The sequence below is a fragment of the Variovorax sp. TBS-050B genome (genome assembly GCF_029893635.1).
Classification (GTDB): Bacteria; Pseudomonadota; Gammaproteobacteria; order Burkholderiales; family Burkholderiaceae_C; genus Variovorax.
This window is the reverse complement of record NZ_JARXYR010000002.1, coordinates 1347430-1402383: the sequence shown is the minus strand read 5'-3', so window position 1 is coordinate 1402383 and position 54954 is coordinate 1347430. Positions and strand designations below refer to the sequence as shown.

Here is a 54954-nt window from a genome sequence, read left to right as displayed (position 1 = left end):
CAGCAGCCAGAAGTTCTTCGAGATCGCCGCGAAGGCGCACAGCAGCGCCGAGCCGAACGCCACGGCCAGTCCGATCTGGAACGAGCCGCGGCGGCCGAAGCGCTGCTGCGTGCGCGCCACGAGTCCGGTGGCGAGCGCGCCGCCCACCACGTAGCCCATCACCGGCAGCGTGGCCATCCAGCCGCGCGGCGCGATGCTCAGGCCGACCAGGCCGTTGATCGCGATGAAGGTGACGTTGTTCGTGAGGAACAGGCCCTGGCAGATGGCGAGGAGCCAGAGGTTGCGGTTCATGGCGAGGGGGCGGGAAAAAAAAAGCGCCCTCCCGGGCGCGGTGTGGCAGCAGCGGTGGCAGCGGCTCACGGCTGCCGGTTCTGCAGCAGGCCGCCCAGCGTGGCCAGCAGGTCGTTCGGGTTGTCCACCCCCTGCGCCGGCAGCTTGCCGTGGGGCGTCAGCCTGTCGATGAGCACCGGCAGCATGGTCGCGAGCATCGGCAGCAGCGTCTGGGCGTTGATGCCGAGCTTCGCGGCGATGTTGGCGATCGTGTCGCTGCCGAGCGCGTCCTGCACCTGGTCGCCCGAGACCGGCCGGTTCTCGCCGGTGCCGATCCAGGAGCCGACCACGTCGCCCATGCCGGCCTGCTCGAACTTGGAGACCAGCCCGCCGAGGCCGCCCTGGCTGCCGTTGTTGGCCAGCAGGCTGCCGAGCACGCCGGCGAGGCCGCCGAGCTCGCCCATGCCCGCGCCTTGCGAGGACTGTGGAGAGGCCGCGCCTCCGAGCACCTGGCCGAGTACCGAGTCGAGCATTCCCATGTCCGTTTCCTTCCGAGGTATGTCAAAGAACCGCCGGCATTCTGAGCCCGGCGGGGGCGAGGGCCGGATGCAACCGCCCCTTGCGAGGGCGGGAGCGTGACAAATTACTTGGTACGCGCCGGGCGCTTGGGCAGCAGCGCGGGGCTCACCCCTTGCACGCCGACGAGGCCGAGCACCGTCACGAGCGAATTCTGCGCGCCCTTCCATGCATCTGTCACGTCGATCGACTCGCTCAGCGCATGGAAGCCCGCGGCCTTGCCGCCGCCGCCGATGATGATCGCGGGCACGCCGTAGGACATCGGCACGTTGGCGTCGGTGCTGCCGCCGCGCAGCAGGGTCTTGTGGCCGAAGGCGGTGTTCGAGCGCGTGGCCGCCTCGACGATCACCGAATCCGGCGGCGTGCGACCGCCCGGGCGGTCGCCGATCAGCTTGTTGCTCGCGCTCAGCGTGCCCACGTTCCAGCGCTTGTTCTCCTCGGCCACCGCTTCGTCGATGGCGGCGAGGATCTTCTTCTCGGTCTCGAGCAGCGAGGCCATGTCGTCGGAGCGGATGTCGATCGCCATGCGCGCGTCGGGCGCGATGGTGTTCACCGAGGTGCCGCCGCCCACGGTGCCGACGGTGAAGGTGGTCTTCGGGAAGGTGGGCGTGCGCACCTCGGCGATCTTGGCGATCGCGCGCCCCATGCCGTGGATCGCGCTCGGCACCTGGCCGAAGGCCGCGAAGCTGTGGCCGCCCGGTCCCTTGAACGTGACCTCGTAGCGGTGGCTCGCGGTGCCGAGGATCAGCACGTTGCCGTCGGGCGAAGGCTCGATCCCGACCATGCCGTCGATGTCGAGGTGGTCGCGGAAGATGGCCTTCATGCCGCGCAGGTTGCCGAGCTCTTCCTCGCCGACGTTGGCGACGAACAGCAGGTCGCCCACGGTCTGGATCTTCTGGTCGTTGAGCACCTTGAGCCACGACAGCAGCACCGCGAGGCCGCGCGTGTCGTCGGCAATGCCGGGCGCATGGAGCTTGCCGTCGCGCTCCTTCACCTTCACGTCCGTGCCGCTCGGAAACACGGTGTCGAGGTGGGCCGAGACCAGCAGCTTCGGGCCGTTGCCGGTGCCCTTGCGCAGTCCGACCACGTTGCCCTCGGCATCGATCTTCGCGTCCGCGAGGCCGAGCGCCTTCATGCGCGCGAGGAAGGCTTCGGCGCGCTTCTGCTCCTTGAAGGGCGGCGCTTCGATCTCCGTCAGCATCTTCAGGTCCTCGACCGAGCGGTCGTGGTCGGCCTTGACCGCGTCGAGCAGCTTCTGCACCGCCGGCGCCGCGAGCAGCTGGGTGAAGGCTTTTTCCACCTCGGGCGAGACCTGGGCCGGCGTGGGAGCCACCGCGTTGTTCTGGGCCTGCGCGCCCTGCACCGCGCAGAGCATCGCGAGGACCAGCGGAGCGAGGGGAGCGAGGCGGCGAAGGGCGCGTGGGGAGCGGTGCATGGCGTGAGGGTCCTTTTCTGTCGGGATGGAAACGGGTGAAGCAAACAAGACGGGAAGGCGGTCCGCGCAGGCCTTCTAGGGCTCGGCGAGCGCGACGAGCGCCGCGAGCGCCGCGGTCTCGGCGCGCAGCACGCGCGCGCCGAGCGTGACCGGCGCGAAGCCGCGGGCCAGCGCCTCCTGCTCCTCGGCGCCGCTCAGGCCGCCCTCGGGGCCGCTGAGCACCAGCACGGCGCCGCCAGCGGGTGCCGCGGCCGCGGCCTCGGCGAGGCGCCGCGTGCCGTCGGCGAGGCTCAGCACCAGCCGCAGCGCGCCGGGCCCGGCGGGCAGGTCGGCCCAGGCCGGGAGGTTCGAGAACGGGCGCACCGGATGGATCGCCGGCACGCGGTTGCGGCCGCACTGCTCGCAGGCCGCGACGGCGATCGCCTCCCAGTGCGCGCGCTTCTTCTCGGCGCGCTCGCCCGAAAGGCGCAGCACGCCGTGCGCGGTCATCAGCGGCTGGATGCTCGCCACGCCGAGTTCGGTGGCCTTCTCGACCAGCCAGTCCATGCGCTCGTTGGCCGGCATGCCCACCGCGAGGTGCACCGCGCGCGGCGCCTCGCGCTCGACGGCCGAATGCGCGCCGACCGTCACCGAGACATCGCTGCGCCCCATGCGCTCGACCGTGGCCGCGTATTCGCCGCCCCGGCCGTCGAACAGCGTGAGCGCCTCGCCCGGCTGCATCCGCAGCACCTGCACGTGGCGCGCCGCGCCGGGCGGCAGCGCCAGCGTGGCACCGGCGGCCAGGGGCACGGGGCAGTGGAAGCGGGGCATCCGGGGGGTGCGGTCCCTAGACCCGGCCGTAGGCGAAGCCGACGAGCGGCGACGTGCCTTCGATCTCGTCGATCGCGCGCAGCAGCGGCGTCAGTTCGTTGTAGCGGCTCGCGGTGGCGCGGATGTAGCCGATGAAGCGCGGCGTGTCGGCCAGGTAGCGCGGCTTGCCGTCGCGCAACGTGAGGCGGGCGAAGATGCCCGCCACCTTCAGATGGCGCTGCAGCCCCATCCACTCGACCGCCTGGTAGAAGGCGCCGAAATCCTCGTCGACGGGCAGCCCCGCCTTGCGCGCGGCCTGCCAGTAGCGCACCGTGATGTCGAGCACGAACTCCTCGTCCCAGCTCAGGAAGGCGTCGCGCATCAGGCTCGCGATGTCGTAGGTGATCGGCCCGTGGACCGCGTCCTGGAAGTCGAGCACGCCGAGCGCTCCCTCGGGGGCCGCATCCACCATCAGGTTGCGCGGCATGAAGTCGCGATGCACGTAGACGCTCGGCGAGGCCAGGTTGCTTTCGACGATGAGCGCGAAGCTGCGTTCGAGCCGCTCCTTGAGCTTGCCCTCGACCGCGATGCCGCGGTGGCGGCCGACGTACCACTCGGGAAAGAGCGCCAGCTCGCGTTCGAGCAGCGCCCGGCCGTAGGGCGGCAGCACGCCGGGCCTGGAGGCGAGCTGCCAGCGGACCAGCGCGTCGATGGCCTTGTCGTAGAGCGGGCGGCTGGCGTCGGGCCGGGCCGGGTCGATCACGTCCAGCATGGTCTGCCGTCCGAGGTCGTCGAGCAGCAGGAAGCCGTTGGCGCGGTCCCATTCCAGCACCTGCGGCGCCTTCACGCCGGCCTCGGCCATCAGCCGCGCGACCTGCACGAAGGGCTCGCTGTTCTCCTTGTCGGGCGGGGCGTCCATCACGATGCGCGTGCCCGCGCCGCCGGCGGCATCGACGCGGAAGTAGCGCCTGAAGCTCGCATCGGCCGACGCGAGCCGCACCGTGCCGGGCTGGAGGCGCTGCGCTTCGGCGATGCCGGCCAGCCAGGCCTCGAAAGCCGCGGCCCGCTGCGGATCGGCCCAGGTCACGGGAATGGCAGGGGGAGCGGGCGCGATGGCCGGGGGCGGGGGTGCTGTCATGGATAATCGATTCTACAAATCCGCCTGGCGCGGCAACTCCTGCGGCCCTTGCAAGTCGAACGCGTTGCCGCCGGCTCCTGCAACCTGCCGGCCTGCCGCGCCGTCCTCCCGACGATCTTCGTTCCTGACCGATGCCTACGATCCAAAGCTCCCCCGTTTGGCACCCTGTGCACTCGCAACCCCGGGCGGCCGGGGCGCGGGCCGTTCCCGGAACGACGCGGAGCGGGGCCTGATGCGCCGGCGTGCCGTCGCCTTGCGGCGCCCGGGGCCGCCCCTGCCGCTGGCCGTGCTGTCGCTCGCGCTGCTGCATGCGCACGGCGCGTCCGCCCAGCCGGCCGGCGGCCTCGACGGCCCGCTCACGCTCAAGCGCACGCCGCAGCTGACCGAAACCCTGCCCGACAACGTGCGCAGCCAACTGCCGAGCCTGATCACCGGCGACCGCCTCTCGGGCCGCCAGGATCTGGAGACCGTGGTCGAAGGCAACGCCACGCTGCGCCGCGGCGAGCTCGCGATCACCGCCGACCGGCTCGAGTACTACCAGCCCGAGGACCGCGCCCGCGCCACCGGCAACGTGCGCGTCAACCAGGCCGGCAACGTGTACGAAGGCCCCGAGCTCCAGCTCAAGCTCGAGACCTTCGAGGGCTTCTTCAACAACGTGCGCTACAGCTTCCTCGCGACCGGCGGCCATGGCGAAGCGCAGCGCATCGACTTCGTCGACAGCAACGTGTCGGTGGCCCGCGCCGCCACCTACACCACCTGCCGCCGCGAGGACTTCCCCGGCTGGATGCCGGCCTGGCTGCTGAGCGCGGCCACGCTGACCACCGACACCGAGGAGAACGTCGGCGTCGCCACCGACGCGCGCCTGAGCTTCATGGGCATCAGCACGCCGGCGCTGCCGAGCGTGAGCTTCCCGCTGTCGAACGAGCGCAAGAGCGGCCTGCTGCCGCCCACGGTCGGCATCGACAACACCAACGGCATCGAGATCTCGCAGCCCTACTACTGGAACATCGCGCCGAACCGCGACGCCACGTTCACGCCCACGCTGATGAGCAAGCGCGGGCTCAACCTGGGCTCGGAGTTCCGCTACCTCGAGAAGCAGTACAGCGGCAGCATCCGCCTCGACCTGATGGGCAGCGACCGCCTCGTGGGCCAGCGCTACAACGAGGCCCGCGCCGCGCAGCTCCAGCAGTTCAACAACGGCGAGATCTCGGCTTCCGACCTCACGTTCGGGCCGCGCCCGAGCACCAAGCGCTGGGGCATCTGGGCCAATCACCACCAGGACTTCGACGCCAAGGCGCTCGGTCTCGATTCGCTCTCGGCCAGCATCAACATCAACCGCGTCAGCGACAACGACTACTGGCGCGACTTCACGCGCACGCCCACGCTGGCGGCGCGGCAGCTGTCGAACGACGCGTCGCTCAACTGGAGCAAGGGTGACTGGAGCGGCGGCATCCGAGCGCTGCGCTACCAGACGCTGCAGTACAACCTGTCGCCGATCGTGCCGTCGTACGACCGCATGCCGCAGATCACGGCCAACTACGCCAAGTACGACTGGCACGGCTTCGACGTGGCGCTGAACCTCGACTACACGCGGTTCCGGGTCAACACCATCCTGGCCGGCCAGCCGGGCTTCGACATCGTCCAGCAGTCGCAGCCCGACGGCGACCGCGCACTCGCGATCGCCTCGATCAGCCGGCCGTTCATCACGCCGAGCTCCTTCGTGATCCCGAAGCTGCAGCTGAACACGGCCTCGTACAACTACTACCTGCCGCAGTCGGACGTGCCGAAGCTCACGGTGAACGGCACCACGTACGTCAACGGCGTGCCGTACAACCAGAATTCGCTCTACTTCTTCGGCACCTCGAGCAACCGCACGGTGCCGACCTTCAGCCTCGACAGCGGGCTGATCTTCGAGCGCGACGCGAGCTACTTCGGCCGCGCCTTCCGCCAGACGCTGGAGCCGCGCGCCTACTACGTCTACACGCCGTTCCGCAACCAGAGCATGCTGCCGAACTACGATTCGGCGCAGAACGACTTCAGCTTCGCGACCATCTACACCGAGAACGCGTTCTCGGGCAACGACCGCATCTCCGACACCAACACGCTCACGCTCGGCGTGACCTCGCGCCTGATCGACCCCGACACCGGCGCCGAGGCGGCGCGCTTCGGCGTCGCGCAGCGGCTGCGCTTCAGCGACCAGCGCGTCACGCTGCCGAACGGCACGCCGGTGACCGACCGCGCGAGCGACCTGCTCGTGGGCGCGCAGATCAACTGGACGCCCAAGTGGAGCCTGGACACGGTCGTCCAGTACAACCCCGACACCCAGCGCTCCGAGCGCGCGGCCATCAGCGCGCGCTACAACCCGGGCCCGTACCGCAACCTGAGCGCGGCCTTCCGCTACCAGGCGCCGACCACCCCCACCGCGACCGACGGCAACAAGTCCATCGACGTCGGCTGGCAGTGGCCGATCAACGACCTGTGGGGCGACAAGGGCAAGGACCTCGGCCCCGGCAAGGGCCAGGGCGGCGGTCGCTGGTACGCGGTCGGCCGGCTCAACTACAGCCTGCAGGACCGGAAGCTCACCGACGGCGTGCTCGGCTTCGAGTACGACGGCTGCTGCTGGATCGGACGCGTGGTGCTGCAGCGCATCACCACCGGCCAGGTGACGGCCAACACCCGCATCATGTTCCAGCTCGAGTTCGTCGGCTTCTCGAGCATCGGATCGAGCCCCATGCAGACCCTGCGCTCCAACATCCAGCGCTACCAGCCCCTGCGCACGCCCACCGAAGGGCCGAGCCGCTTCACCAATTACGACTGAGACGATCGAGCACGCCATGAAACACACCCGTTCCATCCTCACCCTGGGCTGCCTGGTGGCACTGGCCGCGAGCGCCGGCGCGCAGGGGCTGCGCCCCGGCGGCGGCAGCGGCATCACGGACATCATGCGCGCGGGCCCCCGCCTCGCGCCGCCGGCCCCGCGCAGCGCGGCGCCCAGCGCACCGCCGGTGCAGCGCTCGGCCGAATACATCGTCGCGCTCGTCAACTCCGAGCCGATCACCAACACCGAGGTGCAGTCGCGCGTCACGCGCCTGATCCAGGAGAACCCCGAAGCCCAGCGCGCGCCGCGCGCCGAACTCACCCGCTTGGTGCTCGAGCGGCTGATCTCCGAACGCGCCCAGTTGCAGCTAGCGAAGGAAAGCGGCATCAAGGTGGACGACGTCGCCATCGACCAGGCGGAGCAGACCGTGGCGCGCCAGAACCAGCTCACCGTCGAGGAACTGCGCCGCCGCGTGGTGGCCGAAGGCATCTCGCCGCGCGAATTCCGCAATGACCTGCGCGACCAGCTGCTGCTCACGCGGCTGCGCGACCGCGAGGTGGAATCGAAGATCAAGATCAGCGACGCCGAGGCCGACGAATACCTGCGCGACCAGCGCAATGCGCCCAACAAGGACGCGGCGCTGCAGAACATCAACCTCGCCCACCTGCTGGTGGCCGTGCCCGAGAACGCCACCGACGCACAGGTGGCCACGCTGCAGCAGAAGGCCCAGGGCCTCGCGCAGCGCGCGCGCTCGGGCGAGGACTTCGCCAAGCTGGTGCAGGAGAACTCCGATTCGCCCGACCGTGCCAACGGCGGCGCGATCGGCATGCGCACCGCCGACCGCTACCCCTCGCTCTTCGTCGAAGCCGTGCAGTCGACGCCGGTCAACGGCATCGCGGGGCCGATCCGCTCGGGCGCGGGCTTCCACGTGCTCAAGGTGCTGGCCAAGGCCCAGCTCGGCGCGACCGACGCCACGGTGACGCAGACGCAGGTGCGCCACATCCTGCTGCTCAACGACCCGAAGCGCACCACCGCGCAGGCCGTGGCGCAGCTCGCGGAGTTCAAGCGCCGCCTGCAGGCCGGCACCGCCGACTTCGCCGGCCTCGCGCGCGACAACTCGCAGGACGCGAGCGCCAAGGAAGGCGGCGACCTCGGCTGGTCGCGGCCCGGACAGTTCGTGCCCGAGTTCGAGGAAGCCATGGACCGGCTCGCGCCCGGGCAGATCAGCGACCCTGTCGTGTCGCGCTTCGGCGTGCACCTGATCCAGGTGGTCGGACGCCGCGAATCCAAGCTCACGCAGGCCGAGCAGCGCGAGGCCGCGCGCGCCGTGCTGCGCGAGCAGCGCGTCGAGGAGGCCTTCACCACCTGGGTGCAGGAAGTGCGCGCACGCGCCTACGTGGAATACCGCGACCCGCCGCAGTCCTGATGGCGCAGCACATCGCCCGGAAGCGGTTCGGGCAGCACTTCCTGTCCGACGGCGGGATCATCGATGCGATCGTGAAGGAGATCGCGCCGCAGCCCGGCGATGCGATGGTCGAGATCGGTCCGGGGCTCGCGGCGCTCACGCAGCCGCTGGTCGAGCGGCTCGGGCGGCTCACCGTGGTCGAGCTCGACCGCGACCTCGCGAAGCGCCTGCGCGAGCATCCGCAGCTCGAGGTGATCGAGTCCGACGTGCTCAAGGTCGACTTCGCGGAACTGGCCGGCCGCTTCGCCACGCCGCTGCGGGTGGTGGGCAACCTGCCCTACAACATCTCGACGCCCATCCTGTTCCACCTGCTGGGCTTCGCCCACCTCGTGGCCGACCAGCACTTCATGCTGCAGAAGGAAGTGATCGACCGCATGGTGGCCCGCCCGGCCACGTCCGACTACAGCCGCCTGAGCGTGATGCTGCAGTGGCGCTACGAGATGGAGAACGTGCTGTTCGTGCCGCCCGAGAGCTTCGACCCCCCGCCGCGCGTCGACAGTGCCGTGGTGCGCATGGTGCCGCTCGCCGAACCTCCGGCCGTCGATGCCGCCCGCCTCGGCGAGATCGTGCAGGTCGCCTTCAGCCAGCGCCGCAAGATCATGCGGCACACGCTGGGCAAGTGGCTCGAGGCGCACGCCTTCGCCGGCGAATTCGATCTGCAGCGCCGCGCCGAGGAAGTGCCCGTGGCGGAGTACGTCGCGCTGGCGCAGGCCGTTGCGCCCACCCCATAGAAAAAGCCCGCCGAGGCGGGCTTTCGTTCGGGAAACACCGCGGAACTGGCTCTGCCAGGCCGCAGGTGTTGCCCCCTCGAGGGGGAGGCGGCTACACGAAGTGAGCCGCTTCGGGGGTGGGCTATGCCGCGGCGAGCCAGTAACCTGCATTGAAGGGGCTGCTCATGCGCAACGCGAGCGGCGAGACGTCGACCAGTTTGTCGGTCGGCATCTTCTCGCCTTCAGGTTCCGTGGCGGCCGCCGTCGCGGTCGTGGCGGTGGTGTTGCCGTTGATTTCGATGCCATCGAGTGCTGCGCCGTTCGGCTGAGCCTCGTTCGCCCGTTCTGCTTGGCTGGTGGATGCAGAACGGGCTACAGAAAAGAATAGAAGCACCGGAATGGGACTTTCCGGTCTCCCCAGTAGTCGGCGGCGTCGCGGAAGATGTCGAGCAGCTGCTCGCGCGCTTCCTTGTCGAACTTGGCGTTGGCCGGGATCTGCTCGAGCACGATCACGAAACCGGGCTGCGGGCCCGATTTATGCAACGGGTCGGTCATGCAGTCGTACAGCGCGTCGAAGTTCTTCCCGAAGTGCGCCGGAAAGGTGAACTGCTGGGCGATCAGGTCGAGCACGTCCTGCTTGGTCTGGGCGTTGCCCAGGTTCGCGTACAGGAAATGCTGGCCCGCGGCATTGGCGGCCTCCTGCAGTTCGTTCACGCGGAAAGCGCGAATCGACTGCACGATGTTCGGGCGCACGGAACGAAGGGATAAGGTCATCTCCGCTGTTTTTTCCATAGTCATCATCATTTCTTCGGGGCGCTTCGGGGCGCCGCTCAAGTCTTTGTCATCGCTCATGGCGCGATCCGCCTGAAACTCGCATAGTGGTCCGCCGTGTACCAGCAGGCCTCGGGTGCCGTTCGCTGCTCACCGCCGCAGACGATGCGCCGGGCACCGCGGTCGCGCGAGCCGGGCGTTGCCACCGTGTACTCGCGGTAGTGACCGCGCCGCGCCGGCGGCAGAAGACGCTCGCGATTGCCGAATACCGTGCCGTCCTTTTCGTATCGGAAGGGGCCGCCGTTCAGAATGGCCTCGTAGGTACGCCGTCCCTGTGCCGGCAGATCGGACAGGGCGATGGTTTCCTGGGCGGACTTTCCGGCGCCGAACCATTCGCGGGCCCCTGCCCCCGTCGCCAACGCCGCCAGCATGAAGCCGGTGAGCGCAAACTTAGTGAAAGAGGACGTGATCGAGGCGTAAGCCGCCATGGGGCACCACAAGAAAAGAGCGGGATTCCGAATCGGCGGTAAACCTTGGGGTTAACCCGCAAATTCAAGCCCGCGAGTGTGCACCACGCTGGCGAAAATAGCAAGCGACTGCCCAAAGTTTGAGCAGTGCGAGGGGCTGGAGAGTGGCCCCTTAAGTGGGTAGCCACTCTCTTCCGAGGGCTTATCTCTCGGCGTTGGCGTCGGCCACCGTCAGCGCTGTCATGTTGACGATGCGGCGCACGGTTGCGCTGGCGGTGAGAATGTGCACGGGTTTGGCCGCACCGAGCAGCACCGGGCCGATCGCGATGTTGCCGCCTGCCGCCGTCTTGAGCAGGTTGTAAGAAATATTGGCTGCGTCGATGTTCGGGAAAACGAGCAGGTTGGCGTCGCCGGCCAGCGCGCTGTGCGGCATGACGACCGCGCGCTGCTTGCTGTCGAGCGCCACGTCGCCGTGCATCTCGCCGTCGACCTCGAGCCAGGGGGCCTGCACGCGCAGCAGGTCGAGGGTCTTGCGCATCTTGACCGCGCTCGGCTCGTTGCTGGTGCCGAAGTTCGAATGCGACAGCAGCGCCGCCTTCGGCTTGAGGCCGAAGCGCATCATTTCCTCGGCCGCCATCGTGGTGATCTCGGCCAGTTCCTCGGGCGTGGGGTCGTAGTTGACGTGCGTGTCGACCAGGAACACCTGGCGGTCGGGCAGCAGCAGGCCGTTCATGCAGGCGTACACCGGCACGTCCTGCGGCGTGCTCGCGCAGCCGCCGGGGCGCTTGCCGATCACCTGGTCGATGTAGTGCAGGTGGATCAGCGTGGTGCCCCAGGTGCCGCAGATCATGCCGTCGACCTCGTCCTTGTGCAGCAGCATGGCGCCGATCAGCGTCAGGCGGCGGCGCATCTCGATCTTGGCGGTCTGCACCGTCTGGCCCTTGCGCTCGGTCATGCGGTGGTAGGTCTGCCAGAAGTCGCGGTAGCGGTGGTCCTGCTCGACGTTGACGATGTCGTAGTCCAGCTCTTCCTTGAGCCGCAGGCCGAACTTCTCGATGCGCTGCGCGATGATGGCCGGCCGGCCGATCAGCGTCGGGCGCGCGATGCCCTCGTCGACCACGATCTGCGCGGCGCGCAGCACGCGCTCTTCCTCGCCCTCGCAATAGGCCACGCGCTTCTTCGCGGCGCGCTTGGCGGCGTCGAAGATCGGCTTCATCGTGGTGCCCGATGCGTAGACGAAGCTCTGCAGCTTGTCGCGGTAGGCGTCCATGTCCTTGATCGGGCGCAGCGCCACGCCGCTCTCCTCGGCCGCCCGGGCCACGGCCGGCGCGATCTTCATCATCAGGCGCGGATCGAAGGGCTTCGGGATCAGGTACTCGGGGCCGAAGCTCAGCTTCTCGCCGACGTAGGCGGCCGCCACGCGCTCGCTCTGCTCGGCCTGGGCCAGCTCGGCGATCGCATGCACCGCGGCGATCTCCATCTCGTCGGTGATCGTGGTCGCGCCCGAGTCGAGCGCGCCGCGGAAGATGTACGGGAAGCACAGGACGTTGTTGACCTGGTTCGGGTAGTCGGTGCGGCCGGTGGCCATGATCACGTCGGGGCGCACCGCATGCGCTTCCTCGGGCGAGATCTCGGGATTTGGGTTGGCCAGCGCGAAGATCACCGGCCGCGGCGCCATGCGCGCCACCATCGCGGGCTTGAGCACGCCGCCGGCCGAGAGGCCGAGGAACACGTCGGCGCCCTCGATCACCTCCGAGAGCGTGCGCGCCGTGGTCTTCTGCATGTACTGGCGCTTGTCGTCGTCCATGAGTTCGGTGCGGCCTTCGTAGACCACGCCGGCGAGGTCGGTCACGAACACGTTCTCGCGCTTCAGGCCCACCTTGAGCAGCAGGTTCAGGCAGGCGAGCGCCGCGGCGCCCGCGCCGGAGGTGACCAGCTTGACCTCGCTGATGTCCTTGCCCGCGACCTTGAGGCCGTTGAGCATGGCCGCGGCCACCGTGATCGCGGTGCCGTGCTGGTCGTCGTGGAAGACCGGGATCTTCATGCGCTTGCGCAGCTCGCGCTCGATGTAGAAGCAGTCGGGCGCCTTGATGTCCTCGAGGTTGATGGCGCCGAAGGTCGGCTCCAGCGCGGCGATCACCTCGACCAGCTTGGCCGGGTCCTTCTCGTCGATCTCGATGTCGAACACGTCGACGCCGGCGAACTTCTTGAACAGCACGCCCTTGCCTTCCATCACCGGCTTGGAGGCCAGCGGGCCGATGTCGCCGAGGCCGAGCACCGCGGTGCCGTTGGTGATCACCGCCACCAGGTTGCCGCGCGCCGTGTACTTGAAGGCGTTGGCCGGGTCCTTGACGATTTCCTCGCAGGGCGCGGCCACGCCGGGCGAATAGGCCAGCGACAGGTCGCGCTGGTTGACCATCTGCTTGGTGGCGGCGATGGCAATCTTGCCCGGCACCGGAAGCTCGTGGTACTCGAGGGCGGCGCGCCGCAGCTGCGCGCGCTTGTCTTCGGGCGTGGGGATCGATGAGGTCGAATCGGACATTGGCCGTTGCTCCTAGCAGCGCTTCTTCTGGGGGCGCCGATTGTAGACCTCGGCCATTCAGGCATAGGCCGCCCGGCCGGCCGGACCGACGTCAAGCTTTGTTAACGCTGTGGCAATATGCGCAGTCCGGGAAAAAACACACGAGGAGTGACCATGGCCCTGATGGATTTCATCAAGAAACAGTTCATCGACATCATCCAGTGGACCGAGACGGGCGACGGCACGCTCGCCTGGCGCTTTCCGATGGCGGAGATGGAAATCCAGAACGGCGCCTCGCTCACGGTGCGCGAGTCGCAGGTCGCGGTGTTCGTCAACGAAGGCCAGGTGGCCGACGTGTTCGGCCCCGGCATGTACAAGCTCACGACGCAGACGCTGCCCGTGCTCACGTACCTGAAGAACTGGGACAAGCTCTTCGAGTCCCCCTTCAAGAGCGACGTCTACTTCTTCAGCACGCGCCAGCAGGTGGACCAGAAGTGGGGCACGCCGCAGCCCATCACCATCCGCGACAAGGACTTCGGCGCGGTGCGCCTGCGCGCCTTCGGCAACTACAGCTTCCGCATCGGCGATGCCAAGCGGTTCCACACCGAGATCTCCGGCACGCGCGACACCTACACGGTGGCCGACCTCGACGGCCAGCTGCGCGGCCTGGTGCTGCAGAACATCAGCAATGCGATCGCCGCGAGCGGCGTGCCCTTCCTCGACCTGGCGGCCAACCAGATCCAGTTCGCGCAGGCGCTTGCCGCGCAGCTCGTGCCCGAGTTCGAAAAGATCGGCATCAAGCTCGAGAACATCACGGTGCAGAACGTCTCGCTGCCCGAAGAGCTGCAGAAGATCCTCGACCAGAAGATCGGCATGGGCATGGTCGGCAACGACATGGGCAAGTTCATGCAGTACCAGACCGCGCAGGCGATCCCCAAGTTCGCCGAGGGTGCCGGCAACGGCGGCGGCGGCATTGCGGGCGACGCCATGGGGCTCGGTGCCGGCGTGGCGCTCGGCCAGGTGCTGGCGCAGAACCTCGCGCAGGGGCTGAGCCCCAACGCCGCGGCCCAGGCCGCGGCGACCCACCAGCAGCCCGCGGTGGCGGTGGTGAGCCCGGCCGACGTGATGACCACGCTCGAGAAGCTCGGTGAGCTCAAGAGCAAGGGCATCCTGACGCAGGAAGAGTTCGACGCCAAGAAGGCCGAATTGCTCAAGAAGCTGGTCTAACAACCAGCATGGTCGAGCAAGCAGGCGCCCAGCGCGCCTACCGTGCGCCCTGCCCCGGCTGCGGCGCGCCGGTCGAATTCAGGTCCGCGCAATCCACGCATGCGGTCTGCCCGTACTGCCAGAGCACCGTCGTGCGACGGGGCGAGACGCTCGCGCGCGTCGGCAAGATGGCGGAGCTCTTCGACGACTTCAGTCCGCTGCAGCTGTTCGCCGCGGGCCGCATCCAGGACCAGCCCTTCACCGTCGTCGGCCGGCTGCAGTACAGCCATCCCGGCGGCCGCTGGACCGAATGGATCGTCGCGCTCGATGGCGACCGCACCGGCATCCTGAGCGAGGACAACGGCGCCTACGTGTTCGCGCTGCCGTTCGCGCTGCAGCGCGCCGCGCCGCCGCCGACCGACCTGCGCGTGGGCGCGACCAGCGCCTTCAACGGCCAGAGCTACACCGTCTCCTCGAACGAGCAGGTGGCGTTGCTGTCGGCGCAGGGCGAGCTGCCGCACCTGCCCGAACTCGGCCGCCCGTTCCCGATGGTCGAGCTGCGCAGCGAGAACGGCCTGGTGCTCAGCCTCGACTACGGCACGCAGCCGCCGGGCGCCTACCTCGGGCGCTCGGTGCAGCTCGAGGATCTGCAGCTCACCGGCCTGCGCGACGAATCGGCCAAGGAAGAGAAAGGCCGCGCCTTCAACTGCCCGAACTGCGGCGCGCCGGTCACGGTGAACTTCGCCCAGAGCAAGAGCATCACCTGCCGCTCGTGCAACAGCATCATCGACCTGACGCACGGCATCGGCGGCGAGCTGCGGCACGCCGAGCAGGACGAACCGGTCCGGCCGCTGATCCCGCTCGGCAGCACCGGCCAGCTGCAGGGCGCCCAATGGCAGGTGGTGGGCTTCCAGCACCGCATGGGCGTGGAGCCCGGCGACGACGAGCACTTCGGCTGGAACGAATACCTGCTCTACAACAAGAAGCGCGGCTTCAGCTTCCTCGTCGATGCCGAGGACGGCTGGAGCATGGTCAAGCCGACCACGGGCGCCCCGCAGATGGCCGAGAACGGCCACAGCGCCACCTACCTGGGCACGCGCTACCAGCAGCAGTACGCCTACAACGCCGAGACCACCTACGTGGCGGGCGAGTTCTACTGGCAGGTCGAACGCGGGCAGAAGACCTTCAACCGCGACTTCGCCAACGGCAAGGCCCTGCTGTCGATGGAGCGTTCGGCCAACGAGCTGACCTGGTCCTCGGGCAGCAAGCTCGACAGCGGCGTGATCTCGGCCGCCTTCAAGCTCGACGACAAGAAGGACCTGTTCACGCGCAGCGACGCGCTGCCCGTCAGCGCCGCCTCGGGGCTGGGCTGCGGGACGATCATCCTGATCGTGATCGTCCTCATCGTGCTGCTGATCATCCTGAGCACCTGCAGCAGCAGCGGCTCCTCGAGCGGCTACCGCGGCTCAGGCGGCTCCTACGGCGGCTACTCGAGCGGCGGCGGCCACAAGTGAGGCCGCCGATGCCGCGTTGTTCTTTTCTTTCTTCTGCTACTACGACTGGAGGTCCCCATGGGATTTGAATGGCTGAAACCGGGCGTGGTCCTCGGATCGCTCGTCTATGCGCTGATCGGCGTGGTGATCTTCTGGCTGTGCTTCCTCATCATCGACAAGCTCACGCCCTACGACCTGTGGAACGAGATCGTGGAGAAGCAGAACGTCGCGCTCGGCCTCGTGGTCGCGGCGATGAGCCTCGGCATCAGCATCATCGTCGCTGCCGCAATTCACTAGCCCCCCGGCTTTGCACTCCGCTTCGCTGCGTGTCATTCGCCACCCCCCGAGGGGGAGGCGCGGTCCGCCTTGGGGCGGCCCGGCGGCGACCGCCTGACCCATGCAACCTTCCGCCAGTCCGCAGGCCGCCCCCAAGGGGCCGCAACCGGTCGAGATCGCGCTGCTCGCGAGCGTGTTCGTGGTCGCGGCCTGCGGCCTCGTCTACGAGCTGACCGCGGCCGCGCTGAGCTCCTACCTGCTCGGCGACTCGGTGCTGCAGTTCAGCACCATCATCGGCACCTACCTGTTCGCGATGGGCGTGGGCTCGTGGCTGTCGCGCTATTTCGAGCGCCAGCTGCCGGCGCACTTCCTGCGCATCGAGCTGCTGGTGGCGCTGATCGGCGGTGCGCTGCCGGCAATCCTCTTCCTGGCCAACGCCTACGTGCCGGGGCGCCTTCCGGCTGCTGCTCTACGGGCTGGTGATGGTGGTCGGCACGCTGGTCGGGCTCGAGATTCCGCTCGTGATGCGCATCCTCAAGCGCAACGTGGTGCTCAAGAACCTGGTCTCGCAGGTGCTGACCTTCGACTACCTCGGCGCCCTTGCGGTGTCGGTGGCGTTCCCGCTGATCCTGGTGCCGCAGCTCGGCATGATCCGCACGGGCCTGCTGTTCGGCTTCATGAACGCGGCGGTGGCGCTGTGGGCGCTCTGGCTGTTCCGCCACGAGCTGCGGCGCGTCGGCGCGCACCTCGCGGCCTGTCTGCTGTCGCTCGCGGCGCTGGTGGCAGGCTTCGTCGGCGCCGACCACATCACCACGCTGGCCGAGGACAAGTTCTACCAGGACCGCATCGTCTTCAGCGCCAGCTCGCCCTACCAGCGCATCGTCGTCACGCGCGGGCAGCTCGGCCACCGCCTCTTCCTCAACGGCAACCTGCAGTTCGCCGAGCGCGACGAGTACCGCTACCACGAGGCGCTGGTGCATCCGGTGATGGCCGCGCACGGCGCGCCGAAGAAGGTGGCGGTGCTCGGCGGCGGCGACGGCATGGCGGTGCGCGAGATCCTCAAGTACCCCTCGGTCGAATCGGTCACGCTGGTGGAACTCGATCCGAACATGACGACGCTCTTCACCACGCACCAGACCCTGGCCGCGCTCAACGGGCATTCGCTGTCCTCGCCGAAGGTGAAGGTCGTCAACACCGATGCCTTCCGCTGGCTGCAGCAGCCCGAAGGCGCCGATGACCTCTACGACGTGATCGTGGTCGACTTCCCCGATCCCACCAACTTCGCGATCGGCAAGCTCTACACCGGCAGCTTCTATGCGCTGCTCGACAAGCGTCTCGCGGCCAGCGGCTACGCGGTGATCCAGACCACCTCGCCGCTGGTGGCGCGCAGGAGCTACTGGACGGTCGCCACCACCATCGAATCGGTCGGGCTCACCGCCACGCCCTACCACGCGCACGTGCCGAGCTTCGGCGAATGGGGCTTCGTGATCGCGAGCCGCCGGCCCTACCGCCTGCCCGATGCGCTGCCCGCGGGCCTGCGTTTCCTGTCGCCCGCCACGCTGCCGCTGATGTTCGACTTCCCGCTCGACATGGCGCGCGTGCCGGCCGACGTGAACCGGCTTTCCAACCAGACCCTGGTCACCACCTACGAGCGCGAGTGGGGCAAGGTCATGGGGCACTAGCGGCGTCCGGCGCGATGCAGCGGCGCGAATTCCTCGGCATGGCGGCCGGCGCGCTCGCGCTCGCGGGCTGCGAACCGGCGCCGGCGATCGAAGGCGGCTTCAACGGCGTCGACCTCGCGCGCGGCCACGCGATGCGCGACGGCACGCTGAAGGCGCTGCCGCCCGCGCGCACGCGCCGCACGCGCGTGCTGATCGCCGGCGGCGGCGTGGCGGGCCTCGCGGCCGCGCGTGCGCTGCGGCTCGCGGGCGTCGACGATTTCGCACTGCTCGAACTCGAGGACACCGCGGGCGGCAACGCGCGCGGCGGCAGGCTCGGGGGCATCGCCTGCCCCCTCGGCGCCCACTACCTGCCGGTGCCCGGCGACGATGCGCACGAGGTGCAGGACCTGCTGGAAGAACTCGGCCTGCGCCAGCGCGTCGCCGGCCGCTGGGTCTACGACGAGCGCAGCCTCTGCCACAGCCCGCAGGAGCGGCTTTTCTTCCAGGGCGAATGGCAGGACGGCCTGCTGCCGGTGCACGGCGTGGGCGCCGGCACGCAGGCGCAGTACCGCCGCTTCGCGCAGCGCATCGACGCGCTCCAGCATGCGGCGCACTTCGTCATTCCCGCGCTGCGCGCCGAGCACACCCCCGAGCTGCTGGCGCTCGATGCGGTCGCGTTCTCGCGCTGGCTCGATGCCGAAGGCTTCGGCGACGCGCACCTGCGCTGGTATCTGGACTACTGCTGCCGCGACGACTACGGTGCCGGCATCGAGCAGGTCTCGGCCTGGGCCGGCATCCACTACTTCGCGAGCCGGCACGGCTTTCATGCGCCGGGCGCGGCCGGCGACAGCGACGCGGGCGCGGAGCGCGACGGCGTCCTCACCTGGCCCGAAGGCAACGGCTGGCTCACGCAGCGGCTCGCCGCGCCGCTCGGCGAGCGGCTGCACACCGGGCAGGTCGTCATGCGCATCGCCGAAGTGCGCGGCGGCGTGGAGGTCGACGCCTGGGATGCGGCCTCGAATTCGCTCGTGCGCTGGCAGGCCGAGCGCTGCATCGTCGCGCTGCCGGTGTTCATCGCCGCGCGCGTGGTCGAGAACCCGCCCGGGCTGCTGAAGAGCGCCGCCGCCCATCTGCGCCATGCGCCCTGGCTGGTCGCCAACGTGCACCTGCGCGCGCCGCTGGCCGACCGCCCCGGCGCGGCGCCGAGCTGGGACAACGTGATCCACGGCACGCGCGGCCTGGGTTACGTCGATGCGCGCCACCAGTCGCTCGACCCCACGCCGCGCGGCACGGTGCTGAGCTGGTACCGCCCGCTGGGCCCGAGCCGCTACGACGTGGGCGACGGCCGCCGCCTGCTGCTCGAACGGCCCTGGACCGCTTGGCGCGACGAGCTGCTCGCCGAGCTCTCGGTGCCGCATCCCGACCTGCCCGCGCTCGCCACGCGCATCGAGATCACGCGCTACGGCCACGCGATGGCCATGCCCACGCCGGGCCTGCTCGCGCAGCTCGGCGCGGCGGATGCGACGCGCCGCGGCACCGTCGCCGCCGGGCGGCTTTCGTTCGCGCATGCGGACTGGTCGGGCTATTCGATCTTCGAGGAAGCGTTCACGCGCGGGCACCTTGCGGGCGCTGCGCTCGCATGAGGCCTTGCGCCGGCCGGCGCGCGCGAAGGAGACGCCGGTGTCGATGTCACCGCGACGTCATGCCCCGGCGGCATCGTCTCGCGTTTTCGACTTCGATCCTTTCGTTCCATGAAGAAGATGCGCCTCTCCCTCGTTTGCATTGCCGCCGCCGGCGCCCTGGCCGGTGCCGCGGCATCGGCCCAGACCGCCTTTCCCGCCACCCTCGCCGGCCACGCGCTGCTGCCCGCACAGAGCTTCGTTGCCGCGCCCAAGGATGCGCCGGCCGACCTGCGCGTGAGCGGCAAGTTCACCACCGGCAAGCGCGTGGAGGCGGTGGGCAGCGTCGAGGGTCTGTCGGGCGGCCGCGGCACCGGCGTGTCGCTGCCGTTCCAGGGCCAGCCGCTGCAGGGCCACTCGGGCATCAAGCGGATGGACGACGGCAGCTTCTGGGTGCTCACCGACAACGGTGCCGGCAGCAAGGTCAACTCGCCCGACTTCATGCTCTACCTGAACCACTACAAGGTCGACTTCCAGCGCGGCAGGGTCGAGCGCCTCGACACCGTCTTCCTGCACGATCCCGACAGGAAGGTGCCGTTCCGCATCGTCCAGGAGGGCACGAAGCAACGCTATCTCACCGGCGCCGACTTCGACCCCGAGAGCTTCCAGTTCGCCGGCGGCGCACTGTGGATCGGCGAGGAGTTCGGTCCCTTCCTGATCAAGGCCGACCGCAAGGGCAAGGTGCTCGCGGTGTTCGACACCCAGGTCGGCGGCAAGCCCGTGCGCTCGCCCGACCATCCGAACGTGACCACGCCCGGCGCGCCCGGCGGCGCGGTCGACTTCCAGGTCAAGCGCTCGAAGGGCTTCGAGGGCATGGCCGCATCGAAGGACGGCAGCAAGCTCTACGCGCTGCTCGAAGGCCCGGTGTGGAACGCCGAGGCCAAGGACTACGAGCGCGTCGAGGGCAAGGAGGCGCTGCGCGTGCTCGAGTTCGACGTCGCGAGCGAGAAATGGACCGGCCGCCACTGGCAGTACGTGCTCGAGGCGAACGGCCATGCCATCGGCGACTTCAACATGATCGACGCCACGACGGGCCTGGTCATCGAGCGCGACAACGGCGAAGGCACCGCCGACAAGGCCTGCCCCGAGGGCCAGAAGCGCGCGGACTGCTTCCACGACATCGCGAAGTTCAAGCGCGTCTACAAGATCGAGCTGAGCGACGCCAACGTCGGCGGCCCGGTGCGCAAGATCGGCTACATCGATCTGCTGAACATCGCCGACCCGGCCGGGCTCGCGCGCAAGCCGCTCAACGACGGCGTGTTCAAGTTCCCGTTCTTCACCATCGAGAACGTCGACGTGGTCGATGCCACGCACATCGTCGTCGGCAATGACAACAACCTGCCCTTCTCGAGCAGCCGCATGCCGAACCAGGCGGACGACAACGAGCTGGTGCTGCTGGAGGCGGGGGCGTTGCTGCAGGCGAAGTAAGCCAACCGGCGGCGGTGCGGCTGCGCGCGCTCAGACGCCACCCACCGGCCACCGGTGCCGCGTCCCCCCCGCACGCCGGTCCGCCTTCTCCATCACCACGCCCTGCGCGCTCAGCGCATGGCCGCGTTCCTCAAGCTGTTTCAGGCACTGCAGAAAAACCCCGAGGTGCGCCGGCGCGATGCCCTGCAGCAGTTCGGTATTGAGCGCCGCGACGCGCGGGAACGCGCGGTCGTAGAGCTGCTGGCCGGCGGTGCTCAGCCGCACGTGCACCTCGCGCCGGTCGTCGGCATCCTGCCGGCGGGTCGCGAGCTTCTTCTCGACCAGTCCGCGCAGCGCGCGCGAGGTGCGCACGCGGTCGAGGTTCAGGTGGCCGGCCAGGGTCGACGAGCGCATCTCGCCGTGCTGGGCGAGCGTGGCGATCATTCCCCATTCGCGGCGGGTGATGCCGAAGCCGCCTTCCACCAGGCGCGTGGCCAGGCCGCTGCCGGTGCGCACTGCGCGCGCGAGCCGGTACAGGAGCAGATCGTCCAGGGACCGCGGCGCGCGCAGCGCGTCCGCATCGGGAAAAACATCTGCAGCTTGCTGTGTGCCTTGCATGCGAAAACGAACGAAGTCGGCGTGGGTTTGAAGCGTGTGGCCGGCGCGCCGCGCGGGCCGATGATGGATTAGATCAACTGTCTGTTGCGTGCGTATAACTCTGCAACAAATGACACGGGATGAAACGAGTGGAGGCGCGGCGATTGTCGCCGCAGGCCGCTGCGCGCGCCCGTGGACCCACCGCTCGCAGGAGACCGAGATCCCATGGCCGCATTCTTTTCCCGCCGCAAGCTCACCGCATGGAGCATGGCGTTCGCCGCTTCCTTCGCTGCCGTCGCCGCGCTGAGCCCCGCGCAGGCCCAGCCGCTCGACGGGCCGCTGTCGCTCGTGGTCGGCTACCCGGCCGGTGGCAGCACCGATCGCATCGCGCGGCTGGTGGCCGAGCGCCTGGGGCCGAAGCTCGGCGTGGCCGTCACGGTCGAGAACCGTCCGGGCGAAGGCGGCCGGCTCGCGGCCAAGGAGGTCAAGCGGGCCAGCGCGGCGCAGAACGTGCTGATGCTCGGCAACCCGGCCGTGATGGTGGTGGCGCCGCTCGTCTTCAAGGACCTGGGCTACGACCCCGACCGCGACTTCGTGCCGGTGTCGCAGGTCAGCAGCTACGACTTCGCGCTCGCGGTGGGCAACAAGCTGCAGCTCGACCGGGCGATGTTCCTCGTCGGCCGGCTCTGGGCGCATCCCGAGGAAGCGATCTTCGGCGTGCCGGCCACCGGCAGCCTGCCGCACTTCTTCGGCCTGATGGTGGGCGATGCGCTCAGCGTGCAGCCGCAGATCAAGGGCTACGGCGGCTCGGCGCCGCTCGCGGCCGACCTGAGCGGCGGCAACCTGCCGATCGCGATCGACACGCTCGATTCGCTCTACGTCCAGCACGTGGCCGGCAAGGTCCGCATCCTCGCGGTGTCGGGCAAGAAGCGCGCGAGCTTCGCGCCGAACATCCCGACCTTCCGCGAGGCCGGCATGAAGATCGACGCCGACGGCTGGAACACCTTCTACGCGCCGGCCTCGATGCCCGCGGCCAAGGTGCAGCAGCTCGCCGCCGCGGTCCGCGAGGTGATGCAGGATGCGGGGCTGCAGAAGGCCGCCAACGCAGCCTACATCACGCCGGTCGTGAGCACGCAGGCCGAGACCGTGCAGATGCTCAAGGCCTTCCGCCAGCAGTGGGAGCCGGTGGTGCGCCGCTCAGGCTTCCAGCCTTGAGTTCGGTCCCGGCCCTCAATCGCGCATCAGCGCCTCGATCTCGTCCGCCTTCACCGGCACGCCGCGCGAGATCAGCTCGCAGCCGGTGTCGGTGACGATCGCGTCGTCCTCGATGCGGATGCCGATGTCGTGGAAGCGTTCCGGCACGCCGTCGCCGGGGCGCACGTAGATGCCGGGTTCGAGCGTCAGCACCATGCCGGGCTGCAGGATGCGGCTGGGGCGGTTCTTGATGATCTCGTTCGACAGCGGGTCCTTGCGCTCGCTGACCTCGCCGACCTGGGTGGGCTCGACGTAGCTGCCGCAGTCGTGCACGTCCATGCCGAGCCAGTGGCCGGTGCGGTGCATGTAGAACTGGAAGTAGGCGCGCTGCTCGATCACGTCGTCGACGCTGCCGACCTTGTTCGCATCGAGCAGGCCGAGGTCGAGCATGCCCTGCGAGAGCACGCGCACCGCGGCGTCGTGCGGATCGTTGAAGCGGTTGCCGGCCTTGGTGGCCGCGGCCGAGGCGTCCTGGCTCGCGAGCACCAGGTCGTAGAGCGCGCGCTGCGGACCGGTGAAGCTGCCGTTGGCCGGGAAGGTGCGCGTGATGTCGCTCGCGTAGCCGTCGAGCTCGCAGCCCGCGTCGATCAGCACCAGCTCGCCGCTGCGCACCGGCGCCGCGTCGGCGCGGTAGTGCAGCACGCAGGCGTTGGCGCCGGCCGCCACGATCGAGCCGTAGGCCGGGTACTGCGAGCCGCCGAGGCGGAACTCGTGCAGCAACTCGGCGTCGAGGTGGTACTCGCGCACCTCCTTGCCTTCGCGCAGCATGCGGGCCGACAGCTGCATCGCGCGCACATGGGCGCGCGCGCTGATCTGCGCGGCGCGGCGCATGATGTCCTGCTCGTGCGCGTCCTTCACGAGCCGCATCTCGTCGAGCGGGCCGCAGAGATCGTGCTGCTCCTCGGGGCACAGCGCGCCGTAGCGCACGCGTGCGCGCACCGCCTGCAGCCAGCCGTCGACGCGGGTCTCCAGGCCCTTGTGCGTGGCGAAGGGGTACCACACCGTCGACCGGTTCTCCAGCAGCTTCGGCAGCTTCGCGTCGAGTTCGGCGACCGAGAAGGCCTCGTGCACGCCGAGCGCCGCGGGCGCGGCCTCGGGGCCGAGGCGGTAGCCGTCCCAGATCTCGCGCTCCAGGTCCTTGGGCGCGCAGAACAGCGTCGAGCGGCCGTCGCCCGCGAGCACCAGCCAGGCGTTCGGCTCGGTGAAGCCCGTCAGGTAGTAGAAGTAGCTGTCGTGCCGGAACAGGAAGTCGCTGTCGCGGTTGCGCTGGCGCTCGGGTGCGGTCGGCACGATGGCGATGCCGTCCTTGCCGAGTTGCGATGCCAGGCGCGCGCGGCGTTCGGCGTAGATCGGGAGGTCTGAGGATGAGGAGGTCATCGTGGCGTGTTCAGTTGAGAAAGCCGCTCGGGCGTGCCCACGTCGGTCCAGGGGCCGGTGTGGAGCTCGGCGCTCACGTGGCCATTGTCCATCGCGGCGCGCAGGATGGGCGCCAGCGGGGCTTTAAGGCCCCCGGCGTTGCCGGCGGGAATGTCGCACCAGGGCGGCGCGAACAGCGCGCGGCGGTACAGGCCGATGGTCGAGAAGGTGTACCTCTCGGCCGCCGTGTTGAGCGCCAGGCCTTCCGCCGAGAGGCCGAAGTCGCCCTTCGGGTTGTGCGCCGGGTTCGGCACCAGCCACAGGTGCGCGAGCTTGCCGCTGGCCGCGAAGCGGTCCACCGCTTGCTGGCGGAAGGCGAAACCGGGCGCGAACACGTCGCCGGCCGCCACCCAGAAGACCTCGCCGAGCAGCGGCAGCGCGCGCACGATGCCGCCCGCGGTCTCCAGCGCGCCGCCGAAGTCGCGGCCTTCGTCGGAGTAGGCGATCGACACCGCGCCGTGCGCGCCGAGCACCGGCCGGGCGCCGAAATGGCCGGCGATCTGCTCGCCCAGCCAGGCGGTGTTGACCACCAGCTCGGTGAAGCCGCCGTCGGCCAGCGCCTCCATCGGCCACTGCATCAGCGGCTTGCCCTGCACTTCGAGCAGCGGCTTGGGGCGCGCATCGGTCAGCGGCCGCATGCGCTCGCCGCGGCCGGCCGCGAGGATCATCGCCTTCGCGTTCACGCGGCTACCCGGCCGCGCTGCAGCGCGTTGCGTTCGCTGTGCGCCGGCTGGAACAGCGACACCAGGCATTCCATCAGCGCATGCGCCTTGGCCGAATGGTCGCCGCCGAAGTTGCACACGTACACGTCGAGCGTGGCGCCGCGCCGCTCGGGCCAGGTGTGGAGGCACAGGTGCGATTCGGCCAGCAGCACCGTGGCCGTCACGCCGCCCGGCCCCTCGGGCGTGGCCGGAAAGCCGTGCACCAGCTGGCCCACCGGCTGCAGGCCCGCGGCCGTCACCGCCTTCAGGCAGACGGCGCCGAGCGCCTCCTTGTCGGTCAGCCACTGCATGTCGCATCGGCAGTCGTGAAGATCGGCGGTGAGGTGCAGCCCGTGCATGAGGCGCAACTCTAGCAGTCCGGGGGCGCGCGCCCGCCCGGGGCCGCACCGGCGGGCCCCCGGCGCGCGGTCGGGTGTTGGCCCCACCTGGGAGGCGGCCCGGGCGTGCCCGGTAAAATCGCGGGTTCCCCCCAATCCACATTCCCGAAAGTCCAACGCCCATGGCAAACCAAGCCCTGATGGCCAACGCAATTCGCGCGCTGGCCATGGATGCCGTCCAACAAGCAAACTCCGGCCATCCGGGCGCACCGATGGGCATGGCCGAGATGGCCGTCGCACTCTGGGGCGAACACCTTCGCTACAACCCCGCGAACCCCCACTGGTTCGACCGCGACCGCTTCGTGCTCTCGAACGGCCATGCCTCGATGCTGCTCTATGCGGTGCTGCATCTCGCCGGCTACGACCTGCCGATCGGCGAACTCAGGAACTTCCGCCAGCTGCACAGCAAGACCGCGGGCCACCCCGAAGTCGACGTGACCCCCGGCGTCGAGACCACCACCGGCCCGCTGGGCCAGGGCATCACCAATGCCGTGGGCTTCGCGCTGGCCGAGAAGCTGCTCGCGGCCGAGTTCAACCGCAAGGACCATGCGATCGTCGACCATCACACCTACGCCTTCCTCGGCGACGGCTGCATGATGGAAGGCATCAGCCACGAAGCCTGCGCACTCGCGGGCGCCTGGCACCTCAACAAGCTGATCGCGCTGTACGACGACAACGGCATCAGCATCGACGGCCAGGTCAAGCCCTGGTTCGTCGACAACACCGCGGAGCGCTTCAAGGCCTACGGCTGGAACGTGATCGGCCCGATCGACGGCAACGACGCCGCCGCGGTCTCCAAGGCCATCGCCCAGGCCAAGAAGGAAGCGACGCGTCCCACGCTGATCGTGTGCAAGACCACCATCGGCAAGGGCAGCCCGAACCGCGCCGGCACCGCCAAGGCCCACGGCGAGGCGCTGGGCGCCGAGGAAATCAAGCTCACGCGCGAATCGATCGGCTGGACCGCGCCCGCCTTCGAGATCCCGGCCGAGGTGTACGCCGAGTGGGACCACAAGGCCGCAGGCGCCAAGGCCGAGGCCGCCTGGAACGAGCGCTTCGCCGCTTACGCCGAAGCCTACCCCGCGCTCGCCGCCGAGTTCACGCGCCGCATGAAGGGCGAGCTGCCGAAGGACTTCCACCAGGTGGCCTTCGACACCGTGGTCGCCGCCCACACCAAGGCCGAGACCGTCGCAAGCCGCAAGGCCAGCCAGCTCGCGCTCGAGGCCTTCACCGCCGCGCTGCCCGAAATGCTCGGCGGCAGCGCCGACCTCACCGGCTCGAACCTCACCAACACCAAGAGCACCGCCGCGCTGCGCTTCGACGCCAAGACCGGCGCCGTCGTCATGAGCGCGCCCGCGCAGCAGCCCAACCAGGGCGCCGAGGACGAAGCCAAGCCCGACAGCACCGCCGACCATGCCGAGCCGCCGCACGGCGTGATCGGCCGCCACATCAACTACGGCGTGCGCGAGTTCGGCATGGCCGCCATCATGAACGGCGTGGCGCTGCACGGCGGCTTCATTCCCTACGGCGGCACCTTCCTGACCTTCAGCGACTACAGCCGCAACGCGATCCGCATGGCCGCGCTCATGAAGCGCCGCGTGGTGCACGTGTTCACGCACGACTCCATCGGCCTGGGCGAAGACGGCCCCACGCACCAGTCGATCGAGCATGCCGCCTCGCTGCGCCTGATCCCGAACCTCGACGTCTGGCGCCCCGCCGACACCGCCGAGACCGCCGTGGCCTGGGCCGTCGCGCTGCAGAACCAGTCGCGCCCCACCGCGCTGCTGCTGAGCCGCCAGAACCTCGCCTATGCGCCCAAGCGCGAGCTCGGCGACATCAGCCGCGGCGCCTACGTGCTCGCCGAGCCCGAAGCCGTCGGCCTCAAGAGCAAGAAGACCGCGGCGGTCATCATCGCCACCGGCTCGGAAGTGCAGCTCGCGCTCGCCGCGCAGAAGCTGCTGGCCGAGAAGAAGATCGCGGTGCGCGTGGTCTCGATGCCTTCGACCACCACCTTCGACCGCCAGGACGTGGCCTACAAGAAGGCCGTGCTGCCGAAGAAGCTGCCGCGCATCGCCGTCGAGATGGGCTGCACCGCTGGCTGGTGGAAGTACGGCTGCGCCGCCGTCGTCGGCATCGACACCTATGGCGAATCGGCGCCCGCGCCGGTGCTGTTCAAGCACTTCGGATTCACGGCGGAGAACGTGGCCGCCACCGTCGAAGCCGCGCTCAGGGACTGAGCGTCCGCGTCCGATCACTAGTTTTTCAACCTTAGGAGCAAATCAGATGGCTATCAAACTCGGTATCAACGGCTTCGGTCGCATCGGTCGCAACGTGCTGCGCGCAGCCGTGCAGAACTTCAAGAACGACATCGAGATCGTCGCCATCAACGACCTGCTCGAGCCCGACTACCTGGCCTACATGCTCCAGTACGACTCGGTGCACGGCCGCTTCAAGGGCGAGGTCACGGTCGAGGGCAACACGCTGATCGTGAACGGCAAGAAGATCCGCCTCACGCAGGAGCGCGACCCCGCGAACCTCAAGTGGAACGAGGTCGGCGCCGACATCGTGCTCGAATCGACCGGCCTGTTCCTCACCAAGGAGACCTGTGAGAAGCACCTCGCCGCGGGCGCGAAGAAGGTGATCATGTCGGCCCCGTCGAAAGACGACACGCCGATGTTCGTCTATGGCGTGAACGACAAGAAGTACGCCGGCGAGGCCATCGTCAGCAACGCCAGCTGCACCACCAACTGCCTGGCGCCGCTCGCCAAGGTGCTGAACGACAAGTGGGGCATCAAGCGCGGCCTGATGACCACCGTGCATGCCGCCACCGCCACGCAGAAGACCGTGGACGGCCCGAGCAACAAGGACTGGCGCGGCGGCCGCGGCATTCTCGAGAACATCATCCCCTCGAGCACCGGCGCCGCCAAGGCCGTGGGCGTGGTGATCCCCGAGCTCAACAAGAAGCTCACCGGCATGAGCTTCCGCGTGCCGACCTCCGACGTGTCGGTGGTCGACCTCACGGTGGAGCTGGTGAAGGAAGCCACGTACAAGGAAATCTGCGCCGAGATGAAGGCACAGAGCGAAGGCGCGCTCAAGGGCGTGCTGGGCTACACGGAAGACAAGGTGGTCGCCACCGACTTCCGCGGCGACCCGCGCACCTCGATCTTCGACGCCGAAGCCGGCATCGCGCTCGACGGCACCTTCGTGAAGCTCGTGAGCTGGTACGACAACGAGTGGGGCTACTCGAACAAGTGCCTGGAGATGGTGAAGGTCGTCGCCAAGTAATTGCGGCGTCGAAGCCCGAAAAGAAAACGCGCCCGAGGGCGCGTTTTTTTCTGGCCGGAAGCGATCAGCGCAGCTTCTCGTCGCGGCGGATCTCGCTGCTCAGTTGCGAGGTCATCTGCCTGGCCGCGCGCCGCGCCGCGAGCCCGTAGTCGCCCTTGAATTCGCCGAACTGCGCCGTGCCGTTGCCGACCGCGCGCACGCGCGTGACCTCGGCGCCCGAGGCATCGGTCACGGTGCAGCTCACTTCCACGCTGAACGAGGTCGGCGGCCAGGTGAGCCAGGACGAGGAGCTCGAATCGGTCTTGATCTGCGGCGTGAACACCAGCGAGATGCCGGCCGCCTCGTTGGCCTTCGCGTCGCCCGCGGTGCGCAGCACGACCACGTCGCGGTAGACCGCGCGCAGTGCGTCGCGGATCGACTTCTCGAGGTCGCGGTACGGGTAGTAGCTCACCCGGTCGCCGCTGCCGCCCGGCGTCACGACCTGCTGCTCGCGCTGGGCATCGGTCATCACGTAGGCCACCTTCTTCGGCACGAGGTGCGCCACCGCGCGCGGCGGCGCGGTCTCGGTGATCATGGTGATCGGATGGCTGCAGGCCGCGAGCAGCGCCGCCATGACGGCGATGGAGAACAGGCGAAGGACGCGAGACGGGTGAAGCGGCATGGTGCGGCAGAGCTCCGGTTTCAGGGCGCGATGGCGGCGATGAATTGCGGATCGGCATACATCTGCCGCAGCAACGCGCGCACCAGCCGCGGGTAGGCGGCCTGGCCCGCGGGCACCGCCACGATGTTCGCGTAGCTCGAATCGAAGGCGATCTCGCCGCGGTAGGTCTTGCGCAGCGTCTGCACGGCCGCGCGCGTGACCACGACGTCCACCTCCATGCGGCCGGTGCCGTTGATGAGGCCGAGGTCGAGTTCGTTGACGAGGATGCGCGCGGCGATGCGCGTCGGTGCTTTGGCGTCGTAGGCGCCGATCTCGCCGAGGTCGCGCACCAGCGCGTCTTCGAGGTACTGCGCGAAGCTGCCGCTCGGCGAGCGCAGCCGCGCGCGGCGCAAACTCACGCTGTTGATGCTGTCGGCGGGATCAGTGGGCTGCACCCGCGCCACGGCCACCATGCCGGGGCGCGTGGCTTCGAGCCGGTCGAGTGCTTCGTAGTCGGCCGCATAGGGCGGCGCGGCCAGTTGGGCGCAGCCCGACGCGAGCAGCGCGGCGGCCAGCAGCAGCAAGCCGCGCCTTCGGAAGATCGCCATGTCCTGAGTCCCTCCTCGAGATCCTGCTCCCGGGCGCGAGGGTAGCAGGCATCGCGCCGCCTGCGAAGCGGCGGCCTCAGACCGGCTCGAGCACGTGGATCAGCTTGCTCTCGACCAGCGCCTTGGTCTTCTCGCCATGGGCCTTCATGTGCGGCGCCACCGCATGGGCCTGCAGGTGGGCCAGCGTCTCCCACTTCTCGATCACCACGAAGGTGTCGGGGCCGAAGCTGGCCTTCGATGGCGGCACGCCCGCCGCGTCGACGGTGGCACCGTATTCGATGCAGCCCGCCTCGGCCAGCACGGCCGCGCGGTTGGCGGCGAAGGCCTCGAGCAGTTGTGCGCGCTGGCCGGGCTTGGCGGTGACGACGGCGACGACGTGGATCATGGAAGAACGCTCCGTTGGATGAGGTGGTGGATGAAGAAGAACCGACTCTAAAAGCTCGCCTGCACGGGCGCGGGTCCCGCACGCGACGCCCCCTATCATCGCGCGCATGTTCTTTCCCCTGCCCCGCACCGCCACCGCGCCCTTCTGTCCGTCCGAAGTCAAGGGCAGCGTCGCGGTTCCGCAGGAACTTCCCTTCGGCAAGAAGCTGCTGCGCTACGCGGGCCCGGGGCTCCTGGTGTCGGTCGGCTACATGGACCCGGGCAACTGGGCCACCGACATCGAGGCCGGCTCGCGCTTCGGCTACGGGCTGCTGTTCGTGGTGCTGCTCGCGAGCCTCGCGGCCATGCTGCTGCAGACGCTGTGCGTGCGGCTCGGCATCGTGGCGCAGAAGGACCTGGCGCGCGCCTGCCGCGAACGCTACGGGCCGCGCACGCGCCGCTTTCTCTGGCTCGGCGCCGAACTCGCGATCGTCGCCTGCGACCTCGCCGAAGTGCTCGGCAGTGCGCTCGCGCTGCACCTGCTGTTCGGCGTGTCGATTCCGGTGGGCATCGCGATCACGGCCTTCGACACGCTGCTCGTGCTGGGGCTGCAGGGCGCGGGTTTTCGCCGCGTCGAGGCGATCGTGCTCGGCCTGGTCGGCACCATCGCTGGCTGCTTCGTGGTGGAGCTCGCGATGTCGCAGCCGAACTGGTTCGGCGTGGCGATGGGTTTCGCGCCGAGCTTCGAGCGCCTGCAGCAGCCCGGCGCGCTCTACCTGGCCATCGGCGTCGTCGGCGCCACGGTGATGCCGCACAACCTCTACCTGCATTCGTCCATCGTGCAGACCCGGCTCGTGGCCGACAGCGACGCGGCGCGGCGCGAGGCGGTGCGCTTCTGCACCTTCGATGCGGTGATCTCGCTCTCGCTCGCGCTGCTGGTCAATGCGGCCATCATGGTGCTCGCGGCCAGCGCCTTCCACAGCACCGGCCACGTGGCGGTGACCGAGATCGACGACGCCTACCGGTTGATCGAACCGATCGTCGGCAGCGCGTTCGCGGCCACGCTGTTCGGCATCGCGCTGCTCGCTTCGGGCCAGAGCTCGACCTTCACCGGCACGATCGCGGGGCAGATCATCATGGAAGGCTTTCTCGACCTGAAGATCCCGTGCTGGCAGCGCCGGCTGATCACGCGCGCGCTGGCGCTGGGGCCGGCCTTCCTCGGCGTCTGGTGGTTCGGCGACGGCGGCGTGGGCAAGATGCTGGTGCTGAGCCAGGTGGTGCTGAGCTTCCAGCTGCCGTTCGCGATGTGGCCGCTGATCCGCTTCACGAGCGACCGCGCGCTGATGGGCGATTTCGCCAACGGCGCGGTGGTCAGGCTGCTGGCGTGGGCGCTGTTCGGCGTGATCGGCGCGGCCAACGTGTGGCTCGTGGCGTCGACGCTGGTCGGCGGGCCCTGAAGGCGGGGCTCAGCGCTCGGCGGCGTCTTTCCAGAGGTGGACCAGCGCCTCGGGCGCCTCGGCCTCGGGCACCTCGAAGCTCACCGAGCCCGACTGCATCGCGGTGCTGCTGCTGCTGCTCTGCATCACCACCTCCACGCGGTAGACGCGCTGGTCGCCGCCCGGCGAGCGCGCGGCGCCGGCCTCGCCCGCATGGGGCGCGGCGCTCTGCAGCGCGCGGTCGATCTGCGCGCGCAGTTCCTCGCTGCAGTTGCCGAGCTGGTAGCTGCGCGGCCGCGAGAGGCCCGGCACGTAGGCGATGCCGCCCTCGCGCGTGACGCGGACGACCGCGGCCTGGTCCAGTGGCGGAAGCTGAATCATGATGCGGTGACTCCCACGGTGTTCCATGCGGCGACCACGGCCTGCGCCGCCGGGCTGCCGGCGCCGAAGCGCCTGGCGGCATTCTCCGCGCTCAGCTGCGCGAAGGCCGCGAAATCGGCATCGCGGCGCAGCCGCCGGTCGCAGACCGTGTCGTACCAGACGCGGCCCGCGGTGTCCCAGGCCGCGCCCGGCAGGGCCGTGGCGGCGAGATGGAAGGCGCGGTTCGGAATGCCGGAATTGATGTGCACGCCGCCATTGTCCTGCCGCGTGACCACGAAGTCCCGCATGTGGGCCGGCTGCGGGTCCTGGCCGAGCACCGGGTCGTCGTAGGCCGTGCCCGGCGCGGCCATCGAACGCAGCGCGCGTGCCGCGACCCTGTCGGTGAACAGCCCCGCGCCGATGAGCCAGTCGGCCTCGGCGGCGGCCTGCTTCAGCAGGTACTGCTTGACCAGCACGCCGAACACGTCGCAGACCGATTCGTTCAGCGCGCCCGACTGGCCTTCGTAGATCAGGGCCGACTCGTGGTCGATCACGCCGTGCGTGAGTTCGTGGCCGATGATGTCCACCGCGATGGTGAAGCGGTTCATCACCTCGCCGTCGCCGTCGCCGAACACCATCTGCCGGCCGTTCCAGAAGGCGTTGTCGTAGTCCTTGCCGTAGTGCACGCTGCCCGTGAGCGGCAGGCCCGCGTCGTCGATCGAGTCGCGCTCGTAGACCTCGCGGAAGAGCCGGTAGGTGGCGCCGAGGTGCTCGTAGGCCTCGTCGGCCGCGATGTCGCCGGTGGCGGCCTGGCCTTCGGCGCGCACCAGCCGGCCGGGCAGGTTCGTGCTGTGCTCGGCGTCGTGGATGGCACGTTCGGGCGCATTGCGCCGCACGTAGCGCGGCGCCGGCTGCGCCGAGAGCGTGTGCGCGGCCGTGGCCTCGCGCAGCCCGCGGTGCTCGCGGTCGATCATCAGCGTCTGCGCCGCGCGTGCGCTCGCATGCGCGCCGGCCCGCTCGGCCAGCCGGTCCAGCAGGTACGGCGGTATGAAGCCGGGCGGCAGGATCGGCGACGGGCGAAGCGGCATGGGGCGGTTCTCCGAGGGGTCGGGGTCGATGCGAATGACGGTAGCAGAAAGCCGCCGACCCTTACAGCGTCTCAGGCCCCGGCGACGCGTCGTCCCTGCGAGCGCGGTCGCGATGAAGTCCACGAAAGTTCTCACGCGCACCGCATGCTGGCGGCGCTGCGGATCCACGAATCGGCAAACAGGCCGCGACAACGTTACGCGTCCGACACACTCTCGCGCGGCAGGTGCCCTGCGTGGGCCGATAGGATCGGCCCTGTCGCACCACGCCCGCCTGCCCATGTACATCGTCAGCCTCACCTACATCCGCCCGCTCGAAGAAGTGGATGCGTTGATGGACCCGCACATGGCCTGGCTCAAGAAGCATTACGCGAGCGGGCTGTTCGTGGCCTCGGGCCGGCAGGTGCCGCGCAAGGGCGGCGTGATCCTCGCGCGCTCGGGCGACCGCGAGGCGCTCGAGGCGGCACTGGCGCGCGACCCCTTCGTGCAGGGCGGCGTCGCGCGGCTCGACGTGACCGAGTTCGTGCCGAGCATGACGGCGCTCGGCGTCGAAGTCCTCCGGACCTTCTGACGCGGGCGCCTTCGTCCCTCAGGCGCCCGGCACTTCCTCGCGCCCGTCCGGATGCCGCGCGAAGCGCCCGGCGCCGCGGGCGTGCACCGGCGCCGCATCGGGCCAGGGCCAGCCGCCGAACTGCGTGCGCCGGTAGTCGTCCAGCGCCTGGCTGATCTCGGCCTGCGTGTTCATCACGAACGGCCCGTACTGCGCCACCGGCTCGCCGATCGGCCGGCCCTGCAGCACGAGGAATTCGCTGGTTCCCTCGACGCCGTTGACCAGCTCCACCGCGGCATCGGCACGCAGCTCCACCGCCGCCGGCATCTGCACGCGCTCGCCGGCGACCTGCACCGCCGCACCCTTGAAGAAGTACAGCATGCGCCGCGTGCCTTTGCCCGCGGCGGGCGGCAGCGTCCAGCGGGCGCCGGGCGTCATCTTCAGGGTCCAGATCGCCAGGTCGGCATCGGCCTGCGAGGCCCATGAATCGGGCGGCGGCGCGAGCGGCTCGACCGCGCCGCCGCCAGCGGCCGCGCCGCCGAGCCGGCCCGCGATCACCGAGACCTCGGTGCGCCCGCCCGCCGGATCGTCGGACGCGAGGCGTGGAATGGCCTGCGACCAGAACATCGTGAAATGCGGCTCGGCCATCTTGTGGCTGGCCGGCAGGTTGAGCCAGATCTGGAACAGCTCGAGCGGGTTGGCCGCCCCGGCGTCGAGCAGCGGGAACATCTCGCTGTGCGAGATGCCCTTGCCAGCCGTGAGCCACTGCACGTCGCCGCCGCCGAAGCGCGCGGTGGCGCCCAGCGAGTCGGAATGGTCGACCAGTCCCTTGCGCACGATCGTCACCGTCTCGAAGCCGCGGTGCGGATGCGCGGGAAAGCCCGGCACGGTCTCGCCGTGGTACATGCTCCAGCCGTCCTTGCGGCTGAAATCCTGTCCGATCTGCCGCCCGGCCAGCGGCGCCTCGGGTCCCATCTGCGCGTTGCCCTTCGGATAGGCATCGTCGTGATAGACGCAGAACAGGAAGGGATCGATCGTCGGCCACGGAAAGCCGAGGGGCTTGATCTGCACGATGGGGCTGCTGCGAGGGTCGGACATGCCGGTGTTCCTTTGCTGGGGGTGGGGCGCCGCCATCTCCGCGGTGCCGATCCCTGGAACATCGGGGCGCCGCCGGGCGCGGGTAGACCCCGTTCGCGCGACAGTGAGGAGCGCATATGGAACGATGGGCATCGCGCGGAGCTCGCGGGCGCGCCGGCTCAGGCGGCGTTCTGGTGCGGCACCTCGGCGTTCGGGTCCATGTACATCAGCTCCCACAGGTGGCCGTCGATGTCCTGGAAGCCATGGCCGTACATGAAGCCGTAGTCCTGCGGCGGACGCGGCGCCGTGCCGCCTGCGGCCACCGCCTTGGCCACCATCTCGTCGACCTCGGCGCGGCTGTCGCACGAGAGGCACAGCAGCACTTCGGTACTCTGGCTGGTGTCGGCCAGGCTCTTGCTCGTGAAGGTCTTGAAGAACTCCTCGACCAGCAGCATCGCGTGGATGCTGCCTTCGTGGATCACCATGCAGGCGGCGTTCGCATCCGTGAACTGCGGGTTGAAGGTGTAGCCGAGCGCGGCGAAGAAAGCCTTGGACTTCTCGAGGTCCTTGACGGCGAGGTTCACGAAGATTTGCTTGTTGGCCATGGTGTCTTCCTTGAGTCGATGAGGTGGTTGGGATGTGGAACGACGTCTTGTGTACGCCGTCCACAAAAGATACCAAAGAAAATGTACGGCGTCCACATTTATTTTTCATGACCGCCTTGGGCGCGCGCGCCGCCGGGGCAATGGGGGGCGGCCGCCAAAGAGGCGGCATCATGGGCCCATGGAAATCGAGTTCAAGTTCTGCATTCCGCCCGAGCGCCTGAAGCCGCTGGAGGCGGCCCTGCGCCGCGGCAAGGTGGCGCGCACGCGGCTGCAGGCGCGCTATTTCGACACGGCCGACCAGCGGCTCGCGGCCGAGGGCATCGTGCTGCGGCTGCGCAAGGAAGGGCCGCGCTGGGTCCAGACCGCCAAGGCCACGGGCGACAACGCGCTGCACCGGCTCGAGCACAACGTGGACCTCGGCAGCGCCGCGGGTGCGGCCGCGCCCGCGATCGACCCGGCGCGCCACCGCGGCACGCCCGTCGGCGACCGGCTGGCCGCGGCGCTGGGCGACGCGCCGCTCGTCGAGCGGCAGTCCACCGACATCGTGCGGCTCACGCGGAGCGTTCGCACCACCGGCGCGGGCGCCGCCGTGGTGGAGATGGCGCTCGACGTCGGCAAGGTCGTCGTCCATGCGGGCACGCCCGAGGCGCGCGAGTCGCCCGTGTGCGAACTCGAGCTCGAACTGCAGCGCGGCGACGTGCAGGGCCTTGTCGTGCTGGCGCAGCGCTGGTCGCAGCAGCATGGGCTCTGGTTCAGCACCGTCTCGAAGGCCGAGCGCGGCGCGCGGCTGCTCGCCGGCACCGGCAGCGTGCCGGCCGTCAAGGCCGAGGCGCCGCGCTTCGGCGACGACCGGAAGCGCATCGACATCGGCGGCCGCGCGATCCAGCAGGCCGTGGTCGCGTCGTGCCTCGATCAGATCCTGCCCAACGCCAGCGAGATCGCGGCCGGCAGCACCGACGAGGAACAGGTCCACCAATTGCGCATCGGCATCCGGCGGCTGCGCACCGCCTTGCGCGAACTGGTGGCGCTGGATGCCGAAGACGGTGCTTTCGATGTCGCCACATGGGAGCCACCGCTGGTCGCGGCCTTTCTTGCGCTGGGTGCGGTGCGCGACCGTGAACAGGTGGCGCAGCTCGCCGAGGCGCAGTGGCGCGAGGCGGGCGATGCGGCCCCGCCGGCGCTGCCGCTCGACGCCGCCTCGGGCAGTGCCAATGCGGCCGGGCCCGCGCCCGCCGAGGTGGTGCGCGCGCCGGGCTTCCAGTCCGTGCTGGTCTCGCTGATCGGCTTCACCGCCGCGGCACCGTCAGCCGCGGGCGATGCCGGGCTGGCCCCTGCCGATGCGCGCCGGCTGCTGCGCCAGCGCCTGAAGCATCTTCACCAGCAGGCGGTGCGCGACGGCCGGCGCTTCGAATCGCTCTCGACCGCGCACCAGCACCGCGCGCGCAAGCGGCTCAAGCGGCTGCGCTACCTGGCCGAATTCGTCGCGCCGCTCTTCGATGCCGACGCGGCCGGCCGCTACATCGAGCGGCTGCGGCCCGCGCAGGACGCGCTCGGCGCCTTCAACGACGAGGCCGTGGCGCTCGCGCTCTACCGCGAGGCCGCCGAACGCGATCCGCACGCATGGTTCGCGGTCGGCTGGTTCAGTGCGCGCCGCGCCGCGGGCGCCAGGGCTTGCCGCAAGGCGCTGGCAAGGATCGAGGACGCGCCGCGGTTCTGGAAGCGGCGCTAGTCGACGCTTTCTTTCCGCACCGCTCAGTGGTGGTGCCCGTGCGCCCCATGCACATGCCGGTGCTCGATCTCCACCGGCTGCGCCGCGCGCACGTCGGTCACCGTGAGGCTGAACTTCAGCGCCTTGCCGGCCCAGGGGTGGTTGCCGTCGAGCATCACGACGGGGCCCTTGATCTTCATCACGGTGAACAGGTGCTCGCGGCCGTCGTCGAGGCGGCCCTGCAGCTGGCCGCCCACCTTCACGCCGGGCGGGAACTCGGACTTGGGAATGGTGCGCACCAGCGACTCGTCGCGCTGGCCGAAGGCGTCCTCGGGCGCGAGGTCCAGCGTGGTCTGGAAGCCCTTCTCCTTGCCTTCGAGCGCTTCCTCGATCTTCGGCAGCGTGTTCTCGTAGCCGCCATGCAGGTAAGCCATGGGCTCGGGGCTCGCCTCGATGAGCTTGCCCTGGGCGTCGGCCACCTTGTACTTGATGGTGACGACGGTGTCTTTGGTGATTTTCATGGGGGGCATTTTCAATCGAAACCGTCGCCTGCCGCCGGCTGGGTTTTCCCGTCGCGGCGCGGGCGGGCGTGCGCCCGGTGCGCCGCTGCGCCAGAATCGTCCGCTCCGGCCGACCTGCGCCCTCTTTTCAGCCCACCATGAACATCGTCGATTCCTTCCTTGCCAGCGCCGCCCGCTTCGTCGAGATCCGGCGCGACATCCACGCCCATCCCGAACTCGGCTTCGAGGAGCACCGCACTTCCGACAAGGTCGCGGCGCTGCTGACCGAATGGGGCATCGAAGTGCACCGCGGCATCGCGGGCACCGGGCTCGTCGGCGTGCTGCGCAAGGGAACGGGCACGCGCACCATCGGGCTGCGCGCCGACATGGACGCACTGCCGCTGCACGAGGCCAACGCGTTCGCCCACAGGTCCACGCACGCCGGCCGCATGCACGCCTGCGGCCACGACGGCCACACGACGATGCTGCTGGCCGCGGCCTGGCATCTCTCGCAGCAGGGGCCGGACGACTTCGACGGCACGGTGCATTTCATCTTCCAGCCGGCCGAGGAGATGGGCAAGGCCGGCGCGAAGAAGATGATCGACGAGGGCCTGTTCGAGCGCTTCCCCTGCAACGCGGTGTTCGCGCTGCACAACTTCCCCGTCGGCGAGGTCGGCCGCTTCGCGCTCAACGAAGGCGCGCTGATGGCGTCGAGCAACACCTACCGCATCACGCTGCACGGACGCGGCACGCACGCCTCGATGCCGCACACCGGCATCGACCCGGTGGCCGCGGTGGTCACGCTCGCGCAGCAGCTGCAGACCATCGTGCCGCGCACCATCCCGAGCACCGAGCGCGCGCTGCTCGCGGTCACGCAGTTGCAGGGCGCGGATGCGCCGAACGTGATCCCCGACCAGGCCTCGGTCGGCGGCACGATCCGCACCTTCTCGATCGAGGCCATCGACAAGATCGAGGCGCGGCTGCGCGAGGTGGCCGCCGGCGTGGCTGCGGCGCACGGCTGCACGGCCGAGGTGTTCTTCAAGCGCTCGTCGCCGCCCGTGGTCAACCATGCGGCCGAGGCGCGCTTCGCGGCAGGCGTGATGCGCGAGGTAGTGGGCGACGACATGGTCACCGACGACTTCCCCGCGGTGATGGGCGCGGAGGACTTCGCGCACATGCTGCTCGCACGGCCGGGCTGCTACGCCTTCCTCGGCAACGGCGACGGCGACCACCGGCTCGAAGGCCACGGGCCCGGCCCTTGCATCATCCACAACACCTCGTTCGACTTCAACGACGAGATCATCCCGATCGGCGCCAGCTACTTCGTGAAGCTGGTGCAGCGCTGGCTGCCGGCGGGCACCTGACCTTCCCTTTTTCCTGCTGATGATGAAAGCGGCCATTCCGATGACTTCCTCGCTCCTGTTCACCCGACGTTCGCTGGCTGCCGCGGCAGCCGCGCTGGCCCTCGGCGGCCTCGGCCCCGCGGCCCATGCGCAGCAGCGCGTGCTCCATATCGTGGTGCCCTTCGGCACCGGTGCGGTGCAGGACACCGTGGCGCGCGCCTTCAACAGCGAGCTGGGCGCGGCGCTCAATGCGAGCGCCGTGGTCGAGAACCGCGCGGGCGCGGGCGGCACCGTGGGCGCGGCCGCGGTGGCCAAGGCGCCGGCCGACGGCAACACGCTGATCCTCGCGGCGGCGAGCCACAACATCGCGGGCTTTCTCTACAGCAAGCTGTCGTACGACCCGCTGAAGGACTTCGTCGGCGTGGCCTACATCGGCAACGCGGGCTACGTGCTCGCGGTGGCGAGCGGCCTGAACGTCTCGACCACGGCCGACTTCATCAAGGAGGTCAAGGCCAACCCCGGCAAGTACAACTACGCCTCGGCCGGCAACGGCAGCGCGACGCATCTCGCGATGGCCTCCTTCCTCGCCAAGGCCGGGCTGCAGATGACGCACATCCCGACCAAGTCCACCGGCGAAGCGGTCAACGAGGTGCTCGCGGGCCGGGTGCAGGCGGTGATCTCTTCGAGCATCGGCGTCATGGGCTTCCAGACCGACCCGCGCATGAAGCTGCTCGCCTCCACCGGCGAGAAGCGCAGCCCCTTCCTGCCGAACCTGTCCACCGTGGCCGAAAGCGGCCTGCCGGGCTATGCCTTCGATTCGTGGATCGGCCTGCTCGCGCCGGCCGGCACGCCCAGGGCCGAGGTCGAGCGGCTCAACGCCGCCGCCAACAAGGTGCTCGCCGAGCCCGCGATCCAGGAGCGCTTCAGGCGCCTGGGCGTGGAGCCGCGCACCCAGACGGCCGACGAGTTCCAGAAGCTGCTGCGTGCGGACTGGGAGGCGATGGGCGCGGTGGTGAAGGCCTCGGGCGCAAAGATCGATTGAGCGACCGTTCGCAGGCGGGGGCGCGCGCCCTCGCCGCCTCTGGCGGGCCGCGTTTTCGCATATTGACAATATATCCTTAATATATTTAGAGTGGACGCCTTCCCACCGCTATCCCAGGAGCACCCCGTGAGCAATCCCCGCTGGCAAGGCATCTTCCCCGCCATCACCACCAAGTTCCACGCCGACGAGCGCATCGACGCGGAGGGCACCGCCCGCCACATCGACTTCCAGATCCGCAACGGCATCCACGGGCTGGTCACCTGCGGCTCGCTCGGCGAGGCCAGCACGCTCACGCTGGAGGAAAAGCTGCAGGTCGCGCAGATCGCGCTCGAAGCCGCGGACGGCCGCATTCCGGTGCTCGCGAACGTGTCGGAGACCAGCACCCGCGAGGCGCTGCGCTACGTGGAGGGCGCCAACAAGCTCGGCGTGGCGGGCTTCATGGTGATGCCCTCGGTGATCTACGTGGCCGACGCGCGCGAGGCGATGCAGAACGTGCGCACCATCGCGGAGGCTGCGCAGAAGCCGGTCATGGTCTACAACAACCCGGTGGCCTACCGCGTGGACCTGAAGCCCGAGCACATGCTCGAACTCGCCGACTGCGAATGGATCGCCGCGATCAAGGAAAGCACCGGCGACATCCGCCGCGTGACCGACCTGCGCAACACCGTGGGCGACCGCTACCAGCTCTTCCTTGGCGTGGACGACCTCGCCTACGAGGGCCTCGCGCTCGGCTGCGACGGCCTGCTCGCGGGCGTGGGCTGCGCCTTCCCGCGCGAGACCGTGGCGCTCTACGACCTGATGAAGGCCGGCCGGTTCGCCGAGGCGCTGAAGCTCTACCAGTGGATGACGCCGATGCTGCACCTCGACGTGTCGAACAAGCTGGTGCAGAACCTCAAGCTGATCGACGTGCTGGTGGGCGTGGGCAGCGAGCACATGCGCCGTCCGCGGCTGCCGCTGGTGGGCGAGGAGCGCGCCGCGGTCGAGGCCATCGTGAAGAAGGCGCTCGCCACGCGGCCTGTGCAGTACCAGTCGGTTGTGTCATAACCACTCCCTTTTCGTTGTCCCCAACCTAGGAAGAAGCATGAAGACAAAAGCACGCATGGTTCCCTCCCTCCGTCTCGCCGCCCTCGCGGCGCTGGTGGCCGTCGCGGCCCAGGCGCAGGCGCAGGAACAGGTGGTGAAGATCGGCCACAGCGGTCCGCTCTCGGGCCCGAATGCCTTCGCGGGCAAGGACAACGAGAACGGCGTGCGCCTCGCGATCGAGGAGCTCAACGCGAAGAAGATCACCGTCGGCGGCAAGACGCTGAAGTTCGAGCTTGTCTCGGAAGACGACCAGTGCGACGCCAAGACCGGCGTGGCCGTGGCGCAGAAGCTGGTCGACGACGGCGTGAAGTACGTCATGGGCCCGTACTGCTCGGGCGTGGCGATCCCGGCCTCGCGCATCTACGCCGATGGCGGCGCGATGGTCTCCACCGTGGGCACCAACCCCAAGGTGACCCAGGGCGGCTACAAGAACCTCTACCGCATCATCGCGAGCGACAACCAGATCGGCTCCAGCATGGCGGTGTATGCGGCCAACGTGCTCAAGGTCAAGAAGGTGGGCGTGATCGACGACCGCACGGCCTTCGGCCAGGGGCTCGCCGAGGAGTTCACCAAGGAAGCGAAGAAGCAGGGCCTGACCGTGGTCGGCCAGGAGTTCACCACCGACAAGGCGGTGGACTTCACCGCCATCCTCACCAACATGAAGGCCAAGGCGCCCGAGGCGATCTTCTTCGGCGGCTACGCGCCGCAGGCCGCGCCGATGGCGCGCCAGATGAAACAGCTCGCCGTGGGCGGCAAGCTGCTCGGCGGCGACACCGTCTGCAGCCCGGCCACCGGCAAGCTCGGCGGCGATGCGGTCAACGACATGGTGTTCTGCGCCCAGGGCGGCTCGATGCTCGAGAAGGCGCAGAGCGGCCCGGCCTTCAAGGCCAAGTTCAAGAAGCGCTTCAACGTCGATGCCGACGCCTACGCCGCCTCTTACTACGACCAGCTGATGTTCATCGGCGAATCGATGCAGAAGGCCAACTCCATCGATCCCGACAAGGTCGGCGCCGAGCTCTACAAGACCACCTACAAGGGCGTGGCCGCGACCTACAGCTACGACGACAAGGGCAACATGAAGCAGGCGCCGATCACGGTGTTCACCTTCAAGAACGCCGCGCCCGTGCCGCTCGCGAGCTACTGAGCAGATCCCAATGGCAGGCCAGCAGCAGCGCATCCAGGTCATTGACTCCCACACCGGCGGCGAGCCCACGCGCCTCGTGATCGGCGGCTTTCCCGCGCTCGGCGGCGGCAGCATGGCGGAGCGCCGTGCGCTGCTCGCCGAGCGGCACGACCGCTGGCGCGCGGCCACCGTGCTCGAGCCGCGCGGCAGCGACGTGGTGGTGGGCGCGCTGCTGTGCGAACCCGTGGCCGCCGACGCGGCCGCCGGCGTGATCTTCTTCAACAACACCGGCTACCTTGGCATGTGCGGCCACGGCACCATCGGCCTGGTCGCGAGCCTCGCGCACATGGGCCGCATCGGCGCGGGCGAGCACCGCATCGAGACGCCCGTGGGCACCGTTGCCGCCACGCTGCACGACGACGGCTCGGTCAGCGTGCGCAACGTGCCGGCCTGGCGCCATCTGCACCAGGTGGCGGTCGAGCTGCCGGGCCACGGCATCGTGCGCGGCGACGTGGCCTGGGGCGGCAACTGGTTCTTCCTCGTGAGCGCGCACGGCCAGCGCGTGGCCAGCGACAACCTGCCCGCCCTCACCGCCTACACCGCGGCGCTCCGGCAGGCGCTCGCGGCGCAGGGCATCACGGGGGCCGGCGGCGCGGAGATCGACCACATCGAACTCTTCGCCGACGACGACGAAGGCGCCGACAGCCGCAACTTCGTGCTCTGCCCCGGCAATGCCTACGACCGCTCGCCCTGCGGCACCGGCACCAGCGCCAAGCTCGCCTGCCTCGCGGCCGACGGCAAGCTCGCGCCCGGCCAGGTGTGGACGCAGGCGAGCGTCATCGGCAGCCGCTTCGAGGCCAGCTACGCGCCCGGCGAAGGCGGCCAGGTCATCCCCACGCTGCGCGGCCGCGCGCACATCAGCGCCGAGGCCACGCTGCTGATCGACGCGGACGATCCCTTCGGCTGGGGCATCCGGCTCTGACGCCGCGCGGCATGGACGCGGAGGTCATCGTGATCGGCGCCGGCATCGTCGGCGCCGCCTGCGCCCTTGCGCTGGCGCAGGCCGGCCGGCGCGTGCGCGTGCTCGATGCGCAGTGCGGCGGCGCCACCGGCGCGGGCATGGGCCACCTCGTGGTGATGGACGACAACCCCGCCGAACTCGCGCTGAGCCGCCATTCGGCCGCCCAGTGGCGCGCGCTGGCGCCCCGCATGGGCGCGGAATGCGCCTACAGCGCCTGCGGCACGCTCTGGGTGGCCGCGAACGACGAGGAAATGGCCGAGGCCGAACGCAAGCGCGAGCGGCTGCGCGCGCACGGCATCGAGAGCCGCCTGCTCGACGCCGCCGCGCTCGGGCGCGCCGAGCCCGCGCTGCGCCCCGGCCTCGCGGGTGCGCTCGAGGTGCCCGGCGACGGCATCGTCTACGCGCCCAACGCGGCGCGCTGGCTGATCGCGCAGGGCGGCGGTGCGATCGACGTGACGCATGCCAAGGTCGACGCCATCGAGGACGACGGCACGCTGCGCCTCGCCGACGGCCGCCGCTGCACCGCCGCGCAGATCGTGCTCGCCAACGGCATCGAGGCCGCCACGCTCTGCCCCGAACTCCCGATCCGGCCCAAGAAGGGCCATCTGCTGATCACCGACCGCTATCCCGGCACCGTGCGCCACCAGCTGGTGGAGCTCGGCTACGTCACCAGCGCGCACCATGCCAGCGGCGAATCGGTGGCCTTCAACGTGCAGCCGCGGCCCACGGGCCAGTTGCTCGTGGGCTCCTCGCGGCAGTTCGACACCACCGATCCGGCGGTCGAGGCACCGATGCTCGCGCGCATGCTGCAGCGCGCCGTGGACTACCTGCCGGGGCTTGCGCAACTGCAGGCGATCCGCGCCTGGACCGGCATGCGCGCCGCCACGCCTGACGGGCTGCCGCTGCTCGGCAAGCATCCGTGGCGCGAGAAGCTCTGGCTCGCCGTCGGCCACGAGGGGCTCGGCGTGACCACCGCGCCCGGCAGCGCGCACCTGCTCGCCGCGCTGATGACCGGCGCGGCGGCCGATTTCGATGCCGCGCCCTACGCCCCGCGCGGGCTGCTTGCATGAGCGGCGCCCACGTCCTGCTGCACATCGACGGCCGCCCGGTGCAGGTGAAGGCCGGCAGCTCGGTCGCGGCCGCGCTGCGGGTGGCGGGTGGCAGCGGCGTGGCGCGCACTTCCGTCGGCGGCGCGCCGCGCGCACCGTTCTGCGGCATGGGCGTGTGCCAGGAATGCCGCGTGCAGATCGACGGCCAGCGCAGGCTCGCCTGCCAGACCGTCTGCGCCGAGGGCATGCGCGTGGAGACCGGCCGATGACGAATGCGGCCATGGCCGGGGAGCGATGCGACGTGCTCATCGTCGGCGCGGGGCCGGCCGGCATGGCCGCGGCGGTCGCTGCGGCGCAGGGCGGCGCATCGGTCGCGGTGATCGACGACAACCCCGCGCCCGGCGGGCAGATCTGGCGCGACGGCCCCGGCGCCTCGCTGCCCGCCGCAGCGCGCGCATGGCGCGATGCGCTCGAACGCCAGCCGCGCATCCGCTTGTGCAGCGGCACGCGCGTGGTCGCGGCGCCCGCGCCCGACGTGCTGCTGCTCGAAGATGCCGCGCGCGCCTGGCGCATGCAGTGGCAGCGGCTGATCCTCTGCACCGGTGCGCGCGAGCTGATGCTGCCCTTCCCGGGCTGGACGCTGCCCGGCGTCACCGGCGCGGGCGGCCTGCAGGCGCTGGTCAAGGCGGGCCTGCCGGTCGAGGGCGAGCGCATCGTCGTCGCGGGCAGCGGGCCGCTGCTGCTGGCCGCGGCGGCCACCGCGCGCGCGGCGGGCGCGAAGGTCGTGCGCATCGCCGAGCAGGCAAGCTTCGCAGCGGTCGCCGGCTTTGCCGCCGGGCTGCTGCGCTGGCCGGGCAAGGCCATGCAGGCGCTGACGCTGGCCGATGCCCGCTACCGCACCGCGTCGCGGATCGTCGCGGTGCAGGGCGGCACGCAGGTCAAAGCGGTGCGGCTTCTGCGCGCCGGGCGCACCGAGGAGATCGCCTGCGACCGCGTGGCCTGCGGCTTCGGCCTGGTGCCCAACACCCAGCTGGGCCGCCTGCTCGGCTGCGCCCTCGCCGCGCCGGGCGACCGCGCGCCGGGGCTCGCCGTCGATGCGCAGCAGGCCACGAGCAGGCCCGGCATCTACGCGGCCGGCGAATGCACCGGCTTCGGCGGCAGCGAACGCGCGCTGGCGCAGGGCGCGATCGCGGGCCATGCCGCGGTCGGCAACATGCAGGCCGCGCAACGGCATGTCGCGGCGCGTGCGCGCTGGGATGCCTTCGCCGACCGGCTGCACCGCGGCTTCGCGCTGGCGGACGAACTGCGGCGCATGCCGCAGGCCGACACGCTGCTGTGCCGCTGCGAGGACGTGCCGCTGGCGGCCGTGGCCGGCTGCAGCGGCTGGGCCGATGCCAAGCTGCATCACCGCTGCGGCATGGGCGCCTGCCAGGGCCGCGTCTGCGGCGACGCCGCGCAGTTCCTTTTCGGCTGGACGCCGCCGCCGCCGCGCCCGCCGCTGTCGCCGGTGCGCATCGCCACGCTCGCCGGCCTCGCGGATGACGCGGGCGGGGACCGACAATGAGCCCGAAGCAGCAGAAGCACGACAAGCAACCGATGGCCCCCCCGAAGACCCCGCTCCGCCCGCAGCCCAAGCGAAGGGCCGCCGACCTCGCCTACGAAGCGATCGAGACCCTGCTCTCCACGCTGCAGCTCGAGCCCGGCAGCCAGATCGTCGAGGCCGAGCTCGCCGAGCGCACCGGCCTCGGCCGCACACCCGTGCGCGAGGCGCTGATGCGCATGGTGGCCATCGGCCTGATCGTGCAGCAGCCGCGGCGCGGGCTGCTGGTCTCGACCATCGACCTCGCGGACCACCTCGACGTGATCCAGACCCGCCGCGTGCTGGAGCGGCTGATCGCGGCCTGCTCGGCGCGGCGCGCCACCGCGCTGCAGCGCAAGGAGATCGTGCGCTGCGCCGAGCTCATGGTCGAGGCCGCGCGGCGCGGCAACCTCAACGACTACATGCGCGCCGACCGCGCACTCGACCTGGTCAACCACCAGGCCAGCCACAACGACTCGGCGGTGAAGGCCGTGACGCCGCTGATCGTGCAGTGCCGGCGCTTCTGGTACGCCTACCAGCACGAGGGCGAGATCGTCGAAGGCGCCAACGCGCACTTCGAGCTGGCCCAGGGCATCGCCACCGGCGACGAGGCCGCGGCCGTCGCGGGCGCGAACCGGCTGCTCGACTACCTCGAAGTCTTCGCGCGCAAGATCATCGACAAGTAGCGCCACCGGGGCCGCGGCGCCGCCTTGCGGGCAAGTCCCCGTGATGCGCGGGCGTCCGCGGCGCATACTGGCGCGATGGCCGCCGCGCCCCGTGCCCGACCCGAGGACTTCTTCACCGCCGAGGAATGGCGGTCGCTGACCGCGCGCTCGTCGTGGCGGGGCGTGTGGCTGGTGGCGCACTGCTGGGGCGTGATCGGCGCCGCGATGCTCGCGGGCATCGCCTGGCCCTGGACCGTGCCGCTCGTGGTGCCGATCGTCGGCGCGCGCCAGCTCGGCCTGTTCGTCCTCATGCACGACGCCGCCCATGCGAGCCTGCACCGCCACCGCGGGCTCAACGACTGGATCGGCCATTGGCTCTGCGCGCCCGCGCTGCGCGACTACCGGCCCTACCACCTGCAGCACCACCGCTTCGTGCAGCAGCGCGAGGACCCCGACCTCGTGCTCTCCGCGCCCTTCCCGATCACGCGCGCCTCGATGTGGCGCAAGGTCGTGCGCGACCTCAGCGGCCAGACCTTCTACAGGCAGCGCTTCGGCCACATCGCCGCCGGCATCCGCGCGCGCGCCGCCGGCGAGTCCGCCTGGCGCGCCTTCGGCCGCGAGATCGCCAAGGACCGGCGCTTCCTCGTCGGCAACGGGCTCGGCTTCCTCGCGTTCGCGGCGGCCGGCGTGTGGTGGGCATGGCTGCTGATGTGGCTGCTGCCGATGGCGACCTGGCTGCCGCTCGTGAGCCGCGTGCGCAACATCGCCGAGCATGCGCTGGTGGCCCAGGACGAGCCCGATCCGCTGCGCCAGGCGCGCACCACGCACGCGGGCTGGCTCGAACGCGCGCTGGTGGCGCCCTACTGGGTCAACTACCACTGCGAGCACCACATGTTCACCAGCCTGCCGTGCTGGAACCTGCCCCGGGCGCACCGGCTGCTGCAGCGCCGCGGCGTCACCGCGAAGATGGAGGTGCAGCCCGGCTACATCCGCCTGCTGAAGCGGGCGGCGGCGGCGCAGCCGGCCTGAACTCAGCGCGCCGCGGGCCGCGCGAGCACCGGCGGCGGGGCGCCGCGCTGCGCATGCTGGCTCAGCCAGATGCTCGCGATCACCGTCAGGATGCCCGCCACCTGCGGCACCGAGAGGCTCTGGCCCAGCAGCGCCCAGCCCAGGATCACGGCCGTCACCGGGCTCAGGAAGGCCAGCGGCGCCACGGCCGAAGGCTCCAGCCGCGCCACGCCGCGGAACCAGACGATGTAGGTCAGCGCCGCGCCGATCAGGCCGAGCCATGCAAAGCCGATCCAGTTGGCGGCCGTGAGCGCGGGCAGCGGCGGTTCGAGCCAGAGCGCGAGCGGCAGCAGCAGCAGGCCGCCCGCGGTCAGCTGCCAGGCCGTGAAGGTCAGCGCGGAGACCGGCGGCTGCCAGCGCCGGCTCAGCACCGTGCCGAGCGCCATCGAGGCCGCGCCGGCCAGCGCGGCGGCGATGCCGAGCGCATCGAGCGTCGCCTGCGGCGTGAGCACCAGCAGCGCGACGCCGCCGATGCCGACCAGCGCCGCCACCACCGCGAGCGCGCGCACCGGCACGCCGAGCAACAGGCTGGCCAGGAAGACCACGAACAGCGGCTGCAACGAGGTGAGGGTCGCGGCCACGCCGCCCGGCAGCCGGTAGGCCGCGAGGAACAGCATCGCCCAGAGGATGGAGAAGTTCAGCGCGCCCAGCACCAGGATGCGCCCCCACCATGCGCGCGCAGGCAGCTGGCGCACGATCAGCAGCAGCAACAGCCCGGCCGGCAGCGCGCGCAGCAGCGCCACCGTGAGCGGGTAGTTGGCGGGCAGCAGCTCGGTGGTCACGATGTAGGTGCTGCCCCAAATCGCGGGCGCGGTGGCGGTGAGCAGGACGTCGGTGGTGCGGCGGGTCATGGGTCGACTGTAGTGAGTTGACCCCTGGTTGTTAATGGCCGAATAATGAATTGATCCTCAACCAATGGTTGTCAATTCACGTGGACCATCTCACCGCGCTCAAGGTCTTCCGCACCGCCGCCGCGAGCGGCAGCTTCGCGGGCGCCGCGCGGCAACTGGGCCTGTCGGCCGCGGCGGTCAGCAAGAACATCGCCGAACTCGAGGCGCATCTGAAGGTGCGCCTCATCAACCGCACCACGCGCAGCATGAGCCTCACCGAGGCCGGCGCGGCCTACCACGCGCGCCTGTCGCGCATCCTCGACGAGCTTGCCGAGGCCGATGCCGCGCTCGCGCCGATGGGCGCCAGCCCCGGCGGCGTGCTGCGCGTGAGCGCGCCGCTGACCTTCGCGCTGACCTGCATCTCGCCGCACATTCCGCAGTTCCTGGCGCGCCATCCGAACCTGCGGCTCGAACTCGACCTGCAGGACAGCCGCGCCGATCTGGTCGGCGAGGGCTACGACCTCGCGATCCGCGGCAGCGACCGGCTGGAGGATTCCAGCCTCGTCGCGCGCGAGCTGATGACGATGACGCACGTGGTCTGCGGCGCGCCGGCGTATTTCGAGCGCTTCGGCCGGCCCGGCGAGCCGGAGGACCTCAAGGCGCACGACTGCGTGCAGTTCACGCTGTCGGGCCATGCGCACAGGTGGACCTTCACGCGCGCGGGCCGCAGCGTCGCGGTGCCGATCGACGGGCGCTACAAGGTCAGCTCCAGCCTGGCGGTGCGCGACGCGCTGCTCGCGGGCTTCGGCCTCAGCCTGATGCCGCGCATCTACGTGCAGCAGGCGCTGGCCGAAGGGCGGCTGCAGGCGGTGCTCGAGGACTGGGAGGCCGACCGGACGCCGGTCTACGCGGTGTATCCGTCGCGCCACCTCGCGGCGAAGACGCGCGCCTTCGTCGATTTCCTGCGCGAGCGGTTTTCGCCGCCCTGAGCGCGCTCAGTCGTCCGCGGGCGCCGCCGGCTCGGGTGCGGGCCAGCCGAGCAGCTCGGCGAGCCGCTGCACGATCCACTCGGCCTCGGCGGCCGACACGCCGGCCTCGGGCGTGGAGAGGCCCGCATGGATGCGGCGCAGGATCTCGCGCTCGACCGGCACCTCGGTGTGGTGCTGGATCTGCGCATGCGCCACGAGGTGGTTGGCCAGGTCCTCGCAGACCTCGTAGCGCTCGCGCACCACGCCGATGGGGGCCAGCAGGCGCTGGCGCGCATCGCTGTAGACCGCGAAGAACGAGGGCGGAATGTGGATCTGGTTGTCGTCGGACATCGCGGGGCCGGTGGGATTCAGGGGCTTTCCAATGACAAAACGCGCCCCGGGGGCGCGTTCGTCGAGGCTCCTGCGAGCCGTCGCAGGCGGATCAGCCGCCCTTCTTGGCGCGCTTGCCGGGGTTCTTCTTGCTGCGCGTCGCGGTGCCGCGTTCCAGGCTGACCTTCTGGCCGCCACCGGAGCGCGGCAGGGTGAAGCCGGGCATGGGCGTCGGCTTGGGGCTGGCGAGACGGTCGGCTTCGGTACGGATTTTCTTGGGCATGGAAAAGCTCGGATGAAAAATGATGTTCGAGGCGCAATTAGGCCACATCGGGGATTTTGCCTGCCACAAGCCAAAGCAAGCAGCATGACGGGGATTCAGAGTTCGAGCAGGCGCACCTTCACGCTCTTGCCCTTGACGCGGCCGCTCGCGAGCTTGCGCGCCGCCTCGGCGGCGATGTCGCGCGCCACGGCCACGTAGGTCGAGAACTCGTTCACGTTGATCTTGCCGACCTGCTCCCGGGCATAGCCGCATTCGCCGGTGAGCGCGCCCAGCACGTCGCCGGCGCGGATCTTTTCCTTGCGGCCGCCGACGATCTGCAGCGTGGCCATCGGCGGCTGCAGCGGCGCGCCCTGCCCCGGCGTGAGCTCGGCCAGCGCGTGCCATTCGGATTCGCGGCCCTGCAGCTGCTCGATCTTGCCGACGCTGCCCATCTCGTCCATGCTCGCGAGGTTCAGCGCCAGGCCTTCGGCGCCGCCCTGCTGGCCGACGCGGCCGGTGCGGCCGATGCGGTGGATGTGCACTTCGGCATCGGGCGTCACGTCGACGTTGATCACCGCCTCGAGCTGCGCGATGTCGAGCCCGCGCGCCGCCACGTCGGTGGCCACCAGCACGGAGCAGCTGCGGTTGGCGAACTGCACCAGCACCTGGTCGCGCTCGCGCTGCTCGAGTTCGCCGAAGAGCGCCAGCGCGCTGAAGCCCTGCGCCTGCAGCACCTGCACCAGGTCGCGGCACTGCTGCTTGGTGTTGCAGAAGGCCAGCGTGCTGACGGGGCGGAAGTGGTCGAGCAGCAGGCTCACCGCATGCAGCCGCTCGCTCTCCTTCACCTGGTACCAGCGCTGGCGGATGCGGCTGCCTTCGTGCTGCGCCTGCACCGTGACCTGCTCGGGGCTCTTCATGAACTGCTGCGCGAGCCGGGCGATGCCTTCGGGGTAGGTGGCCGAGAACAGCAGCGTCTGCCGCTCCTTCGGGCACTGGCGCGCGACCTTCACGATGTCGTCGAAGAAGCCCATGTCGAGCATGCGGTCGGCCTCGTCGAGCACCAGCGTGTTGAGCGGCTCGAGGTCGAGGTTTCCGCGCTCCAGATGGTCCATGATCCGGCCCGGCGTGCCCACGACGATGTGCGCGCCGTGCGCCAGGCTCGCGACCTGCCCGCGCAGCGCGACGCCGCCGCAGAGCGTGACCACCTTGATGTTCTCCTCGGCGCGCGCGAGGCGGCGGATCTCGGTCGTGACCTGGTCGGCCAGTTCGCGCGTGGGGCACAGCACCAGCGCCTGCACCGCGAAGCGGCGCGGATTGAGGTTGGCGAGCAGCGCGAGGGCGAAGGCGGCGGTCTTGCCGCTGCCCGTCTTGGCCTGGGCGATCAGGTCCTTGCCGAGCAGCGCGGGCGGCAGGCTGGCCGCCTGGATCGGCGTCATCTGCGTGTAGCCGAGCTGCGTGAGGTTGGCCAGCATCTGCGGCGAGAGCGCCAGCGTGGCGAAGCCGCGGGCGTCGGCCTGGGAGGCGCCGGCTGTGGAATCGGGTGGGGTCATCGTTCGGCAGCCGAATGAGGACCGCAAAAACCAAAAGGCCTTGCCGAGCACCCGTCGCGGGGCGCCGCAAGGCCCTTTCGTCGGTCGCGGATCAGCGGCGGGGCGTGTTGTTGTTGCCGGAGTTGGTCGGCGGGGGGCCGCGGCGCTCCAGGTGGCGGAAGGTGATGCGACCCTTGGTCAGGTCGTAGGGCGAGAGTTCGAGCGAGACCTTGTCGCCCGCGAGGATGCGGATGTGGTGCTTGCGCATCTTGCCGCCGCTGTAGGCGATCAGCTGATGGCCGTTGTCGAGCGTGACGCGGTAGCGCGAGTCGGGCAGGACCTCGGTCACTGCGCCGTTCATTTCGATCAGTTCTTCCTTGGGCATGTGCGATTACCTCTGAGTCGTCCGATAAGTGTGTTGGAGATGAAATCCAGCGTCATTGTTTCTTCGGCCGGAGCCCGGCAGCGCGAACGCGCCGTGGCAGGGCCGCTTGTCTTCGCGCCACCGCGGGGCGGCGGAGGCGCTATTCGCTTCAACAAGAACGAAGGCAGTGGTGGCAATCATGGGCGCCCGGTCTGGCGCTCCAACACACTGTGAAACCGGCCCGGGCCAAAGTGCGCAGGCCGGCGGTTGACGAATAACTTCGTCGTGGTCATCGAAACGAACCCGACATTATAGCCCGCGAGGCATGACAGTTGCTTGTCGAGCGCGTGGCGGAATGCAGACGCGCGCCGCCCGTGCCCCTTTTGCTATCGACAGGATAGCGCCCGCGCGGGCGCGGCTCAGGCCAGGCCCAGGGTGCGGCGGTTCCCCGCGACGTCGACACCGCCCGCCGCGAAATCGTCGAAGGCCCGGTCGGCCACGCGGATGATGTGGTCGGCGATGAATTTCGCGCCCTCGCGCGCGCCATCCTCGGGATGCTTGATGCAGCATTCCCACTCGAGCACCGCCCAGCCGGGGAAGTCGTACTGCGCCATCTTGGAGAAGATCGCGCCGAAGTCGACCTGCCCGTCGCCCAGCGAGCGGAAGCGCCCGGCCCGGTTGATCCAGCTCTGGAAGCCGCCGTAGACGCCCTGCTTGCCGGTCGGATTGAACTCGGCGTCCTTGACGTGGAAGATCTTGATGCGCTCGTGGTAGTGGTCGATGTAGGCCAGGTAGTCGAGCTGCTGCAGCATGAAGTGGCTCGGGTCGTACAGCAGGCAGGCGCGCGGATGGTTGTTCACGCGCTCCAGAAACATCTCGTAGCTCACCCCGTCGTGCAGGTCTTCGCCGGGGTGGATCTCGTAGCCCACGTCCACGCCCGCCGCATCGAAGGCATCGAGGATCGGGCGCCAGCGGCGCGCGAGCTCGTCGAAGGCCTCCTCGATCAGGCCCGGCGGCCGCGGCGGCCACGAATAGAGGTAGGGCCAGGCGAGCGCGCCCGAGAAGGTCGCGTGCGCGCGCAGCCCCAGGTTGGCCGAGGCCCGGGCCGCGAGGTGCAGCTGTTCCACCGCCCATTGCTGGCGCCGCACCGGGTCGCCGCGCACCTCGGGCGCCGCGAAGCCGTCGAAGCCGGCGTCGTAGGCCGGGTGCACCGCCACCAGCTGGCCCTGCAGGTGAGTCGAGAGCTCGGTGATCTGCAGGCCGTGGCCGGCGAGCATGCCCTTGACCTCGTCGCAGTAGGTCCTGCTCTCGGCGGCGCGGCGCAGGTCGAACAGGCGCGCGTCCCAGCTCGGGATCTGCACGCCCTTGTAGCCCAGGCCCGCGGCCCAGCCGGCAATGGCGTCGAGCGAGTTGAACGGGGCCTGGTCTCCGGCGAACTGGGCCAGGAATATGGCCGGGCCCTGGATGGTCTTCATGGCTTTGTCTTCCTTGTCGGTCGTGGCGGCGTTGAAAGCATACTTGGCGTTTCGTCCGACCCGCGGCGAGAGGCCAAAGCGCCACAATGGACTTTCCTTTCCGCTTTGCACGCCCTGCTCGCTCCGAGATGCCCCAACCCGTCGCTGCCCGGCTGAAGATCGGTCTCTCCGCCTGCTTCTCGCATGCGGACCCGGCGCGATCGCTGTTCACCAACAAGACGCTGCAGTACGTCGAGCAATCCATCGCCCACTGGCTCATGTCCGCGGGCGCGATGGTGGTGATGGTGCCCTGCCCCACCGGCGAGACCGCGCGCGGCGACACCAAGCTCTCGCACTATGCCGAGTGGCTCGACGGCGTGGTGATGCACGGCGGCGCCGACGTCTGGCCCGGCAGCTACGGCGAGGTGCCGCTCAAGGACGCCTGGGTCGGCGACCGCATCCGCGACCTCTACGACCTCGCGCTCGTCGAGGCCTTCGAACAGGCCGGCAAGCCGATCTTCGGCGTGTGCCGCGGCCTGCAGCTGATCAACGTGGCCTTCGGCGGCACGCTCTACCAGGACATCGAGGCGCAGCACCAGCATCCGCAGACGCAGCGGCACCGCGATCCGGTGACCTACGACCAGAACTTCCACGACATCGAGATCGTCGAAGGCACGCGCCTCGCGAAGCTCTATCCCGAGGTGCGGACGGCGCGCGTCAACAGCATCCACCACCAGGGCGTGAAGGACCTCGCGCCCGGCTTCGAGGTCGAGGCCTGGAGCCTGCCCGACCGCGTGCCCGAGGCGATCCGCCGCCGGCCCGACAAGGGCCGCAGCTACATCTCCGCCACGCAGTGGCACCCCGAATTCCACAAGTACGGCGGCACCGACACGGTGGACGACACGCCGATCCTGCACGACTTCCTCTGGGCCTGCGCGACCGCGAAGGTGGCGCCGCGCACCGCGCCCGACAGCGGGCCCGGCCGCATCCGCGACCGCGCGGCGCGGGTGCTGCGCCAGGCGCTGCTGCGGCGCTGAGCCGGTCGGCCGCCTAGCGGCGGTCCGAGCGGTTCGTCGTGCCGCTGACGCCGGCGTCGATGGTGCCGAACACCGTCACGCCGCTGCCGGACGAGGCCGCGCGGTCGCTGCCGCCCGCCGACCCCGTGCCGGCGCAGCCCGCCGCCAGGGCACCGATCGCGAGGGCAAGGACGGCTGCAATGAATGGCTTCACGGAAAACTCCAGGCAATGGTGGGACTGGCGGCCACTATAGGCCGGCGCGGCGCCGGCCGCGCCGCCACACCCCCCGGCGGCCTCAGGGTTGTTATGCCTCAGCGCGGATCGGTGGCGAGCAGCATCTCGACCATCGATCGCAGGTCCGCCTGCAGCCGCGCGGCGTTCGCCTCGTCGAGCGCGAGCGTGGCCTCGTCCATGTAGAGCTTGCGATTGATCTCGACCTGGATGCTGTGCCGGTGCGTCGCGGGCCGCCCGTTGCGCCGCACCAGTTCGACGCCCTTGTACGGATGGTTGTAGTCGACGCTGTAGCCGCGCGCGCGCAGGTGCGCGCAGATGCGCTGCGACAGCGCCGGGTCGGCGGTGCTGCCGTCGCGGTCGCCGATCACGAAGTCGGCATGCGCCACGCCGGGGAAGTCGGTCGCATGGCTGCCCGCGACGGCCGGCATCGAGTGGCAGTTGATGTGGATGCTGTAGCCGTGCCGCGCATGCGCCGCGTCGATCGCCTCGGCCACGGCCGCGTGGTAGGGCCGCCAGCACTGGTCGATGCGCGCGCGCACCTCGTCCACGCCGAGCCGCCGGTCGTAGATCGGCTCGCCCTCGTCGGTGAGCTTCCAGACCAGGCCCTTGCCGAGCCGCACCTTCGACAGCACGCGTGGGTCGTCCGACAGCGGCCCGTCCCAGGGGCCGTCGAGCATGGTGGTGTCGAGTTCGGTGAGGTCGCGGTTCGCGTCGAGGTAGCTGCGCGGGAA

The 54954-nt window shown here is 70.0% G+C and carries 55 protein-coding genes and 1 pseudogene (2 of these 56 cut by a window edge); 27 read left to right on the top strand and 29 right to left on the bottom strand.

What is annotated here, in order from left to right; all coding sequences use genetic code 11:
- The 5 genes from M2165_RS09715 to M2165_RS09695 all read right to left on the bottom strand — a co-directional run.
- On the bottom strand, positions 1-291 hold the beginning of the coding sequence (locus M2165_RS09715) for an MFS transporter (protein WP_280814439.1). Its footprint begins 885 nt before the window's first position; 291 of the gene's 1176 nt are visible here — the first part of the coding sequence; it begins with the start codon at positions 289-291; its stop codon lies off the left edge, out of view.
- 65 nt (positions 292-356) lie between these two features.
- On the bottom strand, positions 357-809 hold the full coding sequence (locus tag M2165_RS09710) for a YidB family protein (RefSeq protein WP_280814438.1): 453 nt from the start codon (positions 807-809) through the stop codon (positions 357-359).
- Positions 810-913: 104 nt separating this feature from the next.
- Complete coding sequence (locus M2165_RS09705; protein ID WP_280814437.1) at positions 914-2281, bottom strand: M20/M25/M40 family metallo-hydrolase; 1368 nt, start codon at positions 2279-2281, stop codon at positions 914-916.
- A 75-nt stretch (positions 2282-2356) separates the two neighbouring features.
- Complete coding sequence (locus tag M2165_RS09700; RefSeq protein ID WP_280814436.1) at positions 2357-3091, bottom strand: 16S rRNA (uracil(1498)-N(3))-methyltransferase; 735 nt, start codon at positions 3089-3091, stop codon at positions 2357-2359.
- 16 nt (positions 3092-3107) lie between these two features.
- On the bottom strand, positions 3108-4208 hold the full coding sequence (locus M2165_RS09695; protein ID WP_280814435.1) for a phosphotransferase: 1101 nt from the start codon (positions 4206-4208) through the stop codon (positions 3108-3110).
- Between the two features lie 232 nt (positions 4209-4440).
- Here M2165_RS09695 and M2165_RS09690 point away from each other — a divergent pair, with 232 nt between their 5' ends.
- Genes M2165_RS09690 through rsmA form a run of 3 tightly spaced genes read left to right on the top strand, consistent with a single transcriptional unit; the run spans position 4441 to position 9222 of the window.
- The gene (locus M2165_RS09690) at positions 4441-7026 is read left to right on the top strand and encodes an LPS-assembly protein LptD (RefSeq protein WP_280814434.1); all 2586 of its coding nucleotides are present in this window, start codon (positions 4441-4443) and stop codon (positions 7024-7026) included.
- Positions 7027-7042: 16 nt separating this feature from the next.
- The gene (locus M2165_RS09685; RefSeq protein WP_280814433.1) at positions 7043-8452 is read left to right on the top strand and encodes a peptidylprolyl isomerase; all 1410 of its coding nucleotides are present in this window, start codon (positions 7043-7045) and stop codon (positions 8450-8452) included.
- On the top strand, positions 8452-9222 hold the full coding sequence (gene rsmA, locus M2165_RS09680; protein ID WP_280814432.1) for a 16S rRNA (adenine(1518)-N(6)/adenine(1519)-N(6))-dimethyltransferase RsmA: 771 nt from the start codon (positions 8452-8454) through the stop codon (positions 9220-9222). The genes M2165_RS09685 and rsmA overlap by 1 nt, the downstream gene beginning before the upstream one ends.
- A 121-nt stretch (positions 9223-9343) precedes the next feature.
- Here rsmA and M2165_RS09675 read toward each other — a convergent pair whose 3' ends face one another.
- The 4 genes from M2165_RS09675 to M2165_RS09660 all read right to left on the bottom strand — a co-directional run bounded on the left by M2165_RS09675 (position 9344) and on the right by M2165_RS09660 (position 12981).
- Entirely contained in the window at positions 9344-9595 is a 252-nt protein-coding gene (locus M2165_RS09675; RefSeq protein WP_280814431.1) for a hypothetical protein, read from the bottom strand.
- On the bottom strand, positions 9574-9999 hold the full coding sequence (locus M2165_RS09670) for a barstar family protein (protein ID WP_280817508.1): 426 nt from the start codon (positions 9997-9999) through the stop codon (positions 9574-9576). Before M2165_RS09670 ends, M2165_RS09675 begins: the two co-directional genes overlap by 22 nt.
- A 50-nt stretch (positions 10000-10049) precedes the next feature.
- The gene (locus tag M2165_RS09665; protein WP_280814430.1) at positions 10050-10460 is read right to left on the bottom strand and encodes a ribonuclease domain-containing protein; all 411 of its coding nucleotides are present in this window, start codon (positions 10458-10460) and stop codon (positions 10050-10052) included.
- A gap of 181 nt (positions 10461-10641) precedes the next feature.
- Positions 10642-12981, bottom strand: coding sequence for an NADP-dependent malic enzyme (locus M2165_RS09660; RefSeq protein WP_280814429.1), 2340 nt, complete (start codon positions 12979-12981; stop codon positions 10642-10644).
- Between the two features lie 153 nt (positions 12982-13134).
- Between M2165_RS09660 and M2165_RS09655 the strand changes: the two genes are divergently transcribed.
- The 6 genes and pseudogenes from M2165_RS09655 (at position 13135) to M2165_RS09630 (ending at position 20703) form a co-directional block, all read left to right on the top strand.
- Positions 13135-14187 (top strand): SPFH domain-containing protein, encoded by a 1053-nt coding sequence (locus M2165_RS09655; RefSeq protein ID WP_280814428.1) that lies wholly within the window; start codon positions 13135-13137, stop codon positions 14185-14187.
- 8 nt (positions 14188-14195) lie between these two features.
- Positions 14196-15680, top strand: a complete 1485-nt coding sequence (locus M2165_RS09650; protein ID WP_280814427.1) for a DUF4178 domain-containing protein — start codon at positions 14196-14198, stop codon at positions 15678-15680.
- A gap of 57 nt (positions 15681-15737) precedes the next feature.
- A complete protein-coding gene (locus M2165_RS09645; protein WP_280814426.1) occupies positions 15738-15956 on the top strand; it encodes a DUF350 domain-containing protein in 219 nt (72 codons plus the stop codon).
- Positions 15957-16056: 100 nt separating this feature from the next.
- Positions 16057-17617: pseudogene (locus M2165_RS09640) on the top strand (polyamine aminopropyltransferase).
- Between the two features lie 14 nt (positions 17618-17631).
- Positions 17632-19239 (top strand): FAD-dependent oxidoreductase, encoded by a 1608-nt coding sequence (locus M2165_RS09635; protein WP_280814425.1) that lies wholly within the window; start codon positions 17632-17634, stop codon positions 19237-19239.
- Between the two features lie 117 nt (positions 19240-19356).
- Positions 19357-20703, top strand: coding sequence for an esterase-like activity of phytase family protein (locus M2165_RS09630; protein ID WP_280817507.1), 1347 nt, complete (start codon positions 19357-19359; stop codon positions 20701-20703).
- A gap of 30 nt (positions 20704-20733) precedes the next feature.
- On the opposite strand, the gene M2165_RS09625 is transcribed toward M2165_RS09630, so the two are convergent.
- Positions 20734-21300, bottom strand: a complete 567-nt coding sequence (locus M2165_RS09625) for a MarR family transcriptional regulator (protein WP_280814424.1) — start codon at positions 21298-21300, stop codon at positions 20734-20736.
- Between the two features lie 204 nt (positions 21301-21504).
- Here M2165_RS09625 and M2165_RS09620 point away from each other — a divergent pair, with 204 nt between their 5' ends.
- Complete coding sequence (locus tag M2165_RS09620) at positions 21505-22494, top strand: tripartite tricarboxylate transporter substrate-binding protein (protein WP_280814423.1); 990 nt, start codon at positions 21505-21507, stop codon at positions 22492-22494.
- A 15-nt stretch (positions 22495-22509) separates the two neighbouring features.
- Here M2165_RS09620 and M2165_RS09615 read toward each other — a convergent pair whose 3' ends face one another.
- Genes M2165_RS09615 through speD form a run of 3 tightly spaced genes read right to left on the bottom strand, consistent with a single transcriptional unit; the run spans position 22510 to position 25009 of the window.
- On the bottom strand, positions 22510-23910 hold the full coding sequence (locus M2165_RS09615; RefSeq protein WP_280814422.1) for an aminopeptidase P N-terminal domain-containing protein: 1401 nt from the start codon (positions 23908-23910) through the stop codon (positions 22510-22512).
- The gene (locus tag M2165_RS09610) at positions 23907-24617 is read right to left on the bottom strand and encodes a nucleotidyltransferase family protein (protein ID WP_280817506.1); all 711 of its coding nucleotides are present in this window, start codon (positions 24615-24617) and stop codon (positions 23907-23909) included. Before M2165_RS09610 ends, M2165_RS09615 begins: the two co-directional genes overlap by 4 nt.
- Positions 24618-24628: 11 nt before the next feature.
- The gene (gene speD, locus M2165_RS09605; protein ID WP_280814421.1) at positions 24629-25009 is read right to left on the bottom strand and encodes an adenosylmethionine decarboxylase; all 381 of its coding nucleotides are present in this window, start codon (positions 25007-25009) and stop codon (positions 24629-24631) included.
- 161 nt (positions 25010-25170) lie between these two features.
- On the opposite strand from speD, the gene M2165_RS09600 reads away from it, so the two are divergent.
- On the top strand, positions 25171-27282 hold the full coding sequence (locus tag M2165_RS09600; protein WP_280814420.1) for a transketolase: 2112 nt from the start codon (positions 25171-25173) through the stop codon (positions 27280-27282).
- Positions 27283-27328: 46 nt separating this feature from the next.
- Positions 27329-28330, top strand: a complete 1002-nt coding sequence (gene gap, locus M2165_RS09595) for a type I glyceraldehyde-3-phosphate dehydrogenase (RefSeq protein ID WP_280814419.1) — start codon at positions 27329-27331, stop codon at positions 28328-28330.
- 64 nt (positions 28331-28394) lie between these two features.
- Here gap and M2165_RS09590 read toward each other — a convergent pair whose 3' ends face one another.
- The 3 genes from M2165_RS09590 to M2165_RS09580 form a co-directional block, all read right to left on the bottom strand.
- On the bottom strand, positions 28395-28991 hold the full coding sequence (locus M2165_RS09590) for a hypothetical protein (RefSeq protein WP_280814418.1): 597 nt from the start codon (positions 28989-28991) through the stop codon (positions 28395-28397).
- A gap of 20 nt (positions 28992-29011) precedes the next feature.
- On the bottom strand, positions 29012-29578 hold the full coding sequence (locus M2165_RS09585) for a hypothetical protein (RefSeq protein WP_280814417.1): 567 nt from the start codon (positions 29576-29578) through the stop codon (positions 29012-29014).
- Between the two features lie 76 nt (positions 29579-29654).
- Positions 29655-29963 carry a putative quinol monooxygenase gene (locus M2165_RS09580; RefSeq protein WP_280814416.1) on the bottom strand — a complete coding sequence of 103 codons (309 nt, stop codon included), beginning with the start codon at positions 29961-29963 and terminating at the stop codon, positions 29655-29657.
- 106 nt (positions 29964-30069) lie between these two features.
- Between M2165_RS09580 and M2165_RS09575 the strand changes: the two genes are divergently transcribed.
- Positions 30070-31398 (top strand): Nramp family divalent metal transporter, encoded by a 1329-nt coding sequence (locus M2165_RS09575; RefSeq protein ID WP_280814415.1) that lies wholly within the window; start codon positions 30070-30072, stop codon positions 31396-31398.
- Positions 31399-31407: 9 nt separating this feature from the next.
- Here the strand turns inward: M2165_RS09575 and M2165_RS09570 are convergent, their stop codons facing one another.
- Complete coding sequence (locus tag M2165_RS09570) at positions 31408-31758, bottom strand: protealysin inhibitor emfourin (protein ID WP_280814414.1); 351 nt, start codon at positions 31756-31758, stop codon at positions 31408-31410.
- A complete protein-coding gene (locus M2165_RS09565) occupies positions 31755-32825 on the bottom strand; it encodes a M4 family metallopeptidase (protein WP_280814413.1) in 1071 nt (356 codons plus the stop codon). The genes M2165_RS09570 and M2165_RS09565 overlap by 4 nt, the downstream gene beginning before the upstream one ends.
- A gap of 277 nt (positions 32826-33102) precedes the next feature.
- Between M2165_RS09565 and M2165_RS09560 the strand changes: the two genes are divergently transcribed.
- Entirely contained in the window at positions 33103-33393 is a 291-nt protein-coding gene (locus M2165_RS09560) for a YciI family protein (protein WP_280814412.1), read from the top strand.
- Between the two features lie 18 nt (positions 33394-33411).
- Here M2165_RS09560 and M2165_RS09555 read toward each other — a convergent pair whose 3' ends face one another.
- Positions 33412-34470, bottom strand: coding sequence for a pirin family protein (locus M2165_RS09555; protein WP_280814411.1), 1059 nt, complete (start codon positions 34468-34470; stop codon positions 33412-33414).
- Between the two features lie 158 nt (positions 34471-34628).
- Complete coding sequence (locus M2165_RS09550; protein WP_280814410.1) at positions 34629-35054, bottom strand: VOC family protein; 426 nt, start codon at positions 35052-35054, stop codon at positions 34629-34631.
- 178 nt (positions 35055-35232) lie between these two features.
- Here M2165_RS09550 and M2165_RS09545 point away from each other — a divergent pair, with 178 nt between their 5' ends.
- On the top strand, positions 35233-36783 hold the full coding sequence (locus M2165_RS09545; RefSeq protein WP_280814409.1) for a CYTH and CHAD domain-containing protein: 1551 nt from the start codon (positions 35233-35235) through the stop codon (positions 36781-36783).
- A 23-nt stretch (positions 36784-36806) separates the two neighbouring features.
- On the opposite strand, the gene M2165_RS09540 is transcribed toward M2165_RS09545, so the two are convergent.
- A complete protein-coding gene (locus M2165_RS09540) occupies positions 36807-37283 on the bottom strand; it encodes a peptidylprolyl isomerase (protein ID WP_280814408.1) in 477 nt (158 codons plus the stop codon).
- A 137-nt stretch (positions 37284-37420) separates the two neighbouring features.
- Between M2165_RS09540 and M2165_RS09535 the strand changes: the two genes are divergently transcribed.
- From M2165_RS09535 to M2165_RS09490, 10 genes are all read left to right on the top strand, one after another.
- Positions 37421-38626, top strand: a complete 1206-nt coding sequence (locus M2165_RS09535; RefSeq protein WP_280814407.1) for a M20 aminoacylase family protein — start codon at positions 37421-37423, stop codon at positions 38624-38626.
- A 40-nt stretch (positions 38627-38666) separates the two neighbouring features.
- Positions 38667-39647, top strand: a complete 981-nt coding sequence (locus tag M2165_RS09530) for a tripartite tricarboxylate transporter substrate-binding protein (RefSeq protein ID WP_280814406.1) — start codon at positions 38667-38669, stop codon at positions 39645-39647.
- 126 nt (positions 39648-39773) lie between these two features.
- Positions 39774-40691 carry a dihydrodipicolinate synthase family protein gene (locus M2165_RS09525; protein ID WP_280814405.1) on the top strand — a complete coding sequence of 306 codons (918 nt, stop codon included), beginning with the start codon at positions 39774-39776 and terminating at the stop codon, positions 40689-40691.
- A 37-nt stretch (positions 40692-40728) separates the two neighbouring features.
- Entirely contained in the window at positions 40729-41874 is a 1146-nt protein-coding gene (locus tag M2165_RS09520) for a branched-chain amino acid ABC transporter substrate-binding protein (protein WP_280814404.1), read from the top strand.
- Between the two features lie 10 nt (positions 41875-41884).
- Entirely contained in the window at positions 41885-42835 is a 951-nt protein-coding gene (locus tag M2165_RS09515; RefSeq protein WP_280814403.1) for a 4-hydroxyproline epimerase, read from the top strand.
- 11 nt (positions 42836-42846) lie between these two features.
- Entirely contained in the window at positions 42847-43944 is a 1098-nt protein-coding gene (locus M2165_RS09510) for an FAD-dependent oxidoreductase (protein WP_280814402.1), read from the top strand.
- Entirely contained in the window at positions 43941-44192 is a 252-nt protein-coding gene (locus M2165_RS09505; RefSeq protein WP_280814401.1) for a (2Fe-2S)-binding protein, read from the top strand. The genes M2165_RS09510 and M2165_RS09505 overlap by 4 nt, the downstream gene beginning before the upstream one ends.
- On the top strand, positions 44189-45487 hold the full coding sequence (locus tag M2165_RS09500; protein ID WP_280814400.1) for an FAD/NAD(P)-binding oxidoreductase: 1299 nt from the start codon (positions 44189-44191) through the stop codon (positions 45485-45487). The genes M2165_RS09505 and M2165_RS09500 overlap by 4 nt, the downstream gene beginning before the upstream one ends.
- Before the next feature lie 32 nt (positions 45488-45519).
- Positions 45520-46188, top strand: coding sequence for a GntR family transcriptional regulator (locus tag M2165_RS09495; RefSeq protein ID WP_280814399.1), 669 nt, complete (start codon positions 45520-45522; stop codon positions 46186-46188).
- 75 nt (positions 46189-46263) lie between these two features.
- The gene (locus M2165_RS09490) at positions 46264-47196 is read left to right on the top strand and encodes a fatty acid desaturase family protein (protein ID WP_280814398.1); all 933 of its coding nucleotides are present in this window, start codon (positions 46264-46266) and stop codon (positions 47194-47196) included.
- A 2-nt stretch (positions 47197-47198) separates the two neighbouring features.
- Here M2165_RS09490 and M2165_RS09485 read toward each other — a convergent pair whose 3' ends face one another.
- Positions 47199-48086, bottom strand: coding sequence for an EamA family transporter (locus tag M2165_RS09485; RefSeq protein ID WP_280814397.1), 888 nt, complete (start codon positions 48084-48086; stop codon positions 47199-47201).
- 80 nt (positions 48087-48166) lie between these two features.
- On the opposite strand from M2165_RS09485, the gene M2165_RS09480 reads away from it, so the two are divergent.
- Positions 48167-49054, top strand: coding sequence for a LysR family transcriptional regulator (locus M2165_RS09480; protein WP_280814396.1), 888 nt, complete (start codon positions 48167-48169; stop codon positions 49052-49054).
- Between the two features lie 6 nt (positions 49055-49060).
- Here the strand turns inward: M2165_RS09480 and M2165_RS09475 are convergent, their stop codons facing one another.
- From M2165_RS09475 to M2165_RS09455, 5 genes are all read right to left on the bottom strand, one after another.
- Positions 49061-49384 (bottom strand): hypothetical protein, encoded by a 324-nt coding sequence (locus M2165_RS09475; protein ID WP_280814395.1) that lies wholly within the window; start codon positions 49382-49384, stop codon positions 49061-49063.
- A gap of 91 nt (positions 49385-49475) precedes the next feature.
- Positions 49476-49646, bottom strand: coding sequence for a hypothetical protein (locus M2165_RS09470; RefSeq protein ID WP_280814394.1), 171 nt, complete (start codon positions 49644-49646; stop codon positions 49476-49478).
- Between the two features lie 95 nt (positions 49647-49741).
- Entirely contained in the window at positions 49742-51175 is a 1434-nt protein-coding gene (dbpA, locus tag M2165_RS09465; RefSeq protein ID WP_280814393.1) for an ATP-dependent RNA helicase DbpA, read from the bottom strand.
- A gap of 91 nt (positions 51176-51266) precedes the next feature.
- Entirely contained in the window at positions 51267-51539 is a 273-nt protein-coding gene (gene infA, locus M2165_RS09460; RefSeq protein ID WP_280814392.1) for a translation initiation factor IF-1, read from the bottom strand.
- A 398-nt stretch (positions 51540-51937) separates the two neighbouring features.
- Complete coding sequence (locus tag M2165_RS09455; protein ID WP_280814391.1) at positions 51938-52993, bottom strand: sugar phosphate isomerase/epimerase; 1056 nt, start codon at positions 52991-52993, stop codon at positions 51938-51940.
- A gap of 128 nt (positions 52994-53121) precedes the next feature.
- On the opposite strand from M2165_RS09455, the gene M2165_RS09450 reads away from it, so the two are divergent.
- Complete coding sequence (locus tag M2165_RS09450) at positions 53122-54009, top strand: gamma-glutamyl-gamma-aminobutyrate hydrolase family protein (RefSeq protein WP_280814390.1); 888 nt, start codon at positions 53122-53124, stop codon at positions 54007-54009.
- A gap of 13 nt (positions 54010-54022) precedes the next feature.
- Here the strand turns inward: M2165_RS09450 and M2165_RS09445 are convergent, their stop codons facing one another.
- Together M2165_RS09445 and M2165_RS09440 are read right to left on the bottom strand one after the other, a co-directional pair.
- Positions 54023-54202, bottom strand: a complete 180-nt coding sequence (locus M2165_RS09445; RefSeq protein WP_280814389.1) for a hypothetical protein — start codon at positions 54200-54202, stop codon at positions 54023-54025.
- Positions 54203-54300: 98 nt separating this feature from the next.
- Positions 54301-54954 carry the 3' portion of an N-formylglutamate amidohydrolase gene (locus tag M2165_RS09440; RefSeq protein ID WP_280814388.1) on the bottom strand. Its footprint extends 231 nt past the window's final position, so the window shows 654 of its 885 coding nt (coding positions 232-885); its start codon lies off the right edge, out of view — the gene reads right to left on this strand; the stop codon is at positions 54301-54303.

Bases quoted from the DNA above. Each gene is read 5' to 3' on its own strand.
- M2165_RS09710 (WP_280814438.1), bottom strand. From the start codon at position 809: ATGGGAATGCTCGACTCGGTACTCGGCCAGGTGCTCGGAGGCGCGGCC.
- M2165_RS09705 (WP_280814437.1), bottom strand. From the start codon at position 2,281: ATGCACCGCTCCCCACGCGCCCTTCGCCGCCTCGCTCCCCTCGCTCCG.
- M2165_RS09700 (WP_280814436.1), bottom strand. From the start codon at position 3,091: ATGCCCCGCTTCCACTGCCCCGTGCCCCTGGCCGCCGGTGCCACGCTG.
- M2165_RS09695 (WP_280814435.1), bottom strand. From the start codon at position 4,208: ATGACAGCACCCCCGCCCCCGGCCATCGCGCCCGCTCCCCCTGCCATT.
- M2165_RS09690 (WP_280814434.1), top strand. From the start codon at position 4,441: ATGCGCCGGCGTGCCGTCGCCTTGCGGCGCCCGGGGCCGCCCCTGCCG.
- M2165_RS09685 (WP_280814433.1), top strand. From the start codon at position 7,043: ATGAAACACACCCGTTCCATCCTCACCCTGGGCTGCCTGGTGGCACTG.
- rsmA (WP_280814432.1), top strand. From the start codon at position 8,452: ATGGCGCAGCACATCGCCCGGAAGCGGTTCGGGCAGCACTTCCTGTCC.
- M2165_RS09670 (WP_280817508.1), bottom strand. From the start codon at position 9,999: ATGACTATGGAAAAAACAGCGGAGATGACCTTATCCCTTCGTTCCGTG.
- M2165_RS09665 (WP_280814430.1), bottom strand. From the start codon at position 10,460: ATGGCGGCTTACGCCTCGATCACGTCCTCTTTCACTAAGTTTGCGCTC.
- M2165_RS09660 (WP_280814429.1), bottom strand. From the start codon at position 12,981: ATGTCCGATTCGACCTCATCGATCCCCACGCCCGAAGACAAGCGCGCG.
- M2165_RS09655 (WP_280814428.1), top strand. From the start codon at position 13,135: ATGGCCCTGATGGATTTCATCAAGAAACAGTTCATCGACATCATCCAG.
- M2165_RS09650 (WP_280814427.1), top strand. From the start codon at position 14,196: ATGGTCGAGCAAGCAGGCGCCCAGCGCGCCTACCGTGCGCCCTGCCCC.
- M2165_RS09645 (WP_280814426.1), top strand. From the start codon at position 15,738: ATGGGATTTGAATGGCTGAAACCGGGCGTGGTCCTCGGATCGCTCGTC.
- M2165_RS09635 (WP_280814425.1), top strand. From the start codon at position 17,632: ATGCAGCGGCGCGAATTCCTCGGCATGGCGGCCGGCGCGCTCGCGCTC.
- M2165_RS09630 (WP_280817507.1), top strand. From the start codon at position 19,357: ATGCGCCTCTCCCTCGTTTGCATTGCCGCCGCCGGCGCCCTGGCCGGT.
- M2165_RS09625 (WP_280814424.1), bottom strand. From the start codon at position 21,300: ATGCAAGGCACACAGCAAGCTGCAGATGTTTTTCCCGATGCGGACGCG.
- M2165_RS09620 (WP_280814423.1), top strand. From the start codon at position 21,505: ATGGCCGCATTCTTTTCCCGCCGCAAGCTCACCGCATGGAGCATGGCG.
- M2165_RS09615 (WP_280814422.1), bottom strand. From the start codon at position 23,910: ATGACCTCCTCATCCTCAGACCTCCCGATCTACGCCGAACGCCGCGCG.
- M2165_RS09610 (WP_280817506.1), bottom strand. From the start codon at position 24,617: ATGATCCTCGCGGCCGGCCGCGGCGAGCGCATGCGGCCGCTGACCGAT.
- speD (WP_280814421.1), bottom strand. From the start codon at position 25,009: ATGCACGGGCTGCACCTCACCGCCGATCTTCACGACTGCCGATGCGAC.
- M2165_RS09600 (WP_280814420.1), top strand. From the start codon at position 25,171: ATGGCAAACCAAGCCCTGATGGCCAACGCAATTCGCGCGCTGGCCATG.
- gap (WP_280814419.1), top strand. From the start codon at position 27,329: ATGGCTATCAAACTCGGTATCAACGGCTTCGGTCGCATCGGTCGCAAC.
- M2165_RS09590 (WP_280814418.1), bottom strand. From the start codon at position 28,991: ATGCCGCTTCACCCGTCTCGCGTCCTTCGCCTGTTCTCCATCGCCGTC.
- M2165_RS09585 (WP_280814417.1), bottom strand. From the start codon at position 29,578: ATGGCGATCTTCCGAAGGCGCGGCTTGCTGCTGCTGGCCGCCGCGCTG.
- M2165_RS09580 (WP_280814416.1), bottom strand. From the start codon at position 29,963: ATGATCCACGTCGTCGCCGTCGTCACCGCCAAGCCCGGCCAGCGCGCA.
- M2165_RS09575 (WP_280814415.1), top strand. From the start codon at position 30,070: ATGTTCTTTCCCCTGCCCCGCACCGCCACCGCGCCCTTCTGTCCGTCC.
- M2165_RS09570 (WP_280814414.1), bottom strand. From the start codon at position 31,758: ATGATTCAGCTTCCGCCACTGGACCAGGCCGCGGTCGTCCGCGTCACG.
- M2165_RS09565 (WP_280814413.1), bottom strand. From the start codon at position 32,825: ATGCCGCTTCGCCCGTCGCCGATCCTGCCGCCCGGCTTCATACCGCCG.
- M2165_RS09560 (WP_280814412.1), top strand. From the start codon at position 33,103: ATGTACATCGTCAGCCTCACCTACATCCGCCCGCTCGAAGAAGTGGAT.
- M2165_RS09555 (WP_280814411.1), bottom strand. From the start codon at position 34,470: ATGTCCGACCCTCGCAGCAGCCCCATCGTGCAGATCAAGCCCCTCGGC.
- M2165_RS09550 (WP_280814410.1), bottom strand. From the start codon at position 35,054: ATGGCCAACAAGCAAATCTTCGTGAACCTCGCCGTCAAGGACCTCGAG.
- M2165_RS09545 (WP_280814409.1), top strand. From the start codon at position 35,233: ATGGAAATCGAGTTCAAGTTCTGCATTCCGCCCGAGCGCCTGAAGCCG.
- M2165_RS09540 (WP_280814408.1), bottom strand. From the start codon at position 37,283: ATGAAAATCACCAAAGACACCGTCGTCACCATCAAGTACAAGGTGGCC.
- M2165_RS09535 (WP_280814407.1), top strand. From the start codon at position 37,421: ATGAACATCGTCGATTCCTTCCTTGCCAGCGCCGCCCGCTTCGTCGAG.
- M2165_RS09530 (WP_280814406.1), top strand. From the start codon at position 38,667: ATGACTTCCTCGCTCCTGTTCACCCGACGTTCGCTGGCTGCCGCGGCA.
- M2165_RS09520 (WP_280814404.1), top strand. From the start codon at position 40,729: ATGAAGACAAAAGCACGCATGGTTCCCTCCCTCCGTCTCGCCGCCCTC.
- M2165_RS09515 (WP_280814403.1), top strand. From the start codon at position 41,885: ATGGCAGGCCAGCAGCAGCGCATCCAGGTCATTGACTCCCACACCGGC.
- M2165_RS09510 (WP_280814402.1), top strand. From the start codon at position 42,847: ATGGACGCGGAGGTCATCGTGATCGGCGCCGGCATCGTCGGCGCCGCC.
- M2165_RS09505 (WP_280814401.1), top strand. From the start codon at position 43,941: ATGAGCGGCGCCCACGTCCTGCTGCACATCGACGGCCGCCCGGTGCAG.
- M2165_RS09500 (WP_280814400.1), top strand. From the start codon at position 44,189: ATGACGAATGCGGCCATGGCCGGGGAGCGATGCGACGTGCTCATCGTC.
- M2165_RS09495 (WP_280814399.1), top strand. From the start codon at position 45,520: ATGGCCCCCCCGAAGACCCCGCTCCGCCCGCAGCCCAAGCGAAGGGCC.
- M2165_RS09490 (WP_280814398.1), top strand. From the start codon at position 46,264: ATGGCCGCCGCGCCCCGTGCCCGACCCGAGGACTTCTTCACCGCCGAG.
- M2165_RS09485 (WP_280814397.1), bottom strand. From the start codon at position 48,086: ATGACCCGCCGCACCACCGACGTCCTGCTCACCGCCACCGCGCCCGCG.
- M2165_RS09475 (WP_280814395.1), bottom strand. From the start codon at position 49,384: ATGTCCGACGACAACCAGATCCACATTCCGCCCTCGTTCTTCGCGGTC.
- M2165_RS09470 (WP_280814394.1), bottom strand. From the start codon at position 49,646: ATGCCCAAGAAAATCCGTACCGAAGCCGACCGTCTCGCCAGCCCCAAG.
- dbpA (WP_280814393.1), bottom strand. From the start codon at position 51,175: ATGACCCCACCCGATTCCACAGCCGGCGCCTCCCAGGCCGACGCCCGC.
- infA (WP_280814392.1), bottom strand. From the start codon at position 51,539: ATGCCCAAGGAAGAACTGATCGAAATGAACGGCGCAGTGACCGAGGTC.
- M2165_RS09455 (WP_280814391.1), bottom strand. From the start codon at position 52,993: ATGAAGACCATCCAGGGCCCGGCCATATTCCTGGCCCAGTTCGCCGGA.
- M2165_RS09450 (WP_280814390.1), top strand. From the start codon at position 53,122: ATGCCCCAACCCGTCGCTGCCCGGCTGAAGATCGGTCTCTCCGCCTGC.